Annotated in this window: 42 protein-coding genes (1 of these 42 cut by a window edge); 17 read left to right on the forward strand and 25 right to left on the reverse strand. The window is 63.4% G+C overall.

Features of this window, described 5'->3' with window-relative positions:
• The 5 genes in view from DMO26_RS23690 to DMO26_RS23710 are tightly spaced (at most 40 nt apart) and all read left to right on the forward strand, a layout consistent with a single transcriptional unit that may run on beyond the window.
• Positions 1-466, forward strand: the 3' portion of a protein-coding gene (locus tag DMO26_RS23690) for a phosphoribosylanthranilate isomerase (RefSeq protein WP_117194627.1). Its footprint begins 191 nt before the window's first position; only the last 466 of its 657 coding nucleotides appear in the window; the start codon falls outside the window, past its left edge; the stop codon is at positions 464-466.
• A 10-nt stretch (positions 467-476) separates the two neighbouring features.
• Positions 477-1697, forward strand: a complete 1221-nt coding sequence (gene trpB / locus DMO26_RS23695; RefSeq protein WP_117194628.1) for a tryptophan synthase subunit beta — start codon at positions 477-479, stop codon at positions 1695-1697.
• A 1-nt stretch (position 1698) separates the two neighbouring features.
• Positions 1699-2538, forward strand: coding sequence for a tryptophan synthase subunit alpha (gene trpA / locus DMO26_RS23700; protein ID WP_117194629.1), 840 nt, complete (start codon positions 1699-1701; stop codon positions 2536-2538).
• A 40-nt stretch (positions 2539-2578) separates the two neighbouring features.
• On the forward strand, positions 2579-3469 hold the full coding sequence (gene accD / locus DMO26_RS23705) for an acetyl-CoA carboxylase, carboxyltransferase subunit beta (protein WP_117194630.1): 891 nt from the start codon (positions 2579-2581) through the stop codon (positions 3467-3469).
• 33 nt (positions 3470-3502) lie between these two features.
• Positions 3503-4855, forward strand: a complete 1353-nt coding sequence (locus DMO26_RS23710) for a bifunctional folylpolyglutamate synthase/dihydrofolate synthase (RefSeq protein WP_226951402.1) — start codon at positions 3503-3505, stop codon at positions 4853-4855.
• Positions 4856-5067: 212 nt separating this feature from the next.
• Here the strand turns inward: DMO26_RS23710 and trxA are convergent, their stop codons facing one another.
• The 12 genes from trxA to DMO26_RS23770 all read right to left on the reverse strand — a co-directional run bounded on the left by trxA (position 5068) and on the right by DMO26_RS23770 (position 22748).
• Positions 5068-5388: a thioredoxin gene (trxA, locus tag DMO26_RS23715; protein ID WP_117194631.1), complete on the reverse strand. Its 321-nt coding sequence runs from the start codon at positions 5386-5388 to the stop codon at positions 5068-5070.
• Between the two features lie 87 nt (positions 5389-5475).
• Positions 5476-9030: a double-strand break repair helicase AddA gene (gene addA / locus DMO26_RS23720; protein ID WP_117194632.1), complete on the reverse strand. Its 3555-nt coding sequence runs from the start codon at positions 9028-9030 to the stop codon at positions 5476-5478.
• Positions 9023-12238 (reverse strand): double-strand break repair protein AddB, encoded by a 3216-nt coding sequence (addB, locus tag DMO26_RS23725; protein WP_117194633.1) that lies wholly within the window; start codon positions 12236-12238, stop codon positions 9023-9025. Before addB ends, addA begins: the two co-directional genes overlap by 8 nt.
• Before the next feature lie 4 nt (positions 12239-12242).
• Positions 12243-12974, reverse strand: a complete 732-nt coding sequence (locus DMO26_RS23730; protein ID WP_117194634.1) for a nucleotidyltransferase family protein — start codon at positions 12972-12974, stop codon at positions 12243-12245.
• Positions 12975-12986: 12 nt separating this feature from the next.
• The gene (gene tsaE, locus DMO26_RS23735) at positions 12987-14510 is read right to left on the reverse strand and encodes a tRNA (adenosine(37)-N6)-threonylcarbamoyltransferase complex ATPase subunit type 1 TsaE (RefSeq protein WP_117194635.1); all 1524 of its coding nucleotides are present in this window, start codon (positions 14508-14510) and stop codon (positions 12987-12989) included.
• The gene (locus DMO26_RS23740) at positions 14507-17086 is read right to left on the reverse strand and encodes a PAS domain-containing sensor histidine kinase (RefSeq protein WP_117194636.1); all 2580 of its coding nucleotides are present in this window, start codon (positions 17084-17086) and stop codon (positions 14507-14509) included. The genes tsaE and DMO26_RS23740 overlap by 4 nt, the downstream gene beginning before the upstream one ends.
• Positions 17087-17293: 207 nt before the next feature.
• Positions 17294-18694, reverse strand: coding sequence for an adenosylhomocysteinase (ahcY, locus tag DMO26_RS23745; RefSeq protein WP_117194637.1), 1401 nt, complete (start codon positions 18692-18694; stop codon positions 17294-17296).
• 167 nt (positions 18695-18861) lie between these two features.
• Positions 18862-19140, reverse strand: a complete 279-nt coding sequence (locus DMO26_RS23750) for an HPr family phosphocarrier protein (protein ID WP_117194638.1) — start codon at positions 19138-19140, stop codon at positions 18862-18864.
• A gap of 31 nt (positions 19141-19171) precedes the next feature.
• Entirely contained in the window at positions 19172-19573 is a 402-nt protein-coding gene (locus tag DMO26_RS23755; RefSeq protein ID WP_117194639.1) for a PTS sugar transporter subunit IIA, read from the reverse strand.
• A gap of 126 nt (positions 19574-19699) precedes the next feature.
• On the reverse strand, positions 19700-20158 hold the full coding sequence (locus DMO26_RS23760; RefSeq protein WP_117194640.1) for an HPr kinase/phosphorylase: 459 nt from the start codon (positions 20156-20158) through the stop codon (positions 19700-19702).
• Positions 20155-21945, reverse strand: coding sequence for a stimulus-sensing domain-containing protein (locus DMO26_RS23765; RefSeq protein WP_117194641.1), 1791 nt, complete (start codon positions 21943-21945; stop codon positions 20155-20157). Before DMO26_RS23765 ends, DMO26_RS23760 begins: the two co-directional genes overlap by 4 nt.
• A gap of 74 nt (positions 21946-22019) precedes the next feature.
• Complete coding sequence (locus tag DMO26_RS23770; protein WP_117194681.1) at positions 22020-22748, reverse strand: response regulator transcription factor; 729 nt, start codon at positions 22746-22748, stop codon at positions 22020-22022.
• A 329-nt stretch (positions 22749-23077) separates the two neighbouring features.
• On the opposite strand from DMO26_RS23770, the gene DMO26_RS23775 reads away from it, so the two are divergent.
• The 3 genes from DMO26_RS23775 (at position 23078) to DMO26_RS23785 (ending at position 26020) form a co-directional block, all read left to right on the forward strand.
• Entirely contained in the window at positions 23078-24691 is a 1614-nt protein-coding gene (locus DMO26_RS23775) for a phosphoenolpyruvate carboxykinase (RefSeq protein ID WP_117194642.1), read from the forward strand.
• A 268-nt stretch (positions 24692-24959) separates the two neighbouring features.
• On the forward strand, positions 24960-25394 hold the full coding sequence (gene arfB, locus DMO26_RS23780) for an alternative ribosome rescue aminoacyl-tRNA hydrolase ArfB (RefSeq protein ID WP_117194643.1): 435 nt from the start codon (positions 24960-24962) through the stop codon (positions 25392-25394).
• Between the two features lie 14 nt (positions 25395-25408).
• Entirely contained in the window at positions 25409-26020 is a 612-nt protein-coding gene (locus DMO26_RS23785) for an alpha-ketoglutarate-dependent dioxygenase AlkB (protein ID WP_117194644.1), read from the forward strand.
• Positions 26021-26104: 84 nt separating this feature from the next.
• On the opposite strand, the gene coaA is transcribed toward DMO26_RS23785, so the two are convergent.
• The 7 genes from coaA to hisB are packed head-to-tail and all read right to left on the reverse strand — an operon-like array spanning position 26105 to position 30813.
• A complete protein-coding gene (gene coaA / locus DMO26_RS23790; RefSeq protein ID WP_117194645.1) occupies positions 26105-27094 on the reverse strand; it encodes a type I pantothenate kinase in 990 nt (329 codons plus the stop codon).
• A gap of 10 nt (positions 27095-27104) precedes the next feature.
• On the reverse strand, positions 27105-27428 hold the full coding sequence (locus DMO26_RS23795) for a phosphoribosyl-ATP diphosphatase (protein ID WP_117194646.1): 324 nt from the start codon (positions 27426-27428) through the stop codon (positions 27105-27107).
• On the reverse strand, positions 27421-28245 hold the full coding sequence (gene hisF, locus DMO26_RS23800; RefSeq protein ID WP_117194647.1) for an imidazole glycerol phosphate synthase subunit HisF: 825 nt from the start codon (positions 28243-28245) through the stop codon (positions 27421-27423). Before hisF ends, DMO26_RS23795 begins: the two co-directional genes overlap by 8 nt.
• On the reverse strand, positions 28242-28985 hold the full coding sequence (gene hisA / locus DMO26_RS23805; protein WP_117194648.1) for a 1-(5-phosphoribosyl)-5-[(5-phosphoribosylamino)methylideneamino]imidazole-4-carboxamide isomerase: 744 nt from the start codon (positions 28983-28985) through the stop codon (positions 28242-28244). The genes hisF and hisA overlap by 4 nt, the downstream gene beginning before the upstream one ends.
• Before the next feature lie 46 nt (positions 28986-29031).
• On the reverse strand, positions 29032-29682 hold the full coding sequence (hisH, locus tag DMO26_RS23810) for an imidazole glycerol phosphate synthase subunit HisH (RefSeq protein WP_117194649.1): 651 nt from the start codon (positions 29680-29682) through the stop codon (positions 29032-29034).
• Positions 29682-30170, reverse strand: a complete 489-nt coding sequence (locus tag DMO26_RS23815; protein WP_117194650.1) for a DUF2628 domain-containing protein — start codon at positions 30168-30170, stop codon at positions 29682-29684. Before DMO26_RS23815 ends, hisH begins: the two co-directional genes overlap by 1 nt.
• A 34-nt stretch (positions 30171-30204) precedes the next feature.
• Positions 30205-30813: an imidazoleglycerol-phosphate dehydratase HisB gene (gene hisB / locus DMO26_RS23820; protein ID WP_117194651.1), complete on the reverse strand. Its 609-nt coding sequence runs from the start codon at positions 30811-30813 to the stop codon at positions 30205-30207.
• A 218-nt stretch (positions 30814-31031) separates the two neighbouring features.
• On the opposite strand from hisB, the gene hslV reads away from it, so the two are divergent.
• The 8 genes from hslV to DMO26_RS23860 all read left to right on the forward strand — a co-directional run bounded on the left by hslV (position 31032) and on the right by DMO26_RS23860 (position 41434).
• Positions 31032-31559 carry an ATP-dependent protease subunit HslV gene (gene hslV / locus DMO26_RS23825; protein ID WP_117194652.1) on the forward strand — a complete coding sequence of 176 codons (528 nt, stop codon included), beginning with the start codon at positions 31032-31034 and terminating at the stop codon, positions 31557-31559.
• Positions 31552-32064, forward strand: a complete 513-nt coding sequence (locus tag DMO26_RS23830; protein WP_117194653.1) for a GNAT family N-acetyltransferase — start codon at positions 31552-31554, stop codon at positions 32062-32064. The genes hslV and DMO26_RS23830 overlap by 8 nt, the downstream gene beginning before the upstream one ends.
• Position 32065: 1 nt before the next feature.
• Positions 32066-33373, forward strand: a complete 1308-nt coding sequence (hslU, locus tag DMO26_RS23835; protein WP_117194654.1) for an ATP-dependent protease ATPase subunit HslU — start codon at positions 32066-32068, stop codon at positions 33371-33373.
• Positions 33374-33577: 204 nt separating this feature from the next.
• Positions 33578-34513 carry a DUF1402 family protein gene (locus DMO26_RS23840; RefSeq protein WP_117194655.1) on the forward strand — a complete coding sequence of 312 codons (936 nt, stop codon included), beginning with the start codon at positions 33578-33580 and terminating at the stop codon, positions 34511-34513.
• A 60-nt stretch (positions 34514-34573) separates the two neighbouring features.
• Positions 34574-35989, forward strand: coding sequence for a cytochrome P450 (locus DMO26_RS23845; RefSeq protein ID WP_117194656.1), 1416 nt, complete (start codon positions 34574-34576; stop codon positions 35987-35989).
• A gap of 155 nt (positions 35990-36144) precedes the next feature.
• Positions 36145-38148, forward strand: a complete 2004-nt coding sequence (locus tag DMO26_RS23850; protein WP_162895039.1) for a hydantoinase/oxoprolinase family protein — start codon at positions 36145-36147, stop codon at positions 38146-38148.
• A 104-nt stretch (positions 38149-38252) separates the two neighbouring features.
• Positions 38253-39161, forward strand: coding sequence for a LysR family transcriptional regulator (locus DMO26_RS23855; protein WP_117194682.1), 909 nt, complete (start codon positions 38253-38255; stop codon positions 39159-39161).
• A 101-nt stretch (positions 39162-39262) separates the two neighbouring features.
• On the forward strand, positions 39263-41434 hold the full coding sequence (locus DMO26_RS23860; protein ID WP_117194658.1) for a malate synthase G: 2172 nt from the start codon (positions 39263-39265) through the stop codon (positions 41432-41434).
• A gap of 218 nt (positions 41435-41652) precedes the next feature.
• Here DMO26_RS23860 and DMO26_RS23865 read toward each other — a convergent pair whose 3' ends face one another.
• A complete protein-coding gene (locus DMO26_RS23865) occupies positions 41653-42318 on the reverse strand; it encodes a L,D-transpeptidase (RefSeq protein ID WP_117194659.1) in 666 nt (221 codons plus the stop codon).
• Between the two features lie 177 nt (positions 42319-42495).
• Here DMO26_RS23865 and DMO26_RS23870 point away from each other — a divergent pair, with 177 nt between their 5' ends.
• On the forward strand, positions 42496-42999 hold the full coding sequence (locus DMO26_RS23870) for an MmcB family DNA repair protein (protein ID WP_117194683.1): 504 nt from the start codon (positions 42496-42498) through the stop codon (positions 42997-42999).
• On the opposite strand, the gene DMO26_RS23875 is transcribed toward DMO26_RS23870, so the two are convergent.
• The 5 genes from DMO26_RS23875 to DMO26_RS34190 form a co-directional block, all read right to left on the reverse strand.
• Positions 43000-43575, reverse strand: coding sequence for an ActR/PrrA/RegA family redox response regulator transcription factor (locus DMO26_RS23875; protein WP_117194684.1), 576 nt, complete (start codon positions 43573-43575; stop codon positions 43000-43002). It abuts the gene before it with no gap.
• A 73-nt stretch (positions 43576-43648) separates the two neighbouring features.
• Complete coding sequence (locus DMO26_RS23880) at positions 43649-44965, reverse strand: ActS/PrrB/RegB family redox-sensitive histidine kinase (RefSeq protein ID WP_226951404.1); 1317 nt, start codon at positions 44963-44965, stop codon at positions 43649-43651.
• A gap of 77 nt (positions 44966-45042) precedes the next feature.
• Complete coding sequence (hrpB, locus tag DMO26_RS23885) at positions 45043-47541, reverse strand: ATP-dependent helicase HrpB (RefSeq protein ID WP_117194661.1); 2499 nt, start codon at positions 47539-47541, stop codon at positions 45043-45045.
• A complete protein-coding gene (locus DMO26_RS23890; RefSeq protein ID WP_117194662.1) occupies positions 47538-48494 on the reverse strand; it encodes an ornithine cyclodeaminase family protein in 957 nt (318 codons plus the stop codon). The genes hrpB and DMO26_RS23890 overlap by 4 nt, the downstream gene beginning before the upstream one ends.
• Positions 48495-48584: 90 nt before the next feature.
• The coding region (locus DMO26_RS34190) for a hypothetical protein (protein WP_205421257.1) at positions 48585-48806 on the reverse strand (222 nt) is incomplete at its 5' end.

Below are 48806 nucleotides of genomic sequence, written 5' to 3' on the forward strand. Positions count from 1 at the left end.
CGATGACGAGGAACTGGACGACATCGTCTCGCTGCTCCGTCCGGATATCCTGCAGCTGCACGGGAATGAAAGCCCGGAACGCATCCTGCATGTGAAGGCGCTTTACGGCCTGCCGGTCATGAAGGTTTTTTCGGTGAGGGAAGCCGGCGATCTCGACCGGATCGATTCCTATATCGGCGTCGCCGACCGTTTCCTGTTCGATGCCAAGGCCCCGGCGGGTTCCGAACTTCCCGGCGGCAACGGCGTTTCCTTCGATTGGAGCCTCATGGCTTCGCTTGACGAAAGCGTGGATTACATGCTTTCCGGAGGATTGAACAAGGATAATGTCGCTGCCGCGCTCGCATCCACGCGGGCAACCGGTGTCGATATGTCGTCCGGGGTGGAAAGCGCCCCGGGCGTCAAGGACCTTGGCATGATCGATGCGGTTTTCGATGCCATCGCGGTAGCGCGGAAGAAGATCGCCTGAGGAGTTTTAAGTGAACCAGACGCCAAAACCCAATTCGTTCCGTTCCGGCCCCGATGAGGATGGTCGTTTCGGCATTTTCGGCGGGCGCTTCGTCGCCGAAACGCTGATGCCGCTGATCCTCGATCTGCAGGGAGAATGGGAAAAGGCGAAGAACGACCCGACGTTCCAGCAGGAACTCGCAGAACTCGGCGCCCATTACATCGGCCGCCCGAGCCCGCTTTATTTCGCCGAGCGCCTGACCGAGCATCTCGGCGGCGCCAGGATCTACTTCAAGCGCGAAGAGCTGAACCACACCGGTTCGCACAAGATCAACAACTGCATCGGCCAGATCCTGCTCGCCAAGCGCATGGGCAAGACCCGCATCATCGCGGAAACCGGCGCCGGCCAGCATGGCGTGGCGTCCGCCACCGTCGCGGCCCGTTTCGGTTTCCCCTGCGTCGTCTACATGGGCGCCACCGACGTCGAGCGCCAGGCGCCGAACGTCTTCCGCATGAAGCTCCTCGGCGCCGAGGTGAAACCGGTCACCGCCGGCAACGGCACGCTGAAGGACGCGATGAACGAAGCTCTTCGGGATTGGGTGACCAATGTCGAGAACACCTACTACCTGATCGGCACCGCCGCCGGCCCGCATCCCTATCCGGAGCTCGTCCGCGACTTCCAGTCGGTGATCGGCAAGGAAGCCCGCGAGCAGATCTTGGAAGCCGAAGGCAGGTTGCCGGATATGGTCGTCGCCGCCGTCGGCGGCGGTTCGAACGCGATCGGCATCTTTCATCCGTTCCTGGATGACGAGGGCGTGCAGATCGTCGGCGTCGAAGCCGGCGGCCGCGGCCTGCAGGGCGTCGAGCACTGCGCCTCGATCACCGCGGGCAGCCCGGGCGTCCTGCACGGCAACCGCACCTACCTGCTGCAGGATCACGACGGCCAGATTCTCGAAGGTCACTCCGTCTCCGCCGGCCTCGACTATCCGGGTATCGGTCCGGAACACAGCTGGCTGCACGATATCGGCCGCGCCGAATACGTGCCGATCATGGACCAGGAAGCGCTCGACGCCTTCCAGGTGCTGACCCGCCTCGAAGGTATCATCCCGGCGCTGGAGCCCAGCCACGCGCTTGCCGAAGTGATCAAGCGTGCGCCCAAGATGCGCAAGGACCAGATCATTCTGATGAACCTCTCCGGTCGCGGCGACAAGGACATCTTCACCGTCGCCAAGATCCTCGGAATGGATATGTGACATGACCGTTCGTATGGACAACCGTTTCGCGGCCCTCAAGGCTGAAGGCCGCCCCGCCCTGGTCACCTATTTCATGGGGGGCGATCCGGATTTCGACACGTCGCTCGGCATCATGAAGGCGCTGCCCGGCGCCGGCGCCGACATCATCGAGCTCGGCATGCCTTTCTCCGACCCGATGGCCGACGGTCCGGTGATCCAGATGGCCGGCCAGCGTGCCTTGAAGGCGGGCCAGACGCTCGCCAGGACGCTCGATCTCGCCCGCGAATTCCGCAAGGGCGACAATGAGACGCCGGTCGTCATGATGGGTTACTACAATCCGATCTACGTCTACGGCGTCGAGAAATTCCTGGACGATGCGCTTGCCGCCGGCATCGACGGCCTGATCATCGTCGATCTGCCGCCGGAGATGGACGACGAGCTCTGCATCCCGGCGCTGAAAAAGGGTATCAATTTCATCCGCCTCGCCACGCCGACAACCGACGACAAGCGCCTGCCGGCGGTTCTCAAGAACACGTCCGGTTTCGTCTATTACGTCTCGATGACCGGCATCACCGGCTCGGCCCTGCCGGATCCGTCGCTGGTTTCCGGTGCCGTCAACCGCATCAAGGGCCACACCGGCCTGCCGGTCTGCGTCGGTTTCGGCGTCAAGACGGCCGATCATGCCAAGGCGATCGGTGCTGCCGCGGACGGCGTCGTCGTCGGCACCGCGATCGTGGCGCAGATCGCCGGCAGCCTGACCAAGGATGGCGCGGCCGGCCCGGATACGGTTGCTTCGGTCGCGACGCTGGTGAAGGGCCTGGCCACCGGCGTGCGCGCCGCCCGCCTTGTTGCCGCCGAATAGTTTCCCCACATTAGGCCTGATTCCAACGGGAGTGCCCCAAGTGAACTGGATCACCAATTACGTCCGGCCGCGCATCAATTCCATGCTGGGCCGCCGCGAAGTGCCGGAAAACCTCTGGATCAAGTGCCCGGAAACCGGTGAGATGGTCTTCCATAAGGACCTGGAAGAGAACAAGTGGGTCATTCCCGCCTCCGGCTTCCACATGAAGATGCCGGCCAAGGCGCGCCTGAAGGACCTCTTCGACGGCGGCGAATATGAAGCGCTGCCGCAGCCCAAGGTCGCCCAGGATCCGCTGAAGTTCCGCGATTCCAAGCGTTATGCCGACCGCCTGAAGGATAGCCGCGTGAAGACCGAGCAGGAGGACACGATCCTTGCCGGTCTCGGTCAGGTCCAGGGCCTCAAGCTCGTTGCGGTCGTCCATGAATTCAACTTCATCGGCGGGTCGCTGGGCATGGCCGCCGGCGAGGCGATCGTGAAGGCCTGCGAGCGGGCGCTTGCGGAAAAGTGCCCGCTGGTCATTTTCCCGGCTTCGGGCGGCGCCCGCATGCAGGAAGGCATCCTCTCGCTGATGCAGCTGCCGCGCACCACCGTCGCGGTCGACATGCTGAAGGAAGCGGGCCTGCCTTACGTCGTGGTTCTGACCAACCCGACGACCGGCGGGGTCACGGCTTCCTATGCGATGCTCGGTGATATCCATATCGCCGAACCGGGCGCCGAGATCGGCTTCGCAGGCAAGCGCGTCATCGAGCAGACGCTGCGTGAAAAGCTCCCCGAGGGTTTCCAGACCTCCGAATACCTGCTTGAGCACGGCATGGTCGATATGGTGGTGAAGCGCCACGATATTCCGTCGATGCTGGCGAAGATCCTGAAGATGTTGACGAAACAGCCTGTTCAGGAAGCTCTTCCGGCTCCGGTCGCGATAAGCGCGTGAGATGAACCGGGCCATCGGGGACGGAGCGGTGGGATGACGACGATGAACGAAACCGCGACGAGCGAGGCCGAACGCGAAATCGAGAAACTGATGGCCCTTCATCCCAAGGGCTTCGATCTTTCGCTTGAACGCATCACCAGGCTTCTCGATATCCTCGGCAATCCGCACAGGAAGCTGCCGCCCGTCATTCATGTCGCCGGAACGAACGGCAAAGGTTCTTTCACCGCTTTTTGCCGGGCGCTCCTGGAAGCGGGCGGTTACGCGACCCACGTCCACACGTCGCCGCATCTCGTCAACTGGCATGAGCGGTACCGCATCGGTGTCAGGGGAGGCCGCAGCCAGCCGGTCGACGATGCGTTGTTTGCCGATGCCTTGCGCCGCATTGCGGCCGCCAACAACGGCCAGATGATCACGGTCTTCGAAATCCTGACTGCCGCGACCTTCCTGCTGTTTTCCGAACAGCCGGCCGACGTGGTCGTTCTGGAGGTCGGACTGGGCGGCCGTTTCGATGCGACCAATGTCATTCCCGATCCGGCCGTCTCGGTCGTCATGCCGATCGCGCTCGACCATCAGGCCTATCTCGGTGACCGGGTGGAATTGATTGCGGCGGAAAAGGCCGGGATCATGAAACGCGGCCGGCCGGTCGTCATCGGCCACCAAGAATTCGAAGCCGCGCGCGAGGTGCTCGTATCCACTGCCGAACGGCTCGGCTGTCCCATGACGGTTTACGGCCAGGATTTTTCCGCCCATGAGGAATTCGGCCGGCTGATCTATCAGGACGAGTTCGGCCTCAACGATTTGCCGCTGCCGCGCCTGCCCGGCCGGCATCAATATGCCAATGCCGCGGCCGCCATCCGCGCCGTCAAGGCGGCCGGTTTTGCCGTCACCGAGGCGATGATGGAAAAGGCGATGGCGACGGTTGAGTGGCCGGCCCGCCTTCAGAAGCTCACCGAGGGTAAGCTTCTGGAATATGCGCCGGAAGGCGCCGAGATCTGGCTGGACGGCGGTCACAATCCGGCTGGCGGCGAAGTGATCGCCGAAGCCATGGCAGCCTTCGAGGAGCGCCAGTCCCGACCGCTTTACCTGATCACCGGCATGATCAACACCAAGGACCCGGTCGGTTATTTCCGCGCTTTCGCGGATATTGCCGAACATGTCTTCACCGTCCGCATCCGCGGCAGCGAATCGGGTTTCGATCCCGTGGCGCTCGCCCATTATGCGTTCGACGCCGGCCTGGTGGCGGAGCCCGCCGGCTCGGCGGCCGAAGCGTTGCAGGAAATCACCCGCCGCCAGCTTCCGGGCGGCGCGCCGCCGCGCATCCTGATCGGCGGATCGCTCTATTTCGCCGGCAACGTGCTCGCCGACAACGGCACCCCGCCGGCCTGAGTGTAATTCTATTTCGCCGTCATTCCTGTGCTTGTCGCAGGAATCCAACTAGCCCAAGTTTTGGGCTGAAAAGAATCTATCGCGCCGCAGACGCGAAGGCGCGTCGTCCTCGTGACGAGTGCAGGGATGACGCAAGAGTACAAATCCCGACAAACAAAAAGCCCGGCTGCAGGGGTCAGCCGGGCTTTTTGCACGAGGTCATTCGATCGCAATTATGCGGCGCTGGAAATCCAGGCGGAAAGGGCGGTCTTCGGAGCGGCGCCAACCTTGATGTCGGCGACTTCGCCGCCCTTGAACATGGCGAGCGTCGGAATGGAACGCACGCCGAACTGGGCAGCCAGCTCCGGATTTTCGTCGATGTTCAGCTTCACGACCTTCACCTTGCCGGCGAGTTCGTTGGAGATTTCCTCAAGGCTCGGACCGATCATTTTGCACGGACCGCACCATTCGGCCCAGAAATCCACGACCACCGGTTCGGCGGAGTTGAGGACTTCAGCCTGGAAATTGCTGGTATCGACTTTCACGGTAGCCATGGGGCTCTCCTTCTTACGTGCATCCGGCACGATTCTCTGTTGATGCAAATGTGAGCGTGCGCCGCACATATTTCAATGTCCGTCTTCTCACTTTGTTTTGAGTTCCGCAAGCGAGCGTGACAGGAGCTCCGGGGAGAGCGAAATCACCCCGCCGGACTCGGTATAGACGAGGAGGCAATCGACGCTCCTGCCCGGGTAAAGCGGGCCGAGGATCTCGCGATAGATGGCAAGCTGCGCCCGATGGGCAAGCGGAACGTCCTCGGGCGTTTTCGGCGGCGTGCGATTGGTTTTGTAATCGACGACGATCACCTGTGTTTCGGTGACGACCAGCCGGTCGATCCGCCCGGAGATCGCGTAATCCCTGCCTTCGAGCGTCAGCGTGCCCATGATCGAGACTTCCGCCTGGCCCCGTTCCGAAAAAACCGGCCGCAGCGCCGCATCGGAAAGCACCGAAAGCACGCAGGCGACCAGCTTTTCCCGCTCCGTTGCCGGCCAGAAACGGGCGGCACGATCCGCATAACGCCCCGCCGCCGCAGCGCGTTCGGCTTCCGGAAACTCGGTCAGCATCTGCAGCATGCGATGGACGAGCTTGCCCTTCTGCAGCGCCAGGCCGGCTTTCTCCTTTTCGGCGAACAGCGGCGAGGTGACGATCTGGTCGTCCGCCTCGTCCTCGATCATCGTCCCGGCGCCGGAAGGGCTGAGGGGCCGCGGCAGGATCTTTTGTGCCGGCAGCGGACGGGAGAGCGCGATCGGCAGCGGCCGCTTTTCCGAAACTGCCGCCTCTCTGTGTTCGACTTTGGGCGCCTTGCCGCCGGCTGCCGGAAGCCGCCATTTGAGGCCGCCCCATTCGCCGTCCCGGTCGGAGAATTGCGCAGGGCTGCAATGGTGTGCGTCGGCGGTGAGCGCCTTGGAGATCATCGATTGCCAGGTATCCGGATTGTCGATCTTGCCGCGATAGCCGCAGACGACCAGCCGGTCGGCGGCGCGCGTCATGCCCACGTAGAGCAGCCGGCGGTATTCTTCCTCCGTCGATGCCTTGATCCGGTCATCATCCGCTGCCGTCATGGCGTTGGAGAGCATTTTTCCGGGCACCCAGGCGGGCACGTCCTCATGGCCGACGCGCAGCAGCCGGAATTTCGGCACGTGCGAGGAAATGAAGGCCTTGGAGCCGCTGTCGACGAGGAAGACCACGGGCGCTTCCAGGCCTTTGGAGGCATGCACCGTCATGATGCGCACCTCGTTGCGGCCGCCGTCCTGTTCGCGTTTCACCTCGGGCGATTCGATCTCCAGCGTCGAGATGAAGGCCTGCAGGCCCGGCAGGCCGTTCGTCTCATGGTCGAGCGCGAAGGTCAGGAACTCGTCGAGAATGTCGCCCGCTTCGGTGCCCAGCCGGCCAAGGAATTTGCGCCGCCCTCCATACTGGCCGAGAATCCGGGCAAAGAGGTCATGCGGACTGAGCTGTCGCGACAGCGAAAGGAGATGCTGCAGCCGGTCGGTGGCGTCGCGGAACCGGAGCGGCTGTTCGTCGGCCAGGCGGTTGAGCTGGGCCCAGGCGCTGGCATGCTCCGATCGCAGTGCCGCGACCTCGAAAATATCTTCCTCGGAGAGATTGAAGAGCGGGCTTTTCAGGAGTGCCGCAAGCGAAAGATCGTCCTGCGGCAGAAGCAGGAAGCGGCCGAGCGCCAGGAGATCCTGCACGGCGATATGGCTCGTCAGCCGCAACCGGTCGGCACCGGCGACGGGAATGTTGTCGCGCCGTTTCAGCGCTCGGGTGAGCGCGTTGACGAAAGCGTCGCGCTTGCGGACCAGCACCAGAATGTCGCCCGCCTCGATCGGGCGCTCCATGCCCTTCTCGATGATCGTCTCTTTACCGATCATCTCCTCGATGCGGTTGGCAATGCGGCCGGCAAGGATGGCGGACGGCGCCTTGTCGGGCGTCGAATCGAACGGCGCCGTCCAGTCCTCTTCCTGTTCGGAGACTTCCGGCACCACGACATCCCAGAGATCGACGGCGCCGGGCTGGCCCATACGGTTCGAGCGGTGCTGCACCGGATCGCCGATCGCACTGAGGCCTTTCGCATTCTCTTCCAGCGAAAACACCTGGTCGACGGCGGCCAGCACGTCGGCGGTCGACCGGAAGGAAAGCGGCAGCCGAACGGGATGGAAAGCCTGGCCGCTTGCGCGTACCCGCCTTTCCGTCTCGCTGCGCTCCTCGGCAAAACGTTCCGGCCGCGCGCCCTGGAAGGAGTAGATCGACTGTTTTTCATCGCCCACGGCAAAGATCGTGCGGCGGGTCTCGCGGGCGCTGGCGCCGGAGTAAAAATCCTCGGCGAGAGATTTGATCACCGTCCACTGGATCGGGCTCGTATCCTGCGCCTCGTCGACGAGGATATGGTCGATGCCCTGGTCGAGCTTGTAATGCACCCAGGCGCCGACGCCGTCGCGGGTGAGCAGATCGGCGGTGCGGGCGATCAGGTCCTCGAAATCGAGCAGGCTGCGTTGTTTCTTGAGTTCCTCGTAATCGTCGTTCAGCCGCTCGGCGAGGGTCAGTGCTGCCTTGGTGGCCGAAAACATCCGTACGAGACGCAGCCGATCACGGCAGGCGACGACATGGGCGCGCGCCGCATCGACGGCGCCTGCCAGTTCCGGCGCCATCGTCACCATGGCCTTGGCGACAAGTGAGCTGTCGGCCTTCGGCTTGCCTTCGCGAGTGAGGAAGATCTGGTCGAGATGCTGGGCGCGCTTGAAGACATCCGGTTCCCTGCCGACGAGCCGAAGCCCGTATGCGACTTCCGTCACCTTCGAACCGCCCTTCTGGTCGGCAAGCGAAAGGTAAAGATCGAGTGTCAGCCCGGACAGGCCGGGAAGCGGCCAGTAGCCGGCTGCGATACTCTCTTCCGTATCGGCAGGTCCGAGACCCAGAATGCGCTTCAGCTCCACACCGATGCCGCCATGCCGCTCCGCGTGGGCGGTGAAGCGGCGGATGGCGGTGCGGTTGGCGATGATGTCGGACAGCAGGGTTTCAAGCCCGAATTCGTCGCCGAGATCGAGCACATGCGCGAAGGCCTCCGCAAGCTGGGCGTCGTCCTCCGCCGACGTGGCCGTCAGCAGCGAGCGTCGCGCTTCGGCAAGCAGGGCCGAGGCGGCACGGTCGTCCAGGACGGAAAAATGCCCGGCGACATTGGCTTCCAGCGGAAACTGGTGCAGCAGCGCCTCGCAGAAGGCATGGATCGTCTGGATCTTCAGTCCGCCCGGTGTTTCCAGCGCCTTGGCGAACAGCCGCCGCGCCTCCGCGAGCTTGAAACCGTCCGGCTCGGAACCTTCGATGTCCCTGATCTTCCGGCGCAGTTCGTCATCCGAAAGCACCGTCCATTCGGAAAGCCGCTGGAAAACGCGGTTCGACATTTCCGATGCGGCGGCCTTGGTATAGGTCAGGCAGAGGATCGAGGACGGGCGGCTGCCGGACAGCAGCAGCCGAATGACGCGCTGGGTCAACACATGCGTCTTGCCGGAGCCGGCATTGGCCGAGACCCAGGCCGAACTCACCGGATCGGAGGCAAGCGACTGCTGTACCGTCGTCCAGTCGATCCAGCGGGCCGGATCGTCGCCTTCGGGAAGATCGGAGGGGAAAAGCTCATTCATCGGTTTCGGCCTCCCCGTCCTCGTCGGCCGTCGACCATTCCGCCACCCGCGCCAGATGGTCGTATTCGCCGCCGAAATCGCTTTGCATCATCGGCACCAGGCGGGATGCGAAGCCGGCTTCGCCGCTCCGCAGCGTGAGGACGAAACGGGTCAGCTGATCGAGTGATTCCTGCGCCAGATCGAGCGCCGATTTGGGCTGGCGTTTGGCGGTGGCGCTCGCATTCTCGTTGTTGACCTTGTCTTCCCGGAACCGGTCGCCGGGGCGAAGCCGGATGTAGAGCAGGTTTTCCGGCGTGAGCGAGCCCGTATCCCGGAAGGCGCCGGCTTTAAGCGCCGCGGCTTCCAGCGCAAGCTGCGGATCGAGCAGCGCCCGGGCCTGCGAGGTCGAGGGGCTGAGGCCGGTCTTGTAGTCGACGAGATCGGCAAGTCCCGAGCCCTTGATATCGATCCGGTCGGCAATGCCGGTGACGCGGATGCCGGCACCCGGCACTTCCCAGCCGGCACCCACTTCGGTCATCGTCTTCTTGATATCGGGCGCCCGCTCCGCCTCCCAGTCGAGAAAAGCACGGGCGACCTCCATGAAACGCGGTCGCCAGACGCGGTCTATATGCGGCGGCAGCTGCTCGGCATCGAACAGGTTTTCGGCGATCCGCCGCATGACCTCGCGCGCGGCCGGCGTTCCGGGCTTGTGGCCTTCCCGTGTGTAACGGTCGATGATCGCGTGGTAGAGCGTGCCACGTTCCGAGGCCCCCGGATCGCGGTTGAACGGGTCGAGAGGGTCAAGTTTCAGGATACGCCGGGCATAGACGGAATAGGGATCACGCCGGAGGCGCCCCACCTCGCTGAAGGAATATTTCGTCGGCTGCCGATCGGCCGGCGGCTTGGGGGCGGGACGCCTGGCGCCGGGTTGGTTCTCGCCGGCATCGATCGCCGAGGCCCAGTCGCGATATCGCGCGCCGCGCGCCTTGAGGTCTTCGGCGAACCGTTTTCCGCCGAGCGCCAGCAGTCTTTGCAGCCAGCGCGAGGCGACCGTCGGCGTCGAACCCTGGCGCATCGAACGCGACAGGATGAGGTGCCGCGTGCCGCAGGCCATTTCGAAGTCGTGGGCCAGCTGGCCGATCCGCCGTTCCGGTGGTTCGAGGCCCATATCCGTCTTCATGGTGCGGGAGAGGAACGGGTTGTTGACGGTCTGGCCCGGCCAGGATCCCTCGTTCAGTCCGCCGAGGATCATCGTGTCGACGCTCTGCAGCCGTGCTTCCAGCGTGCCGAAGATGAAGACGCGCGGATGGCTGAGCGAACGAGGTTTCACCGCCTCGCCCGTCGTCAGCGCCATGACGATGTCGATCCATTGCGGACCGTCCGCCTCCATCTGCCCGTCGGTCTCGATGACGTCCGAAAGCAGGCCCGCCAGTCTTTCGCCGGCTTCTCCGGACCAGAGTACCGCAAGATCGCCGCGTTCGTCGATGCAGAGCGCTTCGAGGGCGCGGCCCGTGCGGTCGGCCCAGTCGGAAAGTGTGAATTTGGCGGTGAGCCCTCGCCCGTCCGGCCGCCGGCGGAGCAGGGCGGAAACAAGCGGCTCGACGGCTTTCGCCAGTCTGCCGGCAAGATCGCGGGCCTTGTCCGCAGCCCCTTCCGGAAGCGAGAGCCGCCAATGCGGCGTGTGCCGGTTTTCGAGCTGCCCGGCGAGCTGGGTTTCGAGCAGCGGCTCCAGTGCGGCGATATCCATCTCGCCGATGCCGCCGCGCAGGGCCAGAATTTCCAGCGCTTCGACGGCCGAACGCAGTTCTGCTGCCGGCAAACCAAGGCGCAACAGCGGGTGCTTGACGAGTGCCACGATCGCCACCGGATCGCCGGGCCGCAGCGAAGCTTCGAGGAGGAGTTGGGTCAGCGTGCCCTGCGGCGTGCCGGAAAGCGGCGAACCGGCCGAATCGTCGGCAAGCACGCCGAAGCGGGAAAGTTCGGCGGTGACCCGGCGGGCCAGCGCGCGGTCGGGGGTGATCAGGGCCGCGCGCACCTCGCCGCCATCCGCTGCCGGTTGTTCGAGGGCGAGCCGCAGAGCGATGGCGATCGCCACTGCCTCTTCGCGCTCGTTGGCGGCCTCGATCAGGCAGACATCCGAAAAAGCCTGATGAAGAAGGGTGGGATCGGCCGTTTCGCGCCATGTACTCCAGCGATCGGTCGCCTTGGCCGGTACGAGGGCTTGGGAGATCACGGCGGCGCGGAAAGCGAGGTCGTCCGGCACGTTTCCGAGAACCTGGACCTCTTCGCGCACCGTGCCGATTTTCCTGAGCAGCCGGGACAGGCCGAATTGCGGATGGCTGCGGCTGGCGGGTTCGATCCGGCCGTCGAGCGCCTCTTCCCCGATCATCGACCATTGGTCCGCCGGCATGGAGAGGTCGAGCCCGGGCAGGACGACCGTGCCGTTCGGCAGTTTCGAAATTGCGGCGATCAGATCGGCTGCTGCCGGCACCGAACCGGTGGAGCCCGCGACGATCACCGGCCCCCTGTGCTCTCTGGAGGAAATCCGCCGGGCCTCGCCATGCAGGACGGCCGCCTGGTGCCTGGCCGGCGAGGAGCGGCGCAGCTCGGCAAGCCGGGCCGGCCAGAAGGCACTGGCGATTGACAGGAATTCCGCGGTCAGCTGCCACCAGAGCGCATGTTCGCCGGTGTCGAGTTTCTTGAGATCGTCCCAGTCGCGCTCCTCGGTTTCGACCGCATCGATCAGTTCGGCGAGCGCCCGGGCGAGCCAGATCGCATCCGCCGGGCTGGCAGGTGCGACGAGCGGCGATTCCGAATGGATGTCGAGAACGATCTTCGGGAGCTGGTTGCGCCAGGCGAGGATCAGCCGGCCGAGTTCGAGGAGGCGGGCGGTGCCGCCGATCGGCAGGGCCAGATCCATTTCCTCCGGTGCCGCGAGGTCGAAATAGCCGCTGTCGTCGTCGGTCTCGCCGAGCGGGCGGATGACCGGCAGGATCGCCGAGCGGCCGCCGAGAAGGTCGACGAATTCCGAGCGCAACACGCGCGCGGCGCGCCGCGTCGGCACGAAGATCGTCACGTCGGCCAGCGACAAAGGGTCGGCGGGATCGTAACGAAACGTCTCGTCGAGCCGTCCGTTGCAAAGGCTTGCAGCGAGCGTTTTCAGGAACGGCGCGCCGGAGGGAATGGTGAAGACGCGCGGCTGGTGTCGTTGTCCGGCTGGGTCGGCCATAAGCTCACGCCGACGTCCGGAACCGCCGGATCGTCTCCTCCGCTTCGCCGATCGCCTCGGGCGTGCCGACCGTCAGCCAGTGGCCGTCCATCATCATGCCGTAAAGCCGGCCGCGGGCGGCCGCCTTGTCGAAATAGGTGTTGATATTGAACGGATCGCGCGGAGCATCGTCCAGGAATTCAGGCTTCATCGCGAAGGCCCCGGCGTAGACGACGGGATTGGACGGATCGTCGCGATAACGCGTCAGGCGGCCGTCCGGCGCCATGCTGAAATCCTTGACGCCGTTATGGCCGGTCGTATCCTCGATGCGGACGCAGAGCATCGCCATGTCCATACGCTCCGGATCGAAAAATCCGGCTAGGCGATCGAGATTGCTCGGCTTGCCCGGATCCTCGCCGATCCAGAAGAGATCGGCGTTCATGACGAAGATCGTGTCGCGGCCGAGCAGGGTGAGACCTTTGACGATGCCGCCGCCATTGTTCATCAGCGCATCGCGCTCGTCCGAGATCAGGATGTCGAGACCATCATAGGCCTTCAGATGGGCTTCCATCTGATCGGCGAAATGGTGCACGTTGACGGCGGCACGCTCGACGCCCGCCTGCTTCAGGCAATCCAGCACGTAGTCGATCATCGGTTTGCCGGCGATCTTCACCAGCGGCTTCGGCATCGTGTTGGTGACCGGGCGCATGCGGGTGCCGAGACCCGCCGCCAGGACCATTGCTTCTTTGATGGTCATCGAACTCGATACTTATGATTCGGGAAGCTCTATTCCAGCCCGCCGGCACCATTCGCGCAAGGGGGCGAGCGTTTCGTGGCGCAACGCTGTGGAAAGATAGCGGAGGGTTCGCGGCATGTGCTTCAGATAACCCGGTTTTCCGTCGCGCTGCAGCAGCCGCACCCAGAGGCCGGCGAGCTTGCAGTTGCGCTGTGCCGCCATGATAGACCAGGACTTCATGAAAGTTTTTTCGTCGAAGGATCCCGAGGGGGAGCCAAGCGAGCGGCGGAGCGCAAAATAATCGGCCATCATCTGTGCTGCGAGCGCATCCGGAATGTCCACCCGCGCGTCCTGCACCAGCGAGGCGAGGTCATAGGCCGTCGGACCGATCATCGAGTCCTGGAAATCGATCAGGCCGACGCGGCGCATACCCGATTCCTGCGCCCGCCAGATGATGTTGGGCGAATGGAAATCGCGGAGCAGCAGGTTCTTTTCCGAACCGTCGAGTTCGCGGATCAGGCCGTCCCAGATCGAGAGGTAATCGGCGCGTTCTTCCTCGGTCGCCGGCGTGCCCCGCTTCCAGGGCAGGTGCCAGTCAAGCAGTAGTCGCGCTTCCATCTTCATTGCGACGGCATCGAAATCGGGGATGTGATGGACGTGGCCGCCGCCGACGGGCAGGTCCTGGCGCATCTCGTGGCTGTGCAGGTAACCGAGGCAGACGACCGCCTCGCGATATCGTTCGGGGATGGGCCGGCCTTCCGCGTCGAGCGGGCCGTCGTCGCCGAGATCTTCGATCAGCAGGATGCCCTGGTCGTAGTCGGTATGCAGGATTTCCGGCGCGGCCAGCCCGAGTTCCCGCAGATATTCATCGACCGCAACGAAAGGATAGGGGTCGAGCGCCAGATGCACGACCTTGGGATAGGGCCTTCCGTCCATCACCGCCGGACCTTCCGGCGGGCGCGGCCAATCCATCAGGATCAAGCGCTCGCCGTTTCCGGTGACGATCGTCTCGTAGGCGCGGGTGGAGGCGTCTCCGGTGAGGAAGCGGCGGCGGGCACCCTTGTAGCCGTGGAGATCGAGGAATTCGCGGATCGCCAGCACGCGGCGGATGCGCTTCATCTGCGTTTCCGGCGCCGTGATCGTCGCAAGACGGCCGCTATCCTGATGTTCGAGCTTCAACGAGATGCGCGCCGCGGGCAGGAGGTCGTCCGCCATTTCCGGCCATTCGACCAGACAGACGCCGTTCGCCAGCGCTTCGTCGAAACCGAGCTCGTCGAGTTCCGACGCGTCGCCCAGCCGGTAGAGATCGAAATGCGCGGCGGGGATCCGGAGTTCGTAAGCCTGTACCAAAGTGAAGGTCGGGCTTGGCACTTCGAGCGCCGGATCGTCGGCGAGCGCCCGCAGGAAGGCGCGGGCAAGCGTCGATTTGCCTGCGCCGAGATCGCCGGAAAGCGCAATCCAGTCGCCTTTGCCGAGCGCCAGCGCCAGATCCTCGCCGAAACGGATCGTCTCGGCTTCGTTTCCAAGCATCAGGGAAAGAGAGGCGGCATCGCTCATTCGGCGGCGACGGACCGCGCCGTCGCGGCACTCGGAATCCGGCAGGTCACGGTCGTTCCCTGGCCCGGTTTGCTGTCGATCGACACTTCACCGCTATGCAGGTGCACGAAGCTCTCGACGATGGAGAGCCCGAGGCCCGCCCCGCTTCGTTTGCCGCCCCTCGGACTTGAGGAGAAGCGGTTGAAGACGGTCTTCAGCATGTCTTCGGAAATGCCGGGACCCTTGTCGGTGACCGAGAAGAACACGTCATTGGCCGTGCGCCAGCAGTTGAGCGTGATGGTCGAGCCTTCGGGGGCGAAGTTCGTGGCATTGGTCAGGAGCTTGATGAGGATCTGCTTCAGCCGTTGCTGGTCGGCAATGATGGTTCCGAGACCGGCCGGCGCGGTGATCGCCAGCGTCACGCCGTTTTCGTGCAGCCGGTCGGCGATCTGCATCGCCACGTCGTCGAGCAGGTCGTCGATCGCCATTTCCGAATAGTTGAGCTGCATGATGCCGGCATCGACGGTCGCGAGATCGAGGATGTCGTTGACGATGGTCAGCAGCACCGACGACGACGTGGAAATGTGGTCGATATATTCCGCCTGCCGCTCGTTCAGCGAACCGATGCCCGGTGTCTTCAGAAGATCGGTGAAACCGATGATGTTGGTGAGCGGCGAACGCAGTTCGTAGGAGACGTGCTGGACGAAATCGTTCTTGAGCTCGTCGGCCTTCTGCAACGCCTCGTTCTTCTCCTTGAGCGCCCGTTCCGCCCTGGCACTCGCCGTCATGTCGACGAAGGTCAGCATCGTCTGGGCGTTCGGCAGCGGCGTCACGGCGTAATCGAGGACCAGGCCGGAATAGAGTTCGAACGTGCCCTGCAGAGAGGGACGCTCGTCATCGAAATTGGTCAGCATCTGGCCGAAGCGGCGCCAGCCGTCCGGTTTGTCGTAGGACGGCGCGCAGGCGGCTTCGATCGCCTTGATATGGGTGCCTGGCTTGGCTTCCTCGGCGGTAATGCCCCACAGCGCCCGGAAGGCCGGGTTCGACAGGCGGATGCGCCCGTCCGGCCCGAAGACCGCGACTCCTTCGGAGAGATGATCGATCGTTTCGCCCTGGACCTGCAGCAGCGTGTTGTAGCGGGTTTCGAGATCCACCTGTTCGGTGAGGTTTTCGAACACCCAGGTGGCGCCGCCCTGCGGATGCGCGGTAGCGATGACCCGAAGCGTCTGGCCGTTCGGCAGGTGCCAGAGGTCGGTCTGCGTATCCGGCGAGCGATAGACGGACAGCGCGGTTTCCTTCCAGCTCCGCCAGCTCAGCTGTTCCGGCAGCTTGCCGTCGCTGCGCAGCTTGTCGAGAAGCTCGCTATTGTCCGGCCGCCCGTCGAGGAAGGGCAGTGTGAGGTCCCAGAGCTGCACGAAGGCCTGGTTGTAGAACTGCAGCCGCCGTTCGCCGTCGAAGATCGCCACCGGCGTTGCCAGGTGGTCGAGCGTCTCGGCATGGCTTTTCAAGGTGCGTTTCAGCTCTTCGCGAATCGCCTCCGCCTCGGAAACGTCGGTCGCCATGCCGGCCGAGCCGCCGGGGACGACGACATCGACGACGTCGAAAATCGTGCGGTTGCCATGCACGACGGTCGAAATCCGGTCGTGGAAGGGCGAGGTCGGCGTCACGGTCGCCCGGATCTTTTCGCGGGCGATCGTGCCGAGAAATTCCCGCCCGTCCTCGATCGCCTGAGCCGGCGTCGAGGCCTCGACGGCGTCGCCATAGGCATGGTTCACCCAGGTAAGCTTGCCCTGGGCGTCGCGCCGCCAGGCGGGCTGCTCGATCGCGTCGAGAAGCGAATGGAACATCGAGATCGAGTTGGTGAGCCGCTCGCGTTCGATCTTGAGTTCGGCGAGTTCGGCGCGCAGGTTATTGAGGGCGATGAAGCGGACAAAGGCCTTGCCGCCCGAGACCCGGCCCTGCACTTCGAGGATTTCGTCCCGGTTGGTCTCGACGACCGTGTCGAACGAGCGGGCCTCGCCGCGCAGCTGTTCGATCGATTTTTCCAGCTCGCCGGCGGAAGTGCTGCGCAGCCAGCGGCCGAAGGCGAGGAAGTCGCGGTCCTGCTGCGGCGCGCCGGTTTCCGGCGGCAGCTGGCCGAGGAATTCCGGTTTCGACGAGCCGCTTTCCCAGACGACAATCCGCCGGTTCTTGTCGGCGATCAGGGCTTCGTATTTGGAAATGCGCTGCTGCGCGTCCGAAAGGGCGCTGCGCATTTCCTGGGTCTCATGTTCCATATTGCCGCGCTGACGCACCAGCCAGACCGCCGAAAGCAGGGCGGCGCCGAGTGCGCCGAGCACCACGGAGGAGACGATCACTTCCGTCGAGGAGAAGAGGCGAACCGCCGCATTGTCCGATTGCTGCGCGAGTGCCGCGGTGGCAAGCCCGGAAAGCGCCGTGCCCGACAGGAAGGCGCTGCCGAAGAGCGCAAGACGGCGAAACCCGCCGATTGCCGATGCGCCGCCCGGATGACCGGGAGCGGATCGCGCAAGAGGCGTCTCAGTACCGCCGCAAGAGGGATCGGCCTGCTTTGGCAGGCTCGTTTTTTTTACCGACATACCCGGTCTGTCTCCGTCCAATTGCCGCTCATCGACAAGACATACCACACCGCGCCTTGCCCGGAGCCGACGCCCGGAAAGGTGCGAATCAAGTCCTAAAACAATACCTGCTGAGGGAATCGCCGGGAAGGGACGCGCCCAAAAAAGAAGCCGCAGCCCTTTGTCAAGGCTGCGGCTACCATATCTTGTGGATTAACCGGCTACAGATTAGTAGCGGTAGTGTTCGGCCTTGAACGGACCCTGTTGCGAGACACCGATGTAGGAAGCCTGCTCTTCGGAGAGTTCCGTCAGCTTCACGCCGAGCTTTGCGAGGTGCAGGCGGGCGACCTTCTCGTCGAGATGCTTCGGCAGGATGTAGACCTCGTTCTTGTACTGGCCCTGCTTGGTGAAGAGCTCGATCTGGGCCAGCGTCTGGTTGGTGAACGAGGCGGACATCACGAAGGACGGGTGGCCGGTGGCGTTGCCGAGGTTGAGCAGGCGGCCTTCCGAGAGCAGGATGATGCGGTTGCCTTTCGGGAACTCGATCATGTCGACCTGCGGCTTGACGTTGGTCCACTTGAGGTTCCGGAGAGCCGCGACCTGGATTTCGTTGTCGAAGTGGCCGATATTGCCGACGATCGCCATGTCCTTCATCGCACGCATGTGGTCGATGCGGATGACGTCCTTGTTGCCGGTGGTGGTGATGAAGATGTCGGCCGTCGAAATGACGTCTTCGAGAACGACGACTTCGAAACCGTCCATGGCGGCCTGCAGCGCGCAGATCGGATCGACTTCGGTCACCTTGACGCGGGCGCCGGCGCCGGCGAGCGAGGCGGCCGAACCCTTGCCGACGTCGCCGTAACCGCAGACGACGGCGACCTTGCCGGCCATCATCACGTCGGTGCCGCGGCGGATGCCGTCGACCAGCGATTCCTTGCAGCCGTACTTGTTGTCGAACTTCGACTTGGTGACCGAGTCGTTGACGTTGATCGCGGGGAAGGGCAGCAGGCCCTTCTTGGAAAGTTCGTAGAGGCGGTGAACGCCGGTGGTGGTTTCTTCGGTGACGCCCTTGATCGCGTCGCGCTGCTTGGTGAACCAGCCGGGCGAAGCCTGGAGGCGCTTCTTGATCTGCGCGAAGAGGATTTCCTCTTCTTCCGAACCCGGGTTGGACAGCACGTCCTCGCCGGCCTCGGCGCGGGCGCCGAGCAGGATGTACATCGTGGCGTCGCCGCCGTCATCGAGGATCATGTTGGAGAGGCCGCCATCGGCCCACTGGAAGATCTTGTCGGTATATTCCCAGTATTCGGTGAGCGACTCGCCCTTGACGGCGAAGACCGGAATGCCGGCGGCGGCGATCGCGGCGGCGGCGTGGTCCTGGGTCGAGAAGATGTTGCAGGACGCCCAGCGGATTTCGGCGCCGAGGACCTGCAGCGTCTCGATCAGCACGGCCGTCTGGATGGTCATGTGCAGCGAACCCGAGATGCGGGCGCCCTTCAGCGGCTTCGACGCGCCGAATTCCTCGCGGCAGGACATCAGACCCGGCATTTCGGTTTCGGCGATGTCGAGCTCCTTGCGGCCGTAGGCGGCAAGATTGATATCCGCGACGACATAATCCTTTTCAGTGCTCATAAAGCTCTCCGTGTTCAGTGGCGCCTTCTCCGACGGGACCGGCGGACATGGCAAAACAACCCGCCGTGGTCGGCGGAAGCTGGCCAGCGGTGTAGCAGGCTTCCTGCAAGCTGGCAACGGGATATAAAGAAGTCTTTATATGTTTATGTCAGTGGAAGGTTAAGGGTTCAGGCTTCTTCGCCGAACTTGTTGGCGACGAGCTGCTGCAGCGCGTCCAGGGCCTCGTTCGCCTGATTGCCGCTCGCCGAAACTTCGATCGTGCAGCCGGTGCTGGCGGCAAGCATCATCAGGCCCATGATGGACGTGCCGTTGACCGTCGTGCCGTCCCTGGAAACGGTGATTGCCGCTTCGAAGCTTTCCACCATCTGCACGAATTTGGCGGACGCACGCGCGTGAAGGCCGCGTTTGTTGACGATGAGGAATTCGCGGGTGAGGGGAGCGGACATTCAGTCTCGTTTCTTGCTGGCAGTCTCGTTCTTATTTGCCGCTGAGAACACGGCTTGCGACATTGATGTATTTGCGGCCGGCCTCGGAGGCTTCGGCGAGCGCCTTGTCCATGTTGTTGTCGCCGCGCACGCCGGCGAGCTTGATCAGCATCGGCAGGTTCATGCCGGCGATGACTTCCGTCTTGCCGCTGTCCATCACGGAAATGGAGAGGTTGGAGGGCGTGCCGCCGAACATGTCGGTGAGGATGATGACCCCGTGGCCATCGTTTGCACGGGTGACGGCATCGACGATATCCTGCCGCCGCTGATCCATGTCGTCTTCGGGGCCGATGCACACGGTCTCGATGAATTTCTGGGGCCCTACGACATGCTCTACCGCGTGACGAAACTCCTCAGCCAGCTTGCCATGGGTGACAAGCACAAGTCCGATCATGAAAACTGCCCCCTGCTGTGGAAACTTGGCGGCAGTATCGCATTGCAATAAAGCCGTCCAGCGGTGGGAGCCCATCTTCTCCAAGTAGATTCGAAGTTCAAGTCAAAAAATTGGTCGCTCCGATGATCAAAACGGCATCTCGCCGTGAAAATTCGCGGCAAATGCACCGAGGACAGCCAGCGGATCGGGTGATCCGCGCCACAATCTCAGGAGGGGAAGCTCGCCGAGGTCCGGAATCGAGAACCTTTCGTCCTCCGGCGGAAGCCGGTCGTCCTCCGGCAGGGAAATCACCTGCACGGCAAGGTCGAGCGCCGCTTCGGGCACGCTGTCCATGGTCGCGATGCCGCTGCCGCGCAGTTCGATCAGGCCGGCAATGGACTGCGGCCGGCTGGCGACGAGATGACCGCCGTGACGCGAGACGATGACGCGGTCGTCGGCCACCAGGGCCGCAAAGGCGCCCTGCCGCCGAGCGGCGGCAAGACAGGCGAAGGCGAGCATGGACTTCCCGCTGCCCGACCGGCCGGTGAAGAGAAGGCCTCTGGTTCCGATGACGATCGCGGTTGCATGGATGTTGACCGGCGTCATGCGGTCTCACCGGCCGGCAGCGACAGGGTGAACCGTGCGCCGGTATTTGCCCCTGTCCTGGCGTCATGCAGGTTTTCCGCCTTCAGCGAGCCGCCATGCGCCTCGGCGATCTGCCGGCTGATCGACAGGCCGAGCCCCGAATTCTGGCCAAAGCTCTCGCCGTCCGGGCGGTCCGTGTAGAACCGTTCGAAGATCCGGTCGATGTTTTCCGCCTGGATGCCGGGACCATTATCGTCGACGGTGACGACGACGCGGTCCTTGTTCCGCATCAGCCGTATGGCGATATGACCGCCCTTGTCCGGCACGAAGGAGCGGGCGTTCTCGATCAGGTTTGTGATGATCTGGCCGAGGCGGAGGTCGTGGCCGTTGATGACGTAGGCGAGCTTGTTGCCGCCCTTCGGATCGATGGCAAGCTCGATCTCCACCGGTTTGCGGCCGGTGCGGATCTGCCGGGAAATATCGACGAGATTGCCAAGCAGGCTTTCCATGTCGACCGGCGTCGAATCGGAGCGGGCAAGTTCCGCATCGAGACGCGAGGCGTCGGAAATATCACTGATCAGGCGATCGAGGCGGCGCACGTCGTGGAAAATGATTTCGGTAAGCCGCTGTTTCGACTCGTCCGACTTGGCGAGCGGCAGCGTCTCGACCGCGCTCCGGAGCGATGTCAGGGGATTCTTGAGTTCATGGCTGACATCGGCCGCGAAGCTTTCGATCGCGTCGATCCGATCATAAAGGGCGTTGGTCATGTCACGGACCGCGACGGAAAGATTGCCGATCTCGTCCTGGCGATAGGAGAAGTCCGGGATCTCCTCGCGCTGCTTGGCGCCGCGCCGGACTCGGATCGCCGCGGCTGACAGGCGGCGCAGCGGATTGGCGATCGTCGAGGACAGAAGCAGCGAAAGCAGGATGTTGACCAGCGTCGCGACGCCGAAGACGCGCATGATCGCCAGCCGTTCCGCATGGACGATCTTGTCGATGTCGCCGGCCTGGGTCGAGAGCAGCAGCACGCCGAGCACGGCGCGGAAACGCTGGACCGGCACGGCGACCGAGACGATCAGCTCGCCGCGTTCCGTAACCCGCACCAGCGCGCCGCGCACGCCGGTCAGCGCATTCATGACTTCCGGATAGATCGAGCCGTCGCCGCCCGGTGCTTCCTTGTAGACCGGCAGGTTGCCCGGTTGCAGCAGGCGATTGAAAAGCCCTGCGAACCAGTCGCCCCACGTCTGTTTTTCGTTTTCCACCGGCGGCAGGTCGAAACGCAGCACCTGGCCGCGCGAATAGAGATGGCGGGAATCGAGAAGAAGATTGGCATCGGCGTCGAAAATGCGGGCGCGGGTGCGGGTGGGAGAGATGAGGCGCCTCAGCACCGGGGCGACGCGCTCCGGATCGATCGGAAAATCGAGGTCCTCGTCGTTCGGCACCGGCGTGATGCTCTGGCCGGCCTGCAGTTCGAGAAGTTTCTGGGGGTCGATGGTGATCGAATTGGTGTCGACGGACGCGGAGGCGGAAATCGCGCCTGCAATGATCTCGCCCTGGGTCAGCAGGCTTTCGACGCGGGCGTCGATCAGTCCTTCGCGGAACTGGTTGAGGTAAAGAATGCCGGCCACGAGGACGACGGTCGCGGCGATGTTGAAGAACAGGATGCGGCGGGTGAGGCTGGAAAACACCGCATGGCCGAAGACCCGCCGGATCAGCGTGAAGGGACGCGACCAGAAACGCCGCCGTACACGGCGCGTCTCGACCTTCTCCGTTCCGGCCAATTTGCTGTCGAACAGTTGATCTGCCACTGCAGTCCTTCCACCGGACCAGTCTATCGCCGGCCCGGCCGTGGCCTCAAGTTAACCTTTTGCAAGATAACGGCTCACGCCGCCTCGCGGAACCGGTAACCCACGCCGTAAAGCGTCTCGATCATATCAAAGTCCGTATCGACCATCTTGAACTTTTTGCGCAGCCGCTTGATGTGGCTGTCGATCGTGCGGTCGTCCACATAGACCTGTTCGTCATAGGCCGCGTCCATCAGCGCGTCGCGGCTCTTGACGACGCCCGGGCGCTGGGCGAGCGAATGCAGGATCAGGAATTCGGTCACCGTCAGCGTCACCGGCTCGCCCTTCCAGGTGCAGGTATGGCGTTCCTGGTCCATGGCGAGCTGGCCGCGCTCGAGCGTGCGGGCCGCTTGCGCATCTGCCGCGGCTTTGGTGCCGACGCCACCGCCGGCCTGCGCCTCGCGGGCGCCTGCACGGCGCAGGATCGCCTTGACGCGCTCCACCAGCAGCCTTTGCGAGAACGGCTTGGTGATGAAATCGTCGGCGCCCATCTTCAGGCCGAACAGTTCGTCGATCTCCTCGTCCTTGGAGGTGAGGAAGATTACCGGCAGGTCGGACTTCTGCCTCAGCCTGCGCAGGAGTTCCATGCCGTCCATGCGCGGCATCTTGATATCGAAGATCGCCAGTTGCGGCGGGCGGGCGATCAGCCCGTCGAGCGCGGAGGCACCGTCGGTATAGGTTTCGACCTTGTATCCTTCCGCTTCCAGTGCGATCGACACCGAAGTCAGGATATTGCGGTCGTCATCTACGAGCGCGATTGTCTGCATGCTCTCCGTCTCCGTCACCATCTATACGCATCTCCTGGAATCACCCCAGCCAGGCGGCTTCCGCCGACGCGCTTCTTGAGTATAAAGGTGGAACAAATTGTGGCAAAGATAAAGGGGCGACTTACGGTCGCGCCGTTCGGGCCATCTTCAGAACCTAAGGTCCGGAGAGGATTAAAACAGTTCTTAAACCGATTTAACTGGGAATAAAATTTTTTAAATCGATTAATTAATTGATATTGTTAAATAATTTTAGAAACGCCTCTTGCTCTTTCAGAAATCTGTCATTAATTTCCGGCGAGTTTTCCACGGCAAGCGGAAGGAGTGCGCGCATGGAAGAGTTTGGACTTCACAACCCTGCAAACGGGGTAGCGGCAATCGGTCTCGGCAATGTTTCGCGCGTTTATTACAATTCTTCCGAGGTCGAACTCTACGAAGAAGCCATTCGCCGCGGTGAAGCCGACCTCACCATCGACGGCGCCCTCCGCGCCGTCACCGGCCAGCACACCGGGCGTTCGCCGAAAGACAAGTTCATGGTTCGCGATGCCGAAACCGAGAACCGGATCTGGTGGAGCGCCGAGAACAAGGCGATGTCGCCCGAGCACTTTGCCGTGCTCAAGGCCGATATGCTGGCCCATGCGAGCGGCAAGGAACTGTTCGTCCAGGACCTGATCGGCGGCGCCGACGCCGAATACGCGCTGCCGACCCGCGTCGTCAGCGAATTGGCCTGGCATTCGCTGTTCATCCGCAACCTGTTGATCCGTCCGAAGCGCGAAACGCTGTCGGCGTTCCGGCAGAAGCTGACGATCATCAACCTGCCGAGTTTCAAGGCCGATCCGGCGCGGCACGGCTGCCGCACCGAGACGGTGATCGCCTGCGATTTCACCAACGGCCTCATCCTGGTCGGCGGCACGTCCTATGCCGGCGAGAACAAGAAGTCGGTCTTCTCGATCCTCAACTACTTCCTGCCGGAAAAGGGCGTCATGCCGATGCACTGCTCGGCGAATGTCGGCCCGAACGGCGATACGACCCTCTTCTTCGGCCTCTCCGGCACCGGCAAGACCACGCTGTCGGCCGATCCGAACCGCACGTTGATCGGTGACGACGAGCACGGCTGGGGCGAAAACGGCGTCTTCAATTTCGAAGGTGGCTGCTACGCCAAGGCGATCAACCTGTCGGCCGAAGCCGAGCCGGAAATCTATGCCGCGACCCGCCGTTTCGGCACCGTGATCGAGAATGTCGTCCTGGATGAAAACCGTGTTCCGGACTTCAGCGACGACTCGCTGACCGAAAACACCCGCAGCGCCTACCCGCTGGATTTCATTCCGAATGCCTCGCGCACCGGCCTTGCCCCGCAGCCGAAGACGATCATTCTGCTCGCCGCCGATGCCTTCGGCGTCATGCCGCCGATCGCCAAGCTGACGCCGGAACAGGCCATGTACCACTTCCTTTCCGGCTACACCGCCAAGGTGGCCGGCACGGAAAAGGGCGTGACCGAGCCGGAAGCGACCTTCTCGACCTGCTTCGGCAGCCCGTTCATGCCGCGCCATCCGGCGGAATACGGCAATCTGCTGAAGGATCTGATCGCCCGTCACAAGGTCGATTGCTGGCTGCTCAACACCGGCTGGACCGGCGGGCAGTACGGCGTCGGTCACCGCATGCCGATCAAGGTCACCCGCGCGCTGCTGAGTGCCGCTCTCGACGGCAGCCTGAAAAATGCCGAGTTCCGCACCGATGCGAACTTCGGCTTCGCGGTTCCGGTGGCCGTGGAAGGCATCGACAGCAAGATCCTCGACCCGCGTTCGACCTGGGCCGACGGCGCCGCTTTCGACGCCTATGCCAAGAAGCTCGTCTCGATGTTCATCCGGAACTTCGAACAGTACGAAGATCATGTCGACAGCAAAGTAAAGGGCGCCGCACCGGTGGCGCTTGCCGCTGCCGAATAAGCTTCGATATCGAAGGATTCACGTGAAACCGCCGGCCCAGGGATAACACCTCTGGGCCGGCGTTTTTTATCTGGGGACTGAGCGCTCTCGGCGTCATCCTCGGGCTCGTCCCGAGGATCTGCTGAGCGTGAATGCGTCAACCGTGGCAGATGCTCGGGACAAGCCCGAGCAGGACGGTTGGGGGTTTTCGAACACCTCATATCTGTCCGAATGGTGCGCCTCGCCGCTGGTGGTTTTCTTTTGACGCGCTTTATGGGAAACAGGCGACATGGCCAGCAATCCCCTCATCATCAACAACCGCATCACCATCGCCGGATGGGAGCTGACGGAACAGTTCGTTTTGGCAGGGGGGCCTGGCGGCCAGAACGTCAACAAGGTCTCGACGGCCGTCCAGCTCTTCTATGATATCGTCAATTCCCCGTCGCTGCCCGACCGGATCAAGCAGAACGCCGTCAGGCTTGCCGGAAAACGGGTGTCGAAGGAGGGCGTACTGATGATAGAGGCGAACCGTTTCCGCAGCCAGGAGCGCAATCGCGAGGAAGCGCGCGAGCGGCTGAAGGAGCTGATTCTTGAGGCGGCCAAACCGCCGCCGCCGCCGCGCAAGGCCACCAAGCCGACCAAAGGCTCCGTGGAACGCCGGCTGAAGGAAAAGTCTGGCCGCTCCGAAGTCAAGAAGATGCGCGGCCGGCCGGTCGGCGATTAGGTTCGGAGACTGAATTGGGGACATTGCTGAACGGCATCAGGCACCTGCCGGATTATCTGGATCGCGCGGCGCAAGAGCGCCTGATCGAACTGGTCCGCATCGTGGTGGCCGAGGCACCGCTCTATACGCCGGAAATGCCCGGCACCGGAAGGCCGATGTCAGTCAGGATGACCAATTGCGGTTCGCTCGGCTGGGTGACGGACAGGCAACAGGGCTATCGGTACCAGCCCTTCCATCCGGTGACGAAGAAACCCTGGCCGGCGATACCGGCGGAGCTGCTGGACCTTTGGGAAAGGCTTGCCGGTTACCCCAAGCCGCCGGAGGCCTGCCTCGTCAACTTCTATGCGGACGACGCGAAGATGGGCCTGCATCAGGACAGGGACGAGACGGAATTCGCGGCCCCGGTGCTCTCGATATCGCTTGGGAATACCTGCCTCTTCCGGGTAGGTGGCCTGAACCGGAAGGACCCCACCGGCTCGTTCCGGCTTTCGAGCGGCGATATCGTCCTCATCGGCGGCGAGGGGCGGCTGGCGTTCCACGGCGTCGACCGGATCTACCCCGGCACATCGATGCTCCTGAAGAACGGCGGACGCATCAATCTGACGCTCCGCCGGGTCAATAGCTGACGATCCAAAGCGTCTCTCCCAAAAGTGGAAACCGGTTTCGGACAAAGATATGTCCAATAAGCTCGATAGCCGGCGATCGATCGTCTACAGTTTTCGAAGCGATACCGTCTCGACCAGATGATTGCGCCCTTTGCGCAGGATGAGATCGGCGCGGGGGCGGGTCGGCAGGATGTTCTGGCGCAGGTTCTTGAGGTTGATGTTTTCCCAGAGACCTTCGGCGACCTTGACCGCCGCGTCCGCGTCGATCGCCGCATATTTCTTGAAGAACGAGGTCGGATCGCGGAAGGCGGTTTCGCGCAGCTTCATGAAGCGTTGCACATACCATTGGTGGATCTGGTCCTCCTCGGCGTCGATATAGATCGAGAAATCGAAGAAGTCCGAGACGATCGGTACGATCTTGCCGTCCGCGGGCAGTGCCCGCGACTGCAGGACGTTGATGCCCTCGAAGATCAGGATATCCGGCCGGTCGACCAGCGTGAATTCGTTCGGCAGCACGTCGTAGGTGAGGTGCGAGTAGCGCGGCGCCTTGACGTTCGGCTCTCCCGCCTTGATCGCCGAGAGGAAACGCAGGATCTGGCCGACGTCGTAGCTTTCCGGAAAGCCTTTGCGCTCCATCAGGTTCTCGCGGCTCAGCACCGCATTCGGGTAGAGGAAGCCGTCCGTGGTGATGAGATCGACCTTGGGGCTCGAGGGCCAACGGGCGAGCAGTTCCTTCAGGATACGGGCAGTGGTGGATTTGCCCACCGCGACGGAACCGGCGATGCCGATGATGAAGGGCGTCTTGGTGATGTCGGAAAGGCTGAGGAACCGGTTGCGCTGCTGGAAGAGCAGTTGCGTCGCCTCCACATGCGTGGAAAGCAGGCGAGAGAGCGAAAGATAGATGCGCCTGACCTCGTTGAGGTCGATCGGGTCGTCCAGCGAACGCAGCCGCTGCACCTCGTCGGCCGTCAGCGTCAGCGGCGTATCGGCGCGGAATTTCGCCCATTCCTCGGCGGTGAACGAGTGGTAGGGCGAGTAATATTCCGTATTGCTGCCGGTCTCGCTCGGCTCGGCGGGCTGCGATGCGATATTCATGACTTCAGACTCATGATTTTGGCCGGCTCGCCTTTTCTTTGAGACCGGATTGGCCGGTCCTTCGCTCAAGTTCGTCAAGCACATCCTGCAACGGCAGCGCAGCGATATTCAAGACGACTAAAAGATGATAGAGCAGGTCCGCGCTTTCGGCCGTCAGGTTCTGGCGGTCCCGGCTGACGGCGGCGATGACAGTTTCGACCGCCTCCTCGCCGAGTTTCTTGGCGGCCTTTTCCGGGCCGGCGGCGACGAGCTTCGCGGTCCAGGATTCCTCCGGCGAGGCTTTGGCCCGGGTGGCGACGATCTCCTCGAGATCCTTCAGGGAAAACTCACTCATACTTTGTTCCCGGCTTTCTTACGGGCGCTCCATCAAGCCGCATGGCGATGCCGTGCTCTGCCATATAGTGCTTTGCCTGGCCGACCGTATAGGTGCCGAAGTGGAAAATCGAGGCGGCGAGCACAGCCGTCGCGTGGCCTTCCTTGATGCCCGCGACCATGTCGTCCAGATTGCCGACACCGCCGGACGCGATGACCGGGGCGCGAACGCTGTCGGCGATCGCCCGCGTCAGTTCGAGGTCGTAGCCGATCTTCGTCCCGTCGCGGTCCATTGAGGTGATGAGCAGTTCGCCGGCGCCGCGCTCCACCATCTTCACGGCGAAATCGACGGCGTCGATGCCGGTCGCGTTGCGGCCGCCATGGGTATGGATCTCCCAAGCGCTGAGATTGTCGCCGCCGACCGCCTGGGTGCGGCGGCGCTTGGCGTCTATCGACACGACGATGCATTGGTTGCCGAACTTGTCGGCCGCTTCCGCCACGAAATCCGGATTGTTGACCGCAGCCGAATTGATCGAGACCTTGTCGGCGCCCGCGAGCAGCAGCTTGCGGATGTCGGCGATGCTGCGCACCCCGCCGCCGACGGTGAGCGGCATGAAGCAGTGGTCGGCGGTGCGGGCGACGACGTCGAAGATCGTCTCGCGATTGTCCGAGGAGGCGGTGATGTCGAGGAAGCAGAGTTCGTCGGCACCGGCGGCGTCATAGGCTTTCGCCGCTTCCACCGGGTCACCGGCATCGATCAGGTCGACGAAGTTGACGCCCTTGACGACACGGCCGTCCTTGACGTCCAGGCAGGGGATGACGCGGGCTTTGAGGGTCATGCGGCACGCCCTTTCTGTGAGCGGATCAACGCCAGCGCTTCTGCTGGATCGATACGGCCGTCGTAAAGCGCGCGGCCGGATATGGCGCCTTCCAGCCGGGCGGCGTCGGGTTCGAGCATGCGTCTTATGTCATCGAGCGAGGCAAGCCCGCCCGACGCGATCACCGGAATGGAAACGGCATCGGCGAGTTCCAGTGTCGTTTTCCAGTTGATGCCGGCCAAAATGCCGTCGCGGTCGATATCGGTATAGATGATCGCCGAAACGCCGGCGCCCTCGAATTTCTTCGCCAGTTCGATGACGCCGAGCTCGGAAGCTTCTGCCCAGCCTTCGACGGCGACCTTGCCGCCCTTGGCGTCGATACCGACGGCGACCTTGCCCGGGAAAGCCTTGCAGGCCTCGATGACGAGCGCCGGATCGCGGACTGCGACCGTGCCGAGGATCACGCGCGCCAGCCCCCGGCCGAGCCAGTTTTCGATGTGATCGAGGGTGCGGATGCCGCCGCCGAGTTGCACCGGGTTCTTCGTCGCCTTGAGGATGGCATCGACGGCCGCACCGTTGACGCTTTCGCCGGCAAAGGCGCCATTGAGGTCGACGACATGCAGCCATTCGAACCCCTGGTCCTCGAAGGCCTTGGCCTGCGCGGCGGGATCGGGATTGTAGACGGTCGCCTGGTCCATGTCGCCGAGCTTGAGGCGCACGCACTGGCCGTCTTTCAGGTCGATTGCGGGAAAAAGGAACATGTCTCTTCTGTCCTTGGCAGTTCGCGCGAGCCCAGGGGCAATCCCCCTATGGCTTCCAGCGCAGGAAATTGGCGATTAAAGCAAGGCCCAAAGCCTGGCTTTTCTCAGGGTGAAACTGCGAACCGGCGACGTTGTCGCGCCCGACGAAGGCGGTCATGGCGCCGCCGTACTCGGCGGTGGCGATCACGTCTGCCCGGTGTCTTGCCGCCAGATGGTAGGAATGCACGAAATAAGCGTGCAACCCCTCCGGCCCGGTCGGAATGCCTTCGAAGAGCGGGTGTGGGTGATGCAGGTCGAGCGTGTTCCAGCCGATCTGCGGGATCTTCAGGTTCCGGTCGTCCGGCGTCATCTCGACGACGTCGCCTTCGATCCAGCCGAACCCCTGCGTGACGGTCTTTTCAAGCCCGCGCGACGACATCAGCTGCATGCCGACGCAGATGCCGAGGAAGGGGCGGCCCTTGTGCTCGATCACATCGAGGATCGCTTCGTGCATGCCCGGCACCGCGTCGAGGCCGGCGCGGCAGTCCGCATAGGCGCCGACGCCCGGCAGCACGATCCGGTCGGCGGTGGCGACGGCTTCCGCCTTGTCGGTCAGGTCGATCACCGCATCGATGCCGGCTTCGCGGGCGGCGCGTTCGAAGGCTTTTGTCGCGGAACGGAGATTACCGGACCCGTAGTCGATGATTGCGACGCGCATCAGCGTCCTCCATGTTCGAAGAGGCCCATCTGGGGGCCTTGCCAGCCGGCGGCGGGCTTTCCCTGTTTCGCCCATTCCGCCGAAACCGGCATCGGTTGTTTTTCCGGTTCGGGAAGGCTGGAGAAGTAGATTTCCTCGGCAACATCCAGATCGGGTGCGGCGACGACCTTTTCCAGGGTCCAGCCACGTCTGATCAGCGTTTCGGAGCGATAATGTCGGCCTTCGAGCGCGACGATCAGGCTGACCGCGAGACCGAGCAAGCCGCCGGCCAGCTCGAATTCGGGCATGGTCATCAGCAGGCCGCTCAGGATTTGGAGGAGGAATACAATGGCAGCTGGCAGCCACAGCCGGTTCCACAGGAGCCATATCCAGGGGAAAATCAGCGCCGTCCAGGAAAACCCGTCCTGCAGGACAAGCGTGGAATGATGATCCCTGTCTGGCACCCGTTGGGGGTGATCGGGAGGAGTGAGAACGAGATAGCTTCTCATGGGTCGCTTTCCTGGGGAATGTCTCCCGGAAGCGTCAGACCAGCATTCCCTTCGTGGAGGGGACGCGATTGGCCTGCCGCGGATCGATTTCGGTCGCGGCGCGCAGGGTCCGCGCCACGGATTTGAAGCAGGTCTCGGCGATATGATGGTTGTTGGCGCCGTAATGGTTCAGCACATGCAGCGTAATGCCGGCATTCTGGGCAAAGGCCTGGAAGAACTCCCGGACCAGCTCGGTATCGAATGTGCCGATCTTCGGCGCGCTGAAGGAGACGTTCCACACTAGGAAGGGCCGGCCGGACACGTCGATCGCCGCCTTGGTCATGGTCTCGTCCATGGCAAGGTCGAGTGAGGCATAGCGGGCGATGCCGCGTCGGTCGCCGAGCGCCTTGGAGATCGCTTGGCCGAGCGCAATCCCGGTGTCCTCGACGGTGTGATGGTCGTCGATATGCAGATCGCCCTTGACGTCGATTTCCATGTCGATGAGCGAATGTCGCGAAAGCTGGTCGAGCATGTGATCGAAGAAGCCGACGCCCGTGGAAATCCTGGCCGCGCCGGTGCCGTCCAGATTGACGGAAACGGAGACGGAAGTTTCGTTGGTCTTGCGGGAAATCTTGCCCACGCGTGCGACTGTCGTTTCACCCATCAGGGTCTCTCCATGCCCGGGACCGGAACTCGGGTCTGACTTGGTCCCTCGATCACGGCTCCTTATCAGGCGCAAAGTCAAATATCCAGCAAAAGCCGGGGTATTTATGCCGCATCGCGTCACGAGATTGCATTCGCCCGGGCTGACCTTACATAGATGACCAACGGAGCCGTGGCGCTCCCAAACGAATGCCCGCGAGGCGGGCCAACAGGTGCCGAATGACAACGATTATTACAGTCCGCAAAGGCGGCAAGGTGATCATGGCGGGCGACGGCCAGGTGAGCCTCGGCCAGACCGTGATGAAGGGCAATGCCCGCAAGGTACGCCGCATCGGCAAGGGCGAGGTGATCGCCGGTTTTGCCGGCGCGACCGCCGATGCCTTCACGCTGCTCGACCGGCTCGAGAAGAAGCTCGAACAATATCCCGGCCAGCTGATGCGCGCCGCCGTCGAGCTCGCCAAGGACTGGCGGACGGACAAATACCTGCGCAATCTCGAAGCGATGATGCTGGTTGCCGACAAGTCGACGACTTTGGCCGTCACCGGCAACGGCGACGTGCTGGAGCCCGAGCATGGCGCGATCGCAATCGGCTCCGGCGGCAATTACGCCTATGCCGCGGCCCGCGCCATGATGGATTCGGACAAGTCGGCCGAGGAGATCGCCCGGAAAGCGCTCGATATCGCCGCCGATATCTGCGTCTACACCAACCACAACCTGGTCATCGAAACGCTGGACGCCGATGGCTGAGGGAGCGCCCCGCTATGTGTTTCGCGATGTCGCCGCGGAGGATTTTCCGCTGCTGGCGAAATGGCTCGCCGAGCCGCATATCGCGCAATGGTGGGGAGCGGTCGATGAGGAACTGGCGAGCATCGAGGCATCGATGAAAAGCGTCGAAACCCGGCCGATGATCGTCGAGCTGGAAGGCAGGCCGATCGCCTACCTTCAGTATTACGATCCGCACCTGGAAGAGGACCATCCCTACCAGGATCAGCCCAGGGGCACGCTCGGCATCGATATCTCGATCGGTGACGGGGAGCTGGTCGGCATGGGCCACGGCAGCGCGATCGTCCGCCAGCTCGCCGCCGAACTTTTCGCAGGCGGCGCCGTCAGGCTCGTCATCGATCCCGATCCGGAAAACGCCAGGGCGATCCGCGCCTATGAGAAGGCGGGGTTCCGCCACATCGATACCAGGACATCCATATACGGTCCGGCCCATTTCATGGCGCTGGACGCACCAGAAGAACGGATTTGACATGAGTAACTTTTCACCCCGGGAAATCGTCTCCGAGCTGGATCGGCACATCATCGGCCAGCACGATGCCAAGCGCGCGGTGGCGATCGCCCTGCGCAACCGCTGGCGCCGCCACCAACTCGACGAGAGCCTGCGCGACGAAGTGATGCCGAAGAACATCCTGATGATCGGGCCGACCGGCGTCGGCAAGACGGAAATCTCCCGCCGCCTGGCGAAGCTCGCCGGCGCGCCCTTCATCAAGGTCGAGGCGACCAAATTCACCGAAGTCGGTTATGTCGGCCGCGACGTCGAGCAGATCATTCGCGATCTCGTGGAAGTCGGCATCGGCCTCGTGCGCGAGAAGAAACGCGCCGAAGTGCAGGCCAAGGCCCATATGAGCGCCGAAGAGCGTGTTCTGGATGCCCTCGTCGGCGCCACCGCGTCGCCCGCCACCCGTGAAAGCTTCCGCAAGAAGCTGCGGGCCGGCGAGCTGGACGACAAGGAAATCGATATCGAAGTGGCCGATACCGGCTCCGGCATGCCCGGCTTCGAGATTCCCGGCATGCCGGGCGCCAATATCGGGGTGCTGAATCTCTCGGAAATGTTCGGCAAGGCGATGGGCGGCCGAACCAAGAAGGTCCGCACCACGGTTTCGAAATCCTACGGCGAGCTGATCCGCGACGAATCCGACAAGCTGATCGACAACGAAGTCATCCAGCGCGAGGCCGTACGCTCGGTCGAGAACGACGGCATCGTCTTCCTCGACGAGATCGACAAGATCGCCGCCCGTGACGGCGGGCTCGGCGCCGGCGTTTCCCGCGAGGGCGTGCAGCGCGACCTCCTGCCGCTCGTCGAAGGCACGACCGTTTCCACCAAATACGGGCCGGTCAAGACGGACCATATCCTGTTCATCGCCTCGGGTGCCTTCCACGTGGCGAAACCCTCCGACCTTCTGCCGGAACTGCAGGGCCGCCTGCCGATCCGCGTCGAACTGCGGCCGCTCACCAAGGAGGACTTCCGCCGCATTCTGACCGAAACCGAGGCGAGCCTGATCCGCCAGTACAAGGCGCTGATGGAAACGGAACAGCTGACCCTCGACTTCACCGAGGATGCGATCGATGCGTTGGCGGATGTCGCCGTGCATCTGAACTCTTCGGTCGAGAATATCGGCGCCCGCCGGCTGCAGACCGTGATGGAGCGGGTGCTGGACGAGATCTCCTTCACCGCTCCGGACCAGAGCGGCACGGCGGTGACCATCGACGCGGACTATGTCCGCAAGCATGTGGGCGATCTCGCCGCGGATACCGATCTTTCGCGCTATATTCTTTGATCGGGCGACGTGGCAGTCGGGCAACGTCCGGCTGCCATTTATGAGAATCTGACGATATTTTGAATGCGTCTGCCTCGACAGGCAGCGTATGCTTCACGTAAGGGAGGCGCGCTTTCATGAAGTGATCGACTCCCGGGGTGAGTCGGTTGGAATGACTTTGAGCATCCTGCCGCGATCGGCACTGAAGTCCTGGACACGCAAATCTTGAAACGCATTCTTGTCGCATTGCTTGCCGTTGCCGCCCTGTCGGCTGCCCTGCCTGTTTCAGCGGCAGGGTTGACCGTGGTGCCGGAAGGCAACCGCCACGCCGAACAGCCGAAGATCCCCGGAGCCTCGGTGCGCCGCACCCGGGCAGGCCGCACCACGTTCGACGATAAATACGACAAGATCCGCGATCTGCTCGCCACCGACAAGAAGCTGATCGCCAAGATCAAGGCGACTGCCGCCGATTACGGCATCGAGCCGATCCACATGATCGGGGCGATCGTCGGCGAGCACACCTATAATGTCGACGCCTACGACCGGCTGCAGACTTACTACGTCAAGGCCGCCGCCTATGCCGGCAACAGCTTCCGTTTCGGTTATGGTGACGAGTCGATCAAGGATTTCGTTGCGCGGCCGGAATTCGACAAGTGCGACGACTTCGACGACTCCTATAAGCTCTGGACCTGCCGCGAGAACGTCTGGGAAAAGGCGTTCCGGGACCGGGTCGTCGGCGGCAAGTCCTATCCGGACAACCGCTTCAGCGCGGTGTTCTTCCAGCCCTTCTTTGCCGGCCAGACCTTCGGCCTCGGCCAGGTCAACCCGCTGACGGCGCTGATGCTCTCGGACATGGTGGCGAAGACCTCCGGTTACCCGCAGCTCGACGAGAACAAGGCGGCTGCCGTCTATGACGCGATCATGGACCCCGACAAGTCGCTCGCCTACATGGCCGCCAACATCCGCCGCTCGATCGACGATTACAAGACGATCGCGGGCGTCGATATTTCCCGCAATCCGGGCATCACCGCCACGCTTTACAATACCGGCGGCTCGGCGCAGCGCGCCGCGGCGCTGAGGGCGCGCGGCGGCCTGCCGGAGGAAAACTACTACGGCTGGCTGGTGAACGACAAGCTCGCGGAATTGCGATCCCTTCTCTAGTTGAAATCATGGTCCCGGACGCTGATATTCCGCCGAGGTGATAACCTTCGGAGGATCGCCATGGACATGCGCCCAGAACCCTTCGTCCCGCCGGCGCCGGTGCCGCGCAGCCGACTGCTGACGCCGCCCGAAGTCATCTGGATCGGGCTCCGTAATCCGCTCGAGCTCTGGGGGCAGGGAGCTTACACGCTGCCCTGGATGGAGACGAAGTTCTTCAGGGAACGGACGATCGTCGCCAACCATCCCGATCTCATCCGCCACCTGCTGGTGGACAATGTCGCGAACTACCGGATGTCCGAAGTCCGCCAGCTCGTCTTGCGGCCGATCCTGCGGGATGGCCTGCTAACGGCGGAAGGCCAGGTCTGGAAACGCTGCCGCAAGGCCATGGCCCCGGTCTTCACGCCGAAACATTCGCGCGGCTTTGCCGGCCAGATGCTGGCTGCGACGGAGGAATTCGTCGAGCGCTACGCGGAAGTCGGCCCCGAAGGCGAACTCTTCGACATTTCCGTCGACATGACCGATCTCACCTATGCGATCCTCTCGGAAACGCTGTTTTCCGGCGAGATCGCGGGCGACAAGGAAACCATCTCCGAGGATGTCGACGCGCTCCTTCACCGGATGGGCCGCATCGACCCCATGGACATGATGCGCGCCCCGCCCTGGGTGCCGCGGCTCACCCGTTTCGGCGGCCGGCGGATGCTCGACAAGTTCCGCGGCATCGTCTCGGACACGATGGCCATGCGGCAGGAGCGGATGCGCAGGACGCCGGACGACGTGCCGCAGGATTTCCTGACGCTGCTTCTTGGGCTTGCCGGCCCTGATGGCCTGACCATGGAAGAGATCGAGGACAACATCCTCACCTTCATCGGCGCCGGCCATGAGACGACGGCCCGGGCGCTCGCCTGGACGCTCTATTGCGTCGCCCATTCGCCGCATGTGCGGGAAAGGATGGAGGAGGAGATCGACCGGGTGCTTGCGGAGGATGCCGATCCGGTCGACTGGCTCGAGCTGATGCCTTGGGTGCGTGCCGCCTTCGAAGAGGCATTGCGGCTTTATCCGCCGGCGCCGTCGATCAATCGGGCGGCGATCGAAGCCGACTCCTGGACGAGCCCGGAGGGCGAGACGATCAGGATCGATCCGGACGTCACCGTGCTGGTCATGCCCTGGACGCTGCATCGCCATGAACTGCACTGGGAAAAGCCGCGCGCCTTCATGCCGGAACGGTTCCTGCCGGAAAACCGCGGCAGGCTGAACCGCTTCCAGTATCTCCCTTTCGGCGTCGGCCCGCGCACCTGCATCGGCGCCACCTTCGCGCTGCAGGAAGGGGTGATCGCGCTTGCGGTGCTGATGCACCGCTACCGGTTCGACGCGACGCCGGAAACCAAGGTCTGGCCTGTGCAGAAGCTGACGACCCAGCCGCGGGACGGCATGCCGATGCGGGTCAGCCCGCGGCACTACGGCGCCGTACGACATTGATGGCGCACAGAGGACACCGCTGCGTTTCAATCCGGTGCATCGTACTTTCCGGAAATCGATTCCGATTTTCGGATCGATGCGCAAGGTCTTCCACGGCGAATTGATCTTTGCCGGCCATGCGTTATTGGTCGGGGGACGATCTTCAGGAGTTTCGCGTGGCTTCTCCCTTCCTCCTCGGCATCGATACCGGCGGCACCTACACGGATGCGGTGCTGTTCCGGGAAGGCGAAGGCGTCGTCGCCAAGGCAAAGTCGCTCACCACGCGCCACGATCTTGCAGTCGGCATTGCGGGCGCGGTGGATGCCGCACTCGGCAGGAGCGGCATTTCGGCATCGAAGATCGGCTTGGTTTCCATCTCCACGACGCTCGCGACCAATGCGCTGGTCGAAGGCCAGGGCGGCCGCGCGGCGCTGATCATGATCGGCTTTACCCCGGACGATCTCGCGCGCGGCGGGCTTGCAGAGGCGCTCGGAACCGATCCGGTCGTCTTCCTGCCCGGCGGCCATGATGTGCACGGCAACGAAACGCCGCTCGACATGACGGCGCTGGAAGAAGCGATGGCGTCGTTGTCCGTGGTTGTTTCGTCCTTCGCCGTCGCCGGTTATTTCGCGGTCCGAAATCCGGCTCACGAAATCCGGACGCGGGATCGAATCCGCGAACTCACCCATTTGCCGGTGACCTGCAGTCACGAACTTTCCTCGAAGCTCGGCGGGCCGCGCCGCGCGCTGACGACGCTCCTGAATGCCCGGCTGGTATCGATCATCGACCGGTTGGTCGGCGCCTGCGAGGATTTCCTGGTGCAAAAGGGTATAACCGCGCCGCTAATGGTGGTTCGCGGCGATGGCGCGCTGATCTCCGCGGCGGAAGCGCGGTTGCGGCCGATCGAGACCATTCTCTCCGGCCCGGCGGCAAGCCTCGTCGGAGCCCGGTACCTGACGGGGCTCGCCCAGGCCGTGGTGTCGGATATCGGCGGCACGACCACGGATGTCGCTGTTCTCGACGACGGCCGGCCGAAGCTTGCGGAGGAAGGTGCCGTCGTCGGCGGCCATCGGACGATGGTGGAAGCCGTGGCCCTGCGCACCTACGGGCTTGGCGGTGATTCGGAAATCCACATCGACGATCGCGGCCTGGAAGCCAAGTTCACACTCGGCCCGCGCCGGGTGCTGCCGCTCAGCCTCATCGCGATGGCGCATGATGAATTGGTCGTTTCGGCGCTGGAAAGGCAGCTGCGCGCCTCCCATGCCGGCCGGCATGACGGCCGGTTCGCGGTGCGCACCGGCGTGCCGGAGGCGATGGCCCAGGGCCTGCAGCCGCCGGAACAGGCGCTTTATGCGCGGATCGGCGTTACCCCGATCCCTCTCAACGAACTCCTGACGATGAATTCGCAGAGGGCGATCCTCGACCGGCTGGTGGCCCGGGGGCTCGTGCATCTTTCCGGCATCACGCCGTCCGATGCGCTGCATGTCCTGACCCGGCAGAACCAATGGCGGCAGGAAGCCGCGCAGTTGGGCCTCGCGCTTGCCGCCCGGCGCAAGGACGGGGCCGGACGCGAGATCGCCACATCGGCAGAAGCGCTCGCCGAAAAGATCGTCAACCGGCTGACGCGCCAGTCGGCCGAAGCGGTGCTGTCCGCCTGCCTTGCCGAAGATGGCGCGGAAGCGATCGATCCCGCCGTTTCCCTTGCCGTCGATCGGGCGTTGAAACGTACAGCCGGGATTGCCCGGTTTTCCATCATGCTCGATCGTCCGCTGGTCGGTCTCGGAGCTTCCGCGCCGGTCTATTATCCGGCTGTGGCGGACATGCTTGGCGCCGAACCGGTCATTCCGGTGGATGCGGATGTCGCCAATGCCATCGGCGCCGTGGTCGGTCGGGTTCGTTCCACGGTGACGGTCGTCGTGACGTCTCCGGAGGAAGGGCGTTTCATCCTCTCCGGAGCGGGTGAACGGCTTGTCGTGATCGGCGAGGCCGCGGGCCTGGCGGAGGCCCGCAAGCGTGCCGTCGATGCAGCAATGGCACAGGCAAAGGCGGACGGCGCGGATGATGCAGTCGTGGCCGTCTTCGAGGAACTGGACGCGCCGGAAATCGAAGGCTCGCGAAAACTGGTGGAAGCGCGCGTGACTGCCACGGCGACGGGCCGGCCGAGAATGGCGGCAGGCTGATCTGATGCCCGGAGGCCCAGGCTTAAACATTGCGCACTTTGCTGCAGCCTGTTTCTTCGGCATAAATTGGCCTGCACCTATTCCATTCAGGAAAGAACCGCATGATCACCAATCTCGGCGATCTGGAAATCTACGTCAAAGTCGTGGTCACCGGTAGCATGTCCGCCGCCGCCAAAAGCCTTGGACTCTCCCCCGCCGTGGTTTCCAAGCGCATCAAGCGGCTGGAGGAACAGCTCGGCACCCGGCTTTTGCAGCGCACGACCCGTCAGATCGGCCTGACCGACGCCGGAAGGGGATTTTACGATCGCATCGCCAACGTGCTGACGGGCATCGAGGACGCAGAGCGCTTCGTCTCCGGCGAATCGACGGAGATCACGGGAAACCTGCGGATTTCCGCGCCGACCTCGTTCGGTCGGATGCACATCGCCCCCCACCTGCCGACCTTCATGCAGGCGCATCCGTCTCTGTCGATCGATCTGACGCTCTCGGATGAATTCACGAACATCATCGCGGAGGGTTACGATGTCGCGATCCGTATTTCCGAACTCAAGGATTCGAGTCTTGTTGCCCGCAAACTTGTCCAGGTCCGGCGGATCCTCTGCGCAGCGCCTTCCTACATAGAGCGTTACGGCATTCCCGAAACGATGGAGGAACTCGTGACCCACCATTGCCTGACGGCGCACAACGGCGAGCCCTGGCGTCTCGAAAGCCCCCAGGGGCCGCTGGTCTACCGGCCAGCCGGCCGTCTGAACACCAATTCCAGCGAGGTCATCCGGGAGGCCGTGATCGCCGGCCTCGGCATTGCGCTGCGCTCCACCTGGGATATCGGCACGGAGCTGAAGGAGGGCCGGCTGGTGCGCGTCCTGCCGCAATACGAGGGCTCCAGGAACGTCGCCGTCTCGGCGGTCTATCCCAGCCGCGAGCATCTGCCTTCGAAGGTCCGGGTGTTCATCGAATATCTTGCCGATCTCTATGGTCCGGTGCCCTATTGGGAGAGGTCTGCGAGAGACTAGGATTGTTTCCAGTCAGGCATAAGTCCTTTGAAATTTGTGCCATTGCAATTTGTCCCGTCACCCGTGAGACTCCGCGAAAATTCCGGATCGAGGAGGAGCCGATGGCTCGCATTGAAAAGAACGGTCTCGCGATCGACGAAAAGCTGCATGATTTTCTGGTCAGGGAAGCGCTGCCGGGCACGGGCGTCGATGCCGGCCGGTTCTTCTCGGAGTTTTCGAAGATCGTCCATGATCTCGCGCCCAAAAACCGCGACCTGCTCGCCAAGCGCGATGCCTTCCAGGCGAGGCTCGACGACTGGTACCGCAGGAACGGCGCCCCGAACGATCTGGCCGCCTACGAAGCCTTCCTGCGCGAGATCGGCTACCTGCTGCCGGAAGGCGCGGATTTCACCGTTTCGACCGGCAATGTCGATCCGGAAATCGCCGAAATTGCTGGTCCCCAGCTCGTCGTTCCGGTGATGAACGCCCGTTACGCGCTGAATGCCGCCAATGCCCGCTGGGGTTCGCTCTACGATGCGCTCTACGGCACGGATGCCATCCCCGAGACCGAGGGAGCGGAGAAGGGCAAGGGTTACAATCCGGTTCGCGGCGCAAGGGTCATCGCCTGGGTGCGCGATTTTCTCGACCAGTCCGTGCCGCTCTCCGGCGCGAAATGGACTGACGTGACTTCCTTCGTCATCACCGGCGGCAGGCTGAAGGCCGCTGCCCAGGACGGGCAGACGGTCGAGCTTGCGGATCCGGCGCAGTTTGCCGGTTATCTCGGCGAGCCTTCGGAACCCACGCATATCCTTCTCAGAAAGAACGGTCTCCATATCGAAGTGCTGCTCGACGCCACGACGGCGATCGGCAGGGACGATCCAGCCGGCATTTCCGATGTCTGGCTGGAATCGGCGATCACCGCGATCATGGATTGCGAGGATTCGATCGCGGCTGTCGACGCGGAAGACAAGGTCGTCGTTTACCGCAACTGGCTCGGCCTGATGAAGGGCGACCTGACGGAGGAAGTCTCAAAGGGCGGCAAGACCTTCACCCGCAAGCTCAACCCGGACCTGGAATACAACGCTCCCGATGGCTCGACCTTCGAGGTGAAGTGCCGCTCCCTGATGCTGATCCGCAATGTCGGCCACCTGATGACCAATCCGGCCGTTCTCGACCGCGAGGGCAACGAGGTTCCCGAAGGCATCATGGATGCGATGGTCACCGCACTGATCGCCATCCACGATATCGGCCCGAACGGGCGGCGGAAGAACTCCCGGCATGGTTCCATGTATGTCGTGAAGCCGAAGATGCATGGGCCGGAGGAGGTCGCCTTCGCCTGCGAAATCTTCTCCCGTGTCGAGCAGGCGCTCGGCCTGCCGACCAATACGATGAAGATGGGCATCATGGACGAGGAGCGCCGCACGACGGTGAACCTCAAGGCCTGCATCCGCGAGGCGCGCGAGCGGGTGGTCTTCATCAATACCGGTTTCCTCGACCGCACCGGCGACGAGATCCATACCTCCATGGAAGCCGGCCCGATGATCCGCAAGGGCGACATGAAACAGGCGGCCTGGATTGCCGCTTACGAGAATTGGAACGTCGACATCGGCCTCGAATGCGGTCTCTCCGGCCACGCCCAGATCGGCAAAGGCATGTGGGCCATGCCCGACCTGATGGCGGCGATGCTGGAACAGAAGATCGCCCATCCGAAGGCGGGCGCCAACACCGCCTGGGTGCCGTCGCCGACGGCGGCCACGCTGCATGCCACGCATTATCACAAGGTGGATGTTGCCGCCGTACAGGCCGGCCTCCGGAGCCGCGCCCGCGCGAAGCTCTCCGATATTCTTTCGGTTCCGGTCGCGCCGCGACCCAACTGGACGCCGGAGGAGATCCAGCGCGAGCTCGACAACAATGCCCAGGGCATTCTCGGTTATGTGGTGCGCTGGATCGACCAGGGCGTCGGCTGCTCCAAGGTTCCGGACATCAACAATATCGGCTTGATGGAAGACCGGGCGACGCTGCGCATTTCCGCCCAGCACATGGCGAACTGGCTTCATCACAAGCTGATCGGCGAAGAACAGGTCGTCGAGACGATGAAGCGCATGACGGCGGTCGTCGACGGCCAGAATGCCGGCGACCCCCTCTATCGCCCGATGGCCACGGATTTCGACGGTTCCGTCGCCTTCCAGGCAGCGCTCGATCTGGTGCTGAAAGGCCGCGAGCAGCCGAACGGCTATACCGAGCCCGTGCTGCATCGCCGCCGTCTGGAATTGAAGGCGAAGCTTGCGGGTTAAGCGCTGAGCGCATCCGGTTGCCGCCATCTTCTCCCCGTAATCGCGGGAAACTTGCCGCGCTGGTTTCCGCGATCTCACGTTGAGTGGGGCACGTTTCCTCCCTCCGTACGTGGGGAGAGGGTTAAGGGTGAGCGGCAAACTTCAACACAAGCGTCAAAACGAAAAAGGCCGCCCGGTATCTCCCGGCGGCCTTTTCTCATTCTCGTCGAATTTTGCGATTACTGGATAACCACGACCTTGGTCTGGCGGCCCGGACGGACGCGGCTATAGAGGTCGATGATGTCCTGGTTCATCAGCCGGATGCAGCCGGACGAAGCGGCGGTGCCGATGGAAGCCCATTCCGGCGTGCCATGCAGGCGGAAGAGCGTGTCCTGGCCCTTTTCGTTGAAAAGGTACATGGCGCGCGCGCCGAGAGGATTGCTGAGGCCCGGCCCCATGCCGTCCTCGACATACTTGGCGACGTCGGGGCGGCGGGCAGCCATTTCCTTCGGCGGATGCCAGGTCGGCCATTCCTGCTTCCAGGCGACATAGGCCGTGCCGGACCAGGCAAAACCCTGCTTGCCGACGCCGATGCCGTAGCGCATCGCGCGGCCGTTCGGCAGGACGTAGTACAGGTGGCGTTCACGCGTGTTGACGACGATCGTGCCCGGCTTTTCGTCGGTCGAATAGTTGACGACCTGGCGGACGAACTTCTTGTCCACCCGCGTGATCGGGATGGCCGGCAGAGTATAGCCGGCATCCTTTACCGAACCGTAGGAGTCGGAGAAGATCTGTTCGGTGTAGCTGACGCCGGCGACCTGGGCGCCGGGATTCGCGGTGGAGCAACCGGCCAGGGCAGCGGTAGCCAACAGGCCGAGTACGAGCATGCTATTGCGGAGGCGCATGGAAATCTCTTGGATAACGAATCGATTGAGACGGGTGTATGACCACCTTTGATGACGGGTTATTTTCGATTAGATTACGCTTGGCAAGCGCTGCAATGCGTCAAATGAGAGCCGGCGCATGATTGAAAAACGCCATTGCGTTTTTGCAACATCCTTAGGCGCGGTATCCGGGAATTCATGACTATACTCAACCTTGCGAGTAACAATCCGTTAATAGATGGACGCCAGTCGGCCCGCGCCATGCTGGTGCGCAAGGGCGTGCAGATATTGCTGCACGACATGCGCCATGCGGTTCTGCCGGAACTGGTGCTGGCGAGCGGCCGGCGCGCCGACCTCGTGACGATCTCGGAAAAGGGCGAGATCTGGATCGTCGAGATCAAGACCTCCATCGAGGATTTTCGCGTCGATCGCAAATGGCCGGAATATCGCGCCTATTGCGACCGGCTGTTCTTCGCCACACACAAGGATGTGCCGCTGGAGATCTTCCCGGAAGACTGCGGCCTCTTCCTTTCGGACGGTTATGGCGGGCATCTGCTGCGTGAAGCGCCGGAACACAAGCTGCCGCCGGCCACCCGCAAGGCGATGACGCTCAACTTCTCCCGCGCCGCCGCCCAGCGCCTGATGCTGGCCGAATGGGCGACCGGCAAGAGTTTCGAAGGCGCCGAGGAAGGGGGCGCTTGATCACTTCGGCGCGCGCTTGGCCAGGATGCGCTGCAGTGTGCGGCGATGCATGTTGAGGCGGCGGGCGGTCTCGGAGACGTTCCGTTCGCACATTTCGTAGACGCGCTGGATGTGTTCCCAGCGCACCCGGTCCGCCGACATCGGATTTTCCGGCACGTCTGCCCGTTCGCCCGGTCGTTGGGTGAGGGCGCCGAAGATATCGTCGGCGTCGGCGGGCTTGGCGAGATAGTCGAGCGCTCCGAGCTTCACGGCCGTCACCGCCGTCGCGATATTGCCGTAACCGGTCAGCACGATCACCTTGGTGTCCTCGCGGCTCTGGCGGATCGCCTCGATCACGTCGAGACCGTTGCCGTCGCCGAGCCTCAGGTCGACCACCGCATATTTCGGCGGTCGCGCCTTCGACTTGGCGATGCCTTCCGCCACCGACTCCGCCGTATCGACCACGAAACCGCGGCTTTCCATGGCACGGGCCAGACGGCGCAGGAACGGGCCGTCGTCATCGACGATCAGCAGGGACGGGTCGGGGCCAAGGCCGGAGTCGACATGAGCCGTAGTCTGTTCCACGTGTGTTTCCATTCTCTTCCACTCCGCGGGATCTTCGAAGGTCCCGCTTTCTTTCATTATGAGCGTTCGGCGCGCCTTGGCCAACTCATTTCGAGTCAGCCGCTTCCATCACGGAACGCGGCCACTCGATATGGATGCGGGCGCCAGGCTCGCCGCCATCGCGATTCCCGAACCGGATGGAAGCCCCCGAGCGTTCGAGCAGCGTCTTGGCGATGAAGAGGCCAAGCCCGAGGCCGCCCGCCCGCTCGTCCTCTCGCGGCCTCTTCGTCATATAGGGTTCGCCGATCCTCGAAAGAATATCCGGCGCATAACCCTGGCCGTCATCTTCGATGGTGATCGCCACTCGCTCGGTATCGTGCTCGACGGTGACGATCACCTTGCTCCTGGCATAGTCGACGGCGTTTTCGATCAGATTGCCGAGCCCATATATGATGCCGGCATTGCGGCTGCCGATCGGCTCGCTGGCGCGTTCATTCCGTTCGATGAGTTCGATCTCGATGCCGAACTGCCGATGCGGCGCTACCACCTCCTCGACCAGCGAAGAAAGCGGTAGCCGGCGCATATGCTCCTCGCTTTCGGCCGAAAGCGAGGTGAGCCGGCGAAGGATGTCGCGGCAACGTTCGCTCTGGCTTCGCAGAAGCTGCACGTCTTCACGGAACCGCTCGTCGCCGGCAAGCTCGCGCTCCATCTCCTTGGCGACGACGCTGATCGTCGCAAGCGGCGTGCCGAGTTCGTGCGCTGCCGCCGCCGCCAGCCCGTCGAGTTGAGAAAGATGTTTTTCCCGTTCCAGAACCAGTTCGGTGGCGGCCAGCGCATCCGCAAGCAGCGTTGCCTCGTGGGAAACGCGATAGGCATAAAACGCCGCGAACATCATCATCGAGGCGATGGAGCACCAGACCCCGAGTTGCATCACCGGCTGGATCCGCAGCGTCTCGCCTTCGTACCAGGGCACGGCATAGGGCGAAAAGGCGAGCACCGTGGTGCAGACCAGGGCGAAGACGATCAGCACCAGCGAATGGCGGAGCGGCTGCGAGGCAAAGGCGATGATGACCGGCACGCAGATCAGCGGCGCGAACGGATTGGCCAGTCCTCCGGTGATGAACAGCAGTGCCGCCATCTGCAGAAGGTCGAAGCCGAGCAATGCCAGCGCCGATTTCGGCCCCAGCCGATGGGTCGGCGGAAACCAGGCCGACAGCGCGAGATTGGCGACCGCCAACGCGCCGATAAGGATGCCGGCCTCCTGAAGAGGCAGCGGAAACCTGAGCAGCAATCCGACGATCACCACGGTGATCGTCTGGCCGGCGACCGCGAGCCAGCGCAGCCGCACCAGCGTCTGAAGCCGGATGCGCCGGCTCGACGGGCCGAATTGCGCAAAACGCACGGAGGGACTGTCTACGCTCACGGTCTGCCTTCATCTTCCGCGATATCTGGGATCGCTTTCTTAAACCGGCACGACGTCAGGTCGCAGGCGGCATTCTGTCACGTCCCGCGCGGTTTGGCACGCGTGGTCGGCTGCGCTTCCGCAGGGTCCTCCGGCCAGGGATGTTTGGGATAACGTCCGCGCATTTCGGCGCGCACATCCTTCCAGGAGCCGGCCCAGAAACCCGGCAGGTCCCGCGTCGTCTGGATCGGCCGATGCGCCGGCGAGGTCAATTCGAGAAGCAGCGGCAGTCTTCCGCCGGCGATCGCCGGGTGTTTCTTGAGCCCGAACAGCTCCTGCACCCGGATCGCCAGAACGGGCTCCTCGCCGTCGTAGCGGATCGGATGGCGCTCGCCGGTCGGCGCTTCGAAATGCGTCGGCGCCAGCTTGTTGAGATCCTGCGCGACGTCATGCGGAATGAGCGATCTGAGCCCCTCCGAAAGACTTCCGGGATTGATCGCATCCAGGCCGGATGCACTCCCCTGGAACGGAACGAACCAGTCTTCCAGCCGGTCGAGCAGTGTTTCGTCGCCCATGTCCGGCCATGGCTCGCCGATCGAACGGTGCAGGAAGCCGATCCGGTCCCGCAGCTGGGCACCCTCTTTTGAAAAAGGCAGAACCTGAAGTCCCAGCTCCCGCACCCCATCGGCGAGCGCCCGCGCAACCTGCTCCCCGCTCGGCCGGGGCAGCGGCTTTTCTTCGAAGATGATGGCGCCGAGCCGCGTGACCCTGCGGGCACGCACCTGGCGGCTCGCCCCGTCGAAAAAACACTCGTCCTTCCGGACGATCGCGCCGGAAAGCTCCGCCTCCACCTCGGCGCGGCTGATTCCGGCTGCCGCGAGGATGCGCGCCTGCGCGGCCCGCCCGGTCAGATCGGCGACGACCAGCATCTGCGACGCCGCGAGCCGCTCCGTTTCCGGCAGTTCCGCACCGCGACCGTTGGCCATCACGAAACGCCCGCGTCCGCCTCGCTGCAGCGCGATCCGGTCCGGAAAGGCATGCATAAGAAGCCGGCCCGCCGGGACCGGTTCGCCGGACTGCTGCCCCTTGGGCAGGTTCGAGGCGATCCGCTCGGCAAGCTTTCTTGCCGCTTCGGCCCGTTCGCCTCGCTCGTTTCGGAACCGTCGCAGCCGCTCGTCGAGATCGACGTCGCCACCGCCAAGCCCCTGTTCGGTCAGGAGCACCGCCAGCAGGCCGGCCTGCCGCCCGAAACCTTCTTTTGCCGCCGAAATCGCCATGGCGGAAAGCCGGGGCGGAAGCGCCAGTTCGCGCATCAGCCGGCCCTTTTCGGTCAGCCCGCCCTGGGCATCCAGGGCATCGAGCTGGGTAAGCAACGCCCTGGCCTCGTTGAAGGCCGGTCCGGGCGGCGGATCGAGGAAGGCAAGCGCCTTCGGATCCTGCACGCCCCAGTGGGCGAGGTCGAGCACGAGCCCGGAAAGATCGCTTGCCAGGATCTGCGGCGGCGTGAATGCCGGAAGTGCCGCCGTCTGCCCCACATGCCAGAGCCGGATCGCGATGCCTGGCTCCGTACGGCCGGCGCGACCCGCCCGCTGATCGGCAGAGGCGCGGGAAACGCGCACCGTCTCCAGCCGCGTGATCCCGGTCGAAGGCTCGAAGACCGGCAGGCGCTGCAATCCGCTGTCAATGACGATCCGGACCCCGTCGATGGTGATCGAGGTTTCGGCGATCGATGTGGCGAGCACGATCTTGCGGGTCCCCGCCGGCGCCGGCCTGATCGCCAGGTCCTGTTCCTTCTGGGAAAGATTGCCGTAAAGCGGCACGATCACGGTTTCCTGTCCGAACCGGCCCTGGAGCCGTTCGGTCGTGCGTGTGATTTCCGCCTGTCCCGGCAGGAAAGCCAGGATCGACCCGGTTTCGTCCGCATGCGCCTCGGTGATGGCGCGCGTCATCGCATCTTCGATCCGCTCGTTCGGCATCCGGTCCCGATGCCGGATGTCGATCGGAAAAGTCCGGCCCTCGCTCTCGATGACCGGCGCCCGCCGATCACCGTTGGCGAGCAGCCCGGCCACCCGTTCCACATCCAATGTCGCCGACATCACGAGGACCCGCAGGTCGTCGCGCAAGGCCGATTGCACGTCGAGCGCCAGCGCCAGCCCGAAATCCGCATCCAGCGAACGTTCGTGGAACTCGTCGAAGATCACCGCGGAAACCCCGGCAAGCTCCGGATCGTCGAGGATCATGCGGGTGAAAACGCCTTCCGTCACCACCTCGATGCGGGTCCGCGAAGAAACCCGGTTGTCGAGCCGCATGCGATAGCCGACCCGTTCTCCGACATTCTCGTCAAGGAGCGAGGCCATGCGCGACGCCGCCGCACGCGCTGCAAGCCGCCGCGGCTCGAGCAGGATGATCTTGCCCGTGCACCATGCTTCGTCGAGCAGTGCGAGCGGCACGACCGTCGTCTTGCCGGCGCCCGGCGGCGCGGACAGCACGGCGCGGGTTCCCCCGGAAAGCGCGGCCGTGATCTCTTCCAGAACCTCGCAAACAGGGAGTTTCGGCAGGTTTTTCGCAATCGGCCCGCCCTCATGCGAAACGCTCATCGGCGGGAAACCCGGCCGCTTGCGTGCCGATAGGCGAGGATGGCTCCGGCGAGATCTTCGAGCGCCGCGCCCACCGACTTGAAGAGCGTGATCTCGTCTGCGCTCGTGCGGCCGGGATGTCTGCCTTGCGCGAGTTCCGCCATTTCCGCCCTGATGTCGTCCTTTGTCAGGACCCCGTTCTGGATCGGCAGTACGATATCGCCCCCCTCCTTGGTCGCTCCGGCGCGCGTGTCGACGAAGATCGACGAACGGCGAACCGCCTCGTCGTCGCTTTCCCGCATGGTCGGTTTGTAGGCACCGACGAGATCGAGGTGGGTTCCGGGCTTCAGCCATTCGCCGCGGATCAGCGGCTCGCTGGAAAGCGTCGCGCAGGAAACGATGTCGGCGTCGCGTGCGGCTTCGGAGAGATCATGGGCGACGGCCGCATTCAATCCGAGCGCCTTGGCGTCCCTTGCGGTCTCCTCGGCCTTTGCCTGACTGCGTCCCCAGATCAGGAAGCGCTTCAGGGGCCGCGTCGCCGCATGGGCCTGCATCAGGTTGAGCGACAGCCGGCCGGTGCCGACCATCAGCATCGTTTCGGCATCTACGCGCGCGAGGTACTTGGATGCCAGTGCGGAGGTGGCGGCGGTGCGTCTTGCGGTGAGTTCGCCGCCCTCGACCATGGCCAGCATCTCGCCGGTCTTGCCCGAGGAGAGGAGATAACTGCCTATGATGGTCGGTAGCGCGCGAAGATGATTGTCCGGAAAGAGGTTGAGGATCTTGACCCCGATATGCTCGCCCGGCACCCAGGCCGGCATCAGCAGCATGACGGCATTCGCCTCGCCCGGTACCTCCATGTCGTGATGATGGCGCACCGGCATGACGCAGTCGCTGCGGAACATCGCCTCGACCGCTTCGATGAGTTCCGGGAAGGGAAGTGCTGCGCGTGTCTGTTCCTCGTCCAATACCAGCATGCCAAACTCCATAGCCGAATATGGCCGCACCCTAGCAATCCGGATCGGCGGCGGAAAAGCGGTTTTTGCGCTCGTAAAACTGCTCTTTTCTTAATCTGTGCGTATTTTTAATGCGGTTTCGGGGTTGAATCCGGGGGCGGCGAAGAAAAATGACATTTTTTTAAAAACCGCTGTTGACGGCTGAGGGGGGGTGTGAGTATAAGCCGTGTCACTGACGAGGGCGGCGGCGCTTTTGGCGACGACGATCTTCGTTCTGGAGAAATTTTGGTTTCTTCTGCACAATCTCTGAGAAGTTGGCTGGAATGCTGATGG

The sequence above is a fragment of the Rhizobium terrae genome, assembly GCF_003425685.1.
Taxonomy (GTDB): domain Bacteria; phylum Pseudomonadota; class Alphaproteobacteria; order Rhizobiales; family Rhizobiaceae; genus Neorhizobium; species Neorhizobium terrae.

What these genes read in the sequence shown, in the direction of transcription:
- DMO26_RS23890 (WP_117194662.1), bottom strand. Translation starts at nt 48,494, where the DNA reads ATGCTGGTATTGGACGAGGAACAGACACGCGCAGCACTTCCCTTCCCG.
- DMO26_RS23740 (WP_117194636.1), bottom strand. Translation starts at nt 17,086, where the DNA reads ATGTCGGTAAAAAAAACGAGCCTGCCAAAGCAGGCCGATCCCTCTTGC.
- DMO26_RS23775 (WP_117194642.1), top strand. Translation starts at nt 23,078, where the DNA reads ATGGAAGAGTTTGGACTTCACAACCCTGCAAACGGGGTAGCGGCAATC.
- hisA (WP_117194648.1), bottom strand. Translation starts at nt 28,985, where the DNA reads ATGTTCCTTTTTCCCGCAATCGACCTGAAAGACGGCCAGTGCGTGCGC.
- hrpB (WP_117194661.1), bottom strand. Translation starts at nt 47,541, where the DNA reads ATGAGCGTTTCGCATGAGGGCGGGCCGATTGCGAAAAACCTGCCGAAA.
- coaA (WP_117194645.1), bottom strand. Translation starts at nt 27,094, where the DNA reads ATGAATATCGCATCGCAGCCCGCCGAGCCGAGCGAGACCGGCAGCAAT.
- addA (WP_117194632.1), bottom strand. Translation starts at nt 9,030, where the DNA reads ATGAATGAGCTTTTCCCCTCCGATCTTCCCGAAGGCGACGATCCGGCC.
- DMO26_RS23795 (WP_117194646.1), bottom strand. Translation starts at nt 27,428, where the DNA reads ATGAGTGAGTTTTCCCTGAAGGATCTCGAGGAGATCGTCGCCACCCGG.
- DMO26_RS23750 (WP_117194638.1), bottom strand. Translation starts at nt 19,140, where the DNA reads ATGTCCGCTCCCCTCACCCGCGAATTCCTCATCGTCAACAAACGCGGC.
- DMO26_RS23845 (WP_117194656.1), top strand. Translation starts at nt 34,574, where the DNA reads ATGGACATGCGCCCAGAACCCTTCGTCCCGCCGGCGCCGGTGCCGCGC.
- DMO26_RS23865 (WP_117194659.1), bottom strand. Translation starts at nt 42,318, where the DNA reads ATGCGCCTCCGCAATAGCATGCTCGTACTCGGCCTGTTGGCTACCGCT.
- hisH (WP_117194649.1), bottom strand. Translation starts at nt 29,682, where the DNA reads ATGCGCGTCGCAATCATCGACTACGGGTCCGGTAATCTCCGTTCCGCG.
- DMO26_RS23730 (WP_117194634.1), bottom strand. Translation starts at nt 12,974, where the DNA reads ATGACCATCAAAGAAGCAATGGTCCTGGCGGCGGGTCTCGGCACCCGC.
- trxA (WP_117194631.1), bottom strand. Translation starts at nt 5,388, where the DNA reads ATGGCTACCGTGAAAGTCGATACCAGCAATTTCCAGGCTGAAGTCCTC.
- DMO26_RS23760 (WP_117194640.1), bottom strand. Translation starts at nt 20,158, where the DNA reads ATGACGCCGGTCAACATCCATGCAACCGCGATCGTCATCGGAACCAGA.
- DMO26_RS23755 (WP_117194639.1), bottom strand. Translation starts at nt 19,573, where the DNA reads ATGATCGGACTTGTGCTTGTCACCCATGGCAAGCTGGCTGAGGAGTTT.
- DMO26_RS23870 (WP_117194683.1), top strand. Translation starts at nt 42,496, where the DNA reads ATGACTATACTCAACCTTGCGAGTAACAATCCGTTAATAGATGGACGC.
- DMO26_RS23875 (WP_117194684.1), bottom strand. Translation starts at nt 43,575, where the DNA reads ATGGAAACACACGTGGAACAGACTACGGCTCATGTCGACTCCGGCCTT.
- hslU (WP_117194654.1), top strand. Translation starts at nt 32,066, where the DNA reads ATGAGTAACTTTTCACCCCGGGAAATCGTCTCCGAGCTGGATCGGCAC.
- hisF (WP_117194647.1), bottom strand. Translation starts at nt 28,245, where the DNA reads ATGACCCTCAAAGCCCGCGTCATCCCCTGCCTGGACGTCAAGGACGGC.
- DMO26_RS23710 (WP_226951402.1), top strand. Translation starts at nt 3,503, where the DNA reads ATGACGACGATGAACGAAACCGCGACGAGCGAGGCCGAACGCGAAATC.
- hslV (WP_117194652.1), top strand. Translation starts at nt 31,032, where the DNA reads ATGACAACGATTATTACAGTCCGCAAAGGCGGCAAGGTGATCATGGCG.
- DMO26_RS23770 (WP_117194681.1), bottom strand. Translation starts at nt 22,748, where the DNA reads ATGCAGACAATCGCGCTCGTAGATGACGACCGCAATATCCTGACTTCG.
- ahcY (WP_117194637.1), bottom strand. Translation starts at nt 18,694, where the DNA reads ATGAGCACTGAAAAGGATTATGTCGTCGCGGATATCAATCTTGCCGCC.
- hisB (WP_117194651.1), bottom strand. Translation starts at nt 30,813, where the DNA reads ATGGGTGAAACGACAGTCGCACGCGTGGGCAAGATTTCCCGCAAGACC.
- DMO26_RS23860 (WP_117194658.1), top strand. Translation starts at nt 39,263, where the DNA reads ATGGCTCGCATTGAAAAGAACGGTCTCGCGATCGACGAAAAGCTGCAT.
- tsaE (WP_117194635.1), bottom strand. Translation starts at nt 14,510, where the DNA reads ATGAGCGATGCCGCCTCTCTTTCCCTGATGCTTGGAAACGAAGCCGAG.
- DMO26_RS23815 (WP_117194650.1), bottom strand. Translation starts at nt 30,170, where the DNA reads ATGAGAAGCTATCTCGTTCTCACTCCTCCCGATCACCCCCAACGGGTG.
- DMO26_RS23830 (WP_117194653.1), top strand. Translation starts at nt 31,552, where the DNA reads ATGGCTGAGGGAGCGCCCCGCTATGTGTTTCGCGATGTCGCCGCGGAG.
- arfB (WP_117194643.1), top strand. Translation starts at nt 24,960, where the DNA reads ATGGCCAGCAATCCCCTCATCATCAACAACCGCATCACCATCGCCGGA.
- addB (WP_117194633.1), bottom strand. Translation starts at nt 12,238, where the DNA reads ATGGCCGACCCAGCCGGACAACGACACCAGCCGCGCGTCTTCACCATT.
- trpA (WP_117194629.1), top strand. Translation starts at nt 1,699, where the DNA reads ATGACCGTTCGTATGGACAACCGTTTCGCGGCCCTCAAGGCTGAAGGC.